Genomic DNA, 56,423 nt, shown 5'->3' on the forward strand with positions numbered 1-56,423 from the left:
TAGCCGCTTCGGGGACGAGGTGGTCGACCGGCTGGTCGACCCGATGCTCGGCGGCGTGTACGCGGGCCGCGCCGACGACCTGTCCCTGGTGACCACGATGCCGGCGCTGGCCCGCGCGGCGCGGGTGGAGCACACCCTGGTCGGCGCGGTCCGGGCCGCGCAGGCCGCAGCCCCGCGCGCGCCCGGTGCGCCGGTCTTCGGCACCCTGGCCGGCGGCCTGGGCACCCTCGTCGAGGCGGCGGTGACGGCCAGCGGGGCGACGATCCGGCGGGACGCCGCCGTGCGCGAGGTGACCCGGACCGGGAGCGGCTGGCGGCTCACCGTCGGCCCGACCCGGGATCCGCAGAGCGTCGACGTGGACGCGGTGGTGCTGGCGGTGCCCGCCCGGCCGGCGGCCCGGCTGCTCGCCGGCCCGGCCCCGGAGGCCGCCGCGGCCGTCGGCGAGCTGGACTACGCGAGCGTCGCGCTCGTCACCCTGGCGCTGCCGCAGCCGCCGCTGCCCGAGCTGTCCGGCTTCCTGGTGCCGAGCACCGAAGGGCTGCTGATCAAGGCGGCGACCTTCTTCACCACGAAGTGGGGGCACCTGCGGCGGCCGGACGGGTTGGCGCTGGTGCGCGCCTCGGTGGGCCGGTACGGCGAGGAGGCGCAACTCCAGCGCCCGGACGCCGACCTGGCCGCGACCGTGCACCGGGAACTCTCGGCGGTGCTCGGGGTCACCCTGCCCGCACCGGTGGAGGGGCACGTGCAGCGGTGGGGCGGCGCGCTGCCGCAGTACACCCCGGGGCACGCCGACCGGGTCGCCACCGCGCGGACTGCGCTGCGGGCCGCGCACCCCACCCTGGTCCTGGCCGGCGCCGGCTACGACGGTGTCGGCATACCGGTCTGCGTCCGCTCCGGCGAGACGGCGGCCGACGAGATCATCACAGCACTGGGAGGATCGGCGAGATGACCGAGCAGACCAACGCGGCCCGGCTGCGAGAGTTGAACGACAGCATCCGCTACACCATGTGGTCGGTGTTCCGGGCCAGCGGTCCGCTGCCGTCGCTGCGGGACAACGTCACCGGCGAGGTCGAGTCCCTCTTCGAGGAACTGGCCGGCAAGGACGTGGTGATCCGGGGCGTGTACGACGTGGCCGGCCTGCGCGCCGACGCGGACGTGATGATCTGGTGGCACTCGGCGTCGAGCGACGCGCTCCAGGACGCCTACCTGCGCTTCCGCCGTACGACGTTGGGCCGGGCGTTGACCCCGGTGTGGTCGCAGATGGCGCTGCACCGGCCGGCGGAGTTCAACAAGAGCCACATCCCGGCGTTCCTGGCCGGCGAGGAAGCCCGCCCCTACCTGTGCGTCTACCCGTTCGTGCGCTCGTACGAGTGGTACCTGCTGCCCGACGCCGAGCGCCGTGAGCTGCTGGCCGAGCACGGGAAGATGGCGCGCGGCTACCCGGACGTACGCGCCAACACGGTCGCCTCGTTCGCCCTGGGCGACTACGAGTGGATGCTCGCGTTCGAGGCCGACGAGCTGCACCGGATCGTCGACCTGATGCGGGACCTGCGCGCCTCCGGGGCCCGCCGCCACGTCCGCGAGGAAATCCCGTTCTACACAGGCCGCCGCCGCTCAATAGCCGAGATCGTCAACTGCCTGGTCTGACCCGCCCGCGCCCCTGCCCGCGCCCCCGCCCCTTTGTCCCCGCGATCTTGCACTTTCTGTCGCGACGAACGGGGACATAAGCCGCGATTTGGCAACCGAAAGTGCAAGATCGCGGCACGGGGCTGCCCGACCCCGTCGATCATGGAGTTGTGGTGCCTGGTTTGCCCGCCCGTGGGTGCTTTGTCGACCACCACAACTCCTTGATCGACGAGGCGGTGCAGGGGCGACGGCGCGGCACGGGGGCGACGGCGCGGCACGGGGGTGACGACGCGACGAGGGCGGCGGGGGGGCTTTTCGCTCAGTGCGACGGGGTGACGGGGAAGGGGCGGAGCATGATTTGTTCTCGGCGTACGCCGTCGGGCATCAGGTCACCCGGCTCGTCGGTCAAGCGGAAGCCGGTGCGGTGGTAGAGGGACTTGGCGCGCGCATTGTCCACCCTGACGGAGAGCCGTAACCGCTCGGCGCCGCGCTGCTGAGCCCAGTGCGCCACCTCGTTCACCAGGCGGTCGCCGACACCGCTGCCGCGAGCGTCGGGGTGCACCCACATCGAGATCAGCTCCCGCGTCAGCGGGTCCGACGTGGGTACGCCGCTCGACATCCCGACCGCACGCCCGGCCAGGACGGCCACCAGGTTGAGGGAGTCGGGGATGCTCAACCGGTCGCGCCAGCGCTGCTCGCGATCGCCGTCGCCCTGCCAGTCGGCGAGCCGTGAGCCGAACGCTTCCGGTGCCTCGGCGAGGGCGGCCAGCCGCAGCTCCCGCCAGATGGGCCAGTCGTCGGGGGTGAGCACCAAGATGTCGATCATGCGGAGATGGTGCCCGGACGGATCGCCCGGGCACCACCGCATTCCTGCCGGCCGGTGCCGCGCCCCCGCCCGGGTGCGGCACCGGCCGGAGGTCAACTGGTCGCCGTGCAGGAGACCAGCGGAACCTGGCCGCTGGCGTTCCCCGAGCCGAGCAGACCGAATGTCGTGCTCTGCCCGGCGGCAAGCGTGCCGTTGTAGTTGACGTTGCGCGCGGTGACCAGGGTGCCGTTGGTGGTGACGGTGGCGCTCCACACCGAGGCGACCTGCTGGCCGTTGGTGTAGTTCCAGCTCACCGACCAGCCCTTGGTGGGTGAACCACCGGCGGTGACCTTCACCTCGGCCTGGAAGCCTCCGGTCCACTGGCCCGTGACCTGGTACGTCGCCGTGCAGGCGCCGGCCGGCGGCGGGGTGCTCGGCGGGGGAGTCGTCGGCGGCGGGGTGGTGGGCGGCGGGGTCGTGGGCGGGGGAGTGGTGGGCGGCGGCGTCGTCGGCGGCGGGGTGGTGGGCGGCGGCGGGGTCGAGCCGCCACCGAAGTCCACGTCACTGCACAGGTAGTACGACTGGTCCAGGTGGCTTGCCTGCCAGATGGTGTAGACGATGTGCCGGCCGGTCCGTCCCGTCGCGCTGACCGGGATCTGGATGGAGACGCCATCGGCCTCCCTGGTCCACTGCGACGCCGGGGTGTTGCCGATCTGGCCGGCCAACTCGAGGTCGTTCCAGCCCAGCGGCTGGGTGGTCGAGTTGAAGCCCTGCTTCGTCACGTACACCCGGATGTAGTCGGCGCCGTGGCTGGCCTGGTCGAAGAAGCGCAGCCGGAAGTTGTTCGCCACCGAGGTGGTCTTCCAGGCGCCGACCGTGTCCATGGCGTTGTAGCGGCCGTTCTGGGTCCGTCCGCCGCTGCACAGTTGACCGTTGGGGATGGCGCCCTGGTGGTTGCCGGCCACGCCTTCCCGGAACAGGCCGTTCCAGTTCCACATGGCCTGCGGGTCGGCCTGCCAGGCCTGCCAGCACATCGGGTCCTCGGTGGCCATGCGCGGGTTCTGGAAGTCACCGCCCCAGCGCTGCCAGCAGCTGTAGCTACGCGAGGGTGGGTCGACGACCGAGCCGTGCGCGGAGGCGGATGGGACCAGCGAGACGCTCAGCGCCGTGGTCAACAGGAGCGTGGCGGCTGCCGCGACGGCGAGCGGCCGGAGCACGCGTGGTGTTCGGGCGATTGTGGACATGGAGCCCCCGGGGGGATGAGGTCGGACGACGACACCCGGACTGCCGGGAGTTGCCCGCTCCCGTGCCTACTCGCTGGCTCCCGCGATAGCTCTATCCGGCACGATGCCAGGTTGATCGTCAGACGTCAATGGCCGCCGGTCGCGCGTCGCGGCGCATCGGGGTGTGCGGGATGCCGTCCTCGACGTACTCCGGGCCGCTGACCGTGAAGCCGTGTCGGGCGTAGAACGCGACCAGGTGCGACTGGGCCTCCAGCACGCTGGGCCGGTCGCCGACGAGGTCGAGCGCCGCCGCCATCAGCCGGCCGGCGTGCCCGCCACCCCGGGCCGCCGGGGCCACCACCACGCGGCCGATCCGGGCGACGCCGTCGGGGTCGGCGAGGATCCGCAGGTACGCCAGCGGCGCGTCGCCGTCGGTCAGCCAGACGTGTCGGGTGCCCGGCTCGACGTCCCGCCCGTCGAGTTCCGGGTACGGGCAGTTCTGCTCCACCACGAACACGTCGATGCGCAGCTTGAGCAGGTCGTGGAGGGTGCGGGCGTCCAGGTCGGCGAAGAGGGCGGTCCGGATCTCGGTGGTCTGCTGGGGCACCCACCGATCCTAGGTCGGGCTGGTTCATCAGGTGTGCGCCCGCTCGGGTGCGAGGTAGGTGGCGGCCACGGCGCTGAGCAGCAGGACTCCGCCGACGAGCACCGGCACAGGGAGCGGTTCGTGCAGCAGCGCCACGGCCAGCGCCGCCGCCGTCAGCGGTTCGAGCAGGGTCAGCACGGCCGCGACGCTGCCCGGGGTGGTGCGCAGCCCGGCGTAGAACAACGCGTACGCCACGGCGGTGGTGATCACGCCGAGGTGCAGCAGCAGCGCCACGGTGTCGAGGCGTACCGGCACGCCGACCCCGGCGACCAGGGCCATCGGCGCCAGGGTCAGCGCACCGACCACGGTGGAGATGGTGGTGAGTGTCATCGGCGCGGTGTGCTGCGACACCTGGCGGCTGATCAGGGTGGTCACCGCGTACCCGAGGCCGGAGCCGGCCGCCGCGAGCAGGCCGAGCAGCGGGGCGGGGGCCGCCGCGCCGGGCTGCTCGGTGGCGGCGGTGATCAGGACGAGGCCGGCCACCGCCGCGGCGAGCGTGCCGAGTCGCAGCGGGCCGGGGAGCCGACGGGCGTGCACCGATTCCCAGGCCGCGGCGAGCACCGGGGCCAGGCCCAGGCTGACGATGGTGGCCACGCTGACCCCGGCCCAGGCCACGGCGGCGAAGTAGAGCGCCTGGTAGAGGCCGAGGCCGACGCCGGTGAGCAGCAGCGGTACGGGTGCGGCGCGCAGGGTGGCCGCGATCGCGCGGAGCCGGCCGGCGGCGCACGCCAGCAGCACGAGCGCGGCGATGGCGAGGCGGTGGAAGCCGATGCTCACCGGGCTGAGCCCGGTGTCCTCGCGCAGTAGTTGCACCGCCACGCCGGTGGTGCCCCACAGCACTCCGGTGACGGTGATCTGGATCAGGCCGCGGCGGGTGCCGCTGCGCGCGGACGAGGCGCCCGCCGCGGTACGGGTGGTGGACACGGAAGCGCTCCGAAGGGTGAGCCGTTGACGGGGACGACGTCGACGGAGCGCGTACAACACAGTGGCCGAGCAGGGTCAGGTCACCCGGTCGGCGAGAGGCGCGCTCCGCTCAGGAGCGCGGCGGGGGCAGGACGCCCAGGAATGGCCGCATGGCGACGACCGTACCGCAGCGTGGCGGTCCGGTTGGCCCACAGCCGGGCCGACGCGGTCAGGCCGGGCGTGCGCCGACGGCGTCGCGGATCTCGGCGCCCTCGGCGCCCTCGACCGCGCGGGCGCAGTGCCCACAGCAGAAGAATCGGCCGTTGACCTCGACGCCGTGCCCGACGATCTTGATCTGGCAGTGTTCGCAGATGGGTGCCATGCGGTGGATCGCGCACTCGAAGGAGTCGAAGGTGTGCACGTCGCCGCTGACCGTGTGGACCTCGAACGCCATCCAGTAGTCGTTGCCGCAGACCTCGCAGGTTGCCACAGGAACCCCCCGTATCAGGACATGTGCCCCCAGAGTGCCCCAGGGTTGGGCGGCGGCGGGCGAATTATCGCCAGTTGGCCGGGCTGTGCGGCGCGTCGGCGTGTCGGGCGTTAGGCCAGGTGAACCGCCGTGACCCCCGGAGGATCGCCATGATCAAACGTAACAAGCTCTTCGGCAGCCAGACCCGGGTGACCTTCTGCCTTCCGCCGGACGCGCCGCCCGGTCCGGTGAGCGTCGTGGGTTCGTTCAACGACTGGGAGCCCGGCCGGCACGAGTTGGTGGCCCGCCGCGACGGCACCCGGACGGTGACCGTGCGGCTCGGCCCGGGGGAGTACCACTTCCGCTACCTCGCCACCGGTGGCGTCTGGCTCGACGACGAGACGGCGGACGAGGTCGACGGCAGCGGCAGCCTGCTGCGACTCTGAGAGGTCAACTCGTCACCATCGATGCATTTATCGACGGCGCTCTTTACTGTTAATAAAGTTTAAATTACCTTGGGGGCACCTCACCGCACCTGCAGAAGGAGCTGCCCCCATGCGTCGAAGAATCACCGTCCCGCTGGTGGCGGCGGGCGCTGTCGCCGCCACCCTCACCGTCGCCGCGCCCGCCCAGGCGCACGGCTACGTCTCCGCCCCGCCCAGCCGGCAGGCGCTCTGCGCGCAGAACAAGGTCCCCGACTGCGGGCAGATCAAGTACGAGCCGCAGAGCGTGGAAGGTCCCAAGGGCCTCAAGAGCTGCAACGCCGGCATCACCCAGTTCGCCGTCCTCAACGACGACAGCCGGGGCTGGCCGGCCACGTCGGTCGGCAGCTCGCTGACCTTCACCTGGGTGAACACCGCCCGGCACGCCACCAGCAACTGGGAGTACTGGATCGGCAACACCCGCGTCGGCGTGGTCAACGGCAACGGGCAGCAGCCCGGCGCGACGGTCTCGCACACCGTCAACCTGGGTGGCTTCTCCGGACGGCAGAAGATCCTCGCCGTCTGGAACATCTCCGACACCGCCAATGCCTTCTACTCCTGCATCGACGTGCAGATCGGTGGCGGCGGGTCGACGCCCACCCCCACGCCGACCACCTCACCCACGCCCCGACCGACCACCAGCCCGACCGCCGCGCCGACGACCCCGCCCCCGACGGGTGGCAGCTGGACGGCCGGCCGCGCGTACCAGGTCGGTGACCAGGTCACCTACGGCGGGGCGACGTACCGCTGCCGGCAGGCCCACACGGCGATCGCCGGCTGGGAGCCGCCGAACGTACCGGCGCTCTGGCAGCAGGTCTGACCGCACGGGTGCGGCCCCGGCCGCACCCGTGTCGCCGCCCCCACCCGATCGGAGCCCGGCATGCCCCGCGCAACCTACCTGGCGTGGTTGGTCGCCGCGTCGCTGCTCGCCGGCGGCTGCGCCGGGCCGTCCCCGCGCCCACCGACCCCCGCGTCCCCGGTGGTCGCCGACTCCGCGCCGGCAGCCGCCGACCTCAGCGGCATCGACGTGGTGTTCCTGAGCACGATGGTCGGGCACAGCGAACGCACCCTGCAGATCGTCCGGCTCGCCCGGGATCGGCTGCGCGACGACGCGCTGCGCACCCTGGCCGCCGCCATCGAGGTGACCGAGGCGGACGAGTTGTCGGCCATGCGCGGCTGGCTGCCGACGAGCGGGCCGGGCGCCAGCGCCGCCGCGGGTCACGACCACGCCGGGCACGGCGACGACGCCGCGCTCGACCGGCTGCGGGCCGCGTCGGACGCCGACGTCGACCGGGTGCTGCGCGAGGTCCTCGCCGACCACCAGCGGGCCGCCGCCGACCTGGCCCGGGCCCAGGTCGGCGTCGGCCGCGACGAGCGGGTCCGCGACCTGGCCCGGCGGATCGACAAGTCCCGGTCCGCCGAGGTCCAGCTACTCAGCGGGTACGACGATCAGGTCAGCGGGGTTCCAGGCGCACCGAGATCGAGTTGACGCAGTGCCGAGTGTCCTTCGGCGTGAAACCCTCGCCGTGGAACACGTGCCCGAGGTGGCTGTCGCAGCGGGCACAGCGGATCTCGGTACGGGCCATGCCAAGGCTGCGGTCCTCGATCTCCTTGACCCGACCCGGGATGGCGTCGTCGAAGCTCGGCCACCCGCAGTGCGAGTCGAACTTCGTGTCGCTGGAGAAGAGTTCCAGGCCGCAGGCCCGGCAGTGGTAGACGCCCGGCGTCTTGGTGTCCACGTACTCGCCGGTCCACGGGCGCTCGGTGCCGTGCTCCCGCAGGACGTGGAACTCCTCCGGGGTCAGGCGGACGCGCCATTCGTCCTCGGTGGTGGGCAGGTTGTTGTCGTCAAGACTCACCCGTCAACGGTACGTCGAACGTCGGGGGCGTGGCATAAGGTCGCGGGATGGGTGGCACCAAGGCAGTCGCCGAGGTCGAGGTGGCCGGGCACACCGTACGACTCAGCAGCCCGGACCGGGTGATCTTCCCGGAGCGGGGCTTCACCAAGGCCGACGTCTTCCACTACTACCTGGCCGTCGGTGACGGGATCATGCGCGCCCTGCGGGACCGGCCCACCACGCTGCAACGCTTCCCCGAGGGCGTCGAGGGTGAGGCGTTCTTCCAGAAGCGGGTGCCCACCCGGGGCGTGCCGCCCTGGATCACCACCGCCGACATCACCTTCCCGAGCGGTCGCGGCGCGGCCGAGTTGTGCCCGACCGACCTGGCGCACGTCGCCTGGGCGGCCCAGATGGGCACGATCGTGTTCCACCCGTGGCCGGTACGCGCCGCCGACACCGACCGCCCCGACGAGCTGCGCATCGACCTCGACCCGCAGCCCGGCACCGACTTCGCCGACGCGGCCCGGGCCGCCGCCGAGGTGCGCGTCGTCCTCGACGAGCTGGGCGCGACCGGCTGGCCGAAGACCTCCGGGGGTCGCGGCGTGCACGTCTACCTGCGCATCCAACCCCGCTGGACGTTCACCGAGGTGCGCCGCGCCACCATCGCCCTGGCCCGGGAGGTCGAGCGTCGCAACCCGGACCTGGTGACCACCGCCTGGTGGAAGGAGGAACGCGGCAGCCGGGTCTTCGTCGACTACAACCAGATGGCCCGCGACCGGACGATCGCCTGCGCGTACTCGCTGCGCGCCAACGCCCGGGCCACCGTCTCCACGCCGGTCACCTGGGACGAACTGCCCGACGTCGACCCGGACGACTTCGACCTGCGGACCGTGCCGGCCCGGCTCGCCGAGAGCGGTGACCCGCACGCCGGCATCGACGACACCCCGTGGGACATCACGCCCCTGCTGGAATGGGCCGACCGCGACGCCGCCGCCGGCCAGGGCGACCTGCCGTACCCGCCGGACCACCCGAAGATGCCCGGCGAGCCCAAGCGCGTGCAGCCCAGCCGCGCCAAGCGCACCCCCTAGCTCCCTTCTTCCGAGGGCGGCCGGGCCGTCCACGCCACGAACCTGTCGAACAGCTCCCGAGGGTCCGGTACCGCGTCCGGGTTCAGCTTCAGCATGTCTGCCGTCGCCTCGAACAACTGGCTCGCCAGGTAGACCGACAACCCCACCCGATCCCGCCGGTACTGCACGGTCAGCAGCAACCGGGCCGGCGGGCACGGCCAGGCCGCCGCACAGACGCGACACAGCCACCGCGGACGCATCGGAGTGTGCGGGCGGATCCCCATCCGCTGGTGGTGATGGGCCGGCGAACCGTTCGACGTAGACATGCCCCTTACGGTGACCGGTAAGTTGACCCGGGTCAAGGAGTCGGGTCAACTGTTTACCGTCCGCCATATGGATCTGGTGGGCGCTGCGGAGATTCGCGCGATGCTTGGTGGCATCAGCAAGCAGCGCGTCTACGTGATCACCAGCCACCGAAACTTCCCCGAGCCGGTGGCTGATCTGGTGCAGGGCAAGGTCTGGCGCAAGTCGGATGTGGTGGCCTGGATTCGGGAGCATCGCCCGGAGTTGGCCGAGGGCTGAGTGCTCCGGTCCAGCGCTTCGACGCGGCCGATTCTTGTCGTACACCTGTTCTAGAATTTGCTGGTGATCGATGAGTTGGCGCGGGCGGACCGGGCGGTGGCGGCGTGCGCCGATACCGCCGTCTGGGCCCTCGCCGACCACGACCTGATCGCGGCGCTCGATGCCAGCCACCGGCTGGCGCAGCGCCTGGCGGCCGCGCAGTTGGCGCTGGTGCGCGAGTTGGACGGGCGCGGCGTCGCGGTGGCGCAGGGCGCGTCCTCGACGGCGGTGTGGTTGCGCGAGCGGCTGCGACTCGACGTCTCGGCCGCGCGCCGGCTGGTCGCCCTCGCGGCCTCGGTCGACGTCGCGCCACCAGGTGTGCGCGAGGCGTTGGCGGGCGGCACGGTCAGCGTGGAGCAGGCCCGGGTCATCGCCGACACGGTTGCCACGGTGTCGGCCGTGGCGGGTACGGAGGTGGCCGACAAGGCGGTCGGCGTGCTCGTCGAGTGGGCGGGGCGGTTCGACCCGACGCTGCTGCGGCGATTGGGCACCCGGATTCTCGACCACGTCGCCCCCGACCTTGCCGACGCCGCCGACGCGGCAGCCCTGGAAGCCGAGGCCGCCCGGGCGGCCCGCGACCGGCACGTCACCGTCTCCGCGCAGACCGACGGGCGGCTCCGGCTCAGCGGCATCCTCGACGCCGAGGCCGCCGCGCTGCTGCGCGCCGCCATCGACCCGCTGAGCGCGCCCTTCGGCCCCGACGACACCCGCTGCGCCGGCCAGCGCCGCCACGATGCCCTCGCGGACGTGTGTCGGCTCGCGCTGCGCACCGGCGAGCTACCCGAGACCGGCGGCGATCCGGCCCAACTCGTCGTGACCACCAGCTACGACGGGCTGACCCGGCAGGTGGGCGCGGGCACGCTCGACGTCGGCCTGCAACTGACCCCCGAAGCGGTGCGTCGGGTCGCCTGCGACGCCGCCGTCCTGCCGGCTGTGCTCGGTGGTGCCGGGCAGGTCCTCGATGTCGGCCGGCAACGCCGGCTCGTCACCGGGCCGCTGCGGCGGGCACTGGTGCTGCGAGACCGCGGTTGCGCCTTCCCGGGCTGCGATCGGCCGCCGCGCTGGTGCGCCGCTCACCACATCCGGCACTGGGCCGACGGCGGCGCGACCAGCCTCGACAACGCCGTCCTGCTCTGCGGCCACCATCATCGGCACGTCCATCAGAGCGACTGGCTCGTGCGACTGGGCGACGACGGCCACCCCGAGTTCGTGCCGCCGGCCTGGCTCGACCCCGACCAACTCCCGCGCCGTAACCAGTTCCACCGGCGGACGTAGGGGCAGTTGACATTGTCGATACCCTGCAAGGCGCTGGTCGGGGGAGAGGTGGCTGATGCTCGAGGACGTCACGTCGGTACGGGTGCTCGCCTACTTCCCGTGTCAGCTCTCCGCGTCGGCCGGGGCCGAGGGTGCCGTGCCTGCGGGGTGGCGCGTCACCGACGGCCTCGACGACCTGGCGTTGCAGCCCTACGGTCAACGGCTCCTCGACGAGCTGCTCGGCAGCATGCCCCGGCCGATCCAGGAGATCAGCGGTGGCGCGGAGGTCCTGCGGACGGCCGGGGAGGAGATCGACCCCGCGCTGGTGCCCAGCACCGAATCCGGGGCGTGGCAGGTGGTCTCGGCCCGGATCAGCCTCTGGAACGTCGACTGTGGTCTGCTGTGCGTCACGTACCAACTGCCGGACGGCATCGTCGGCGGCACCGGCGACGTGGTGGCCGAGGTCGCCCCGCCGGTGCAGCGGATGGTGCCCGCGGCGACGCGGCTCCTGCGTGCTGTCCTGCCGGCGCCGGACGGCGCGGACGAGGTCTTCGTCCTCTGGGCCAACACCACCTTCGCCGTCCGGGTGGACCCGGACTGCGATCCGGCGCGCCGACGTGCCATCGCCGAGCGGTTCACCCCGGACGGTGTGGACTGCACGCCCGACGGCATCCCCGATGGCGTGTTGCGGGTCGGCTCGCACACCACGGCCGTGGTCGGTGATTTCGGGTCGCGCCCGGCCCTGCTGTTGGCGCGGCTGACCGGGGTGCACCACGTCTGCTGGGCTGCGGCCCTACGCTACGACGCGGTGCTCTCGGCGGAGCTGTCCCAGATCGACCCCGGGCGTGGCGGCGTGTCGATGACTGCTCTCGAAGACCAGGCCAAGCGCATTCTCGGTGGCTACCACCGCATCCGTCTGTTCCGGCTCGGCTACTCGTCCGTGGAAGCGCACCTCGACGCGGCCGGCGGCACCGTCTGGAACGCGTTGGAACAGCAGTGGAAGTTCCGACTCGTGCTCAGCACGCTGGACGAGCGGCTCGACTTCGTCCGGACGCTGCACCAGCAACTGGTCGGTCGCCTCCAGGACCGGCGGTCCCGCCTGCTCAACGAGCTGGTGCTCGCCTTCACCTTCCTCAACATCTTCGCCATCGTGCTCGCCGCACTGACCTTCGTGGCGCTGCCGAGCCTCGACGTGGGGCTGCTGGCCTCGGCGATCGGGATCGTGATGCTGCTGGCGAACCTGACCGCGTACCTCGCGTTCCGTCGCCAGATGAACAACCCGGGTCGGGCCGGTGCGTGATCCGGCGGTCGTCCACGGGGGACGGTGACCGGGCGGCATCGCTGGCACACTGACGCCCATGGTCGACTGGTTTACGCAGGTCGAGATGGGCCCGGACGTCATCCGGGTCGCGGAGCCACACGTCAACGAACTCCTGTCGGCGAACCTCTGGTGGTTGTGCGGCGCCGACCGCGACATCGTCATCGACGCGGGGCTCGGCGTCGTCGCCCTGCGACAGGCGATCCCGGGCATGTTCGCGCGCGACCCGCTGGTTCTGCTCACCCACGCGCACCTCGACCACGTCGGCGGGGCGTCCGAGTTCACCGACCGGGCGGCCCACCGTGCCGAGGCGGAGGTGCTGGCGACGGGGGTGCCGGCGAGCCTGTACGGCGCGGAACTCTACGACAAACTCGGCATCGACGCGGCGGGGGAGCCGGTCCCGGACCTCCTGATCGATGTCCTGCCGGACCCGGGCTACGACCCGACGTCCTACCGCATCGAGCCCATGGCTGTGAGCCGTGTGCTCGACGACGGTGACCGGGTCGACCTGGGCGGGCGGGAGCTGACCGTGCTGCACCTCCCCGGTCACACGCCGGGCAGCATCGCCCTGTTCGAGGAGCGCACCGGCATCCTCTACTCCGGCGACGTCGTCTACGAGGGCTGGCTGATCGACACCCTGCCGAACTCCGACGTGGCGGCCTACCGGCGCAGCATGGAGTTCCTGGCCGACCTCGACGTGGCCGTCGTCCACCCCGGTCACGGGGACAGCTTCGACCGGACGCGCCTGCGCCAGTTGGCGCGGGCCTACCTCAAACGGACGGCGTAGCGCGCGGCAAGATCGGTAGCATCGCCGCCATGGCGACGAGGCTGGTGCAGATCAACATGAAGGCTCGGGACGAGGCGGCGCTCGGTGCCTTCTGGGCCGAGGTGCTCGACTGGGAGATGTCCCGGGAGGGGCCCGGCGTGGTCAACCTCGAACCGAAGGGCTTCAGCTATCCCGATCCGGTCGCCGTCTGCATCGACATCGTCGTGACCGACGAGCCCAAGACGGGCAAGAACCGCGTGCACCTCGACCTGGCCACCACCTCGGCGGCCCATAAGGCCGAGGTCGTCGCGCGTCTGCGGGACCTCGGCGCGACGCCCGTCGACGTGGGCCAGGGGGACGTGTCGTGGACCGTCCTGGCCGACCCGGACGGCAACGAGTTCTGCGTGCTGGACTGGCATGACCCGGACCAGGACACCGGCCCGATCGCCTCGGTGGTGGTGGACTGCGCGGACCCGAGGGCCATGGTTCGTTTCTGGGGCGAGGCGATGGACTGGACCGTGCACCGGGTGACCGACGACAGCGCGGTCCTGCGGTCGTCCCGGGGCGTGGGTCCGTACCTGCAGTTCCTGCGCACGCCCGACGTGAAGACCGGGTGGAACCGCGTCCACCTCGACCTGCGCCCGTACCCGGGTGACGACCTCGAGATCGAGGCGGCGCGATTGCGCGCTCTCGGCGCCACCGACATCGACCTCGGCGACAGCAGCATCCCGTGGAAGGTCTTCGCCGACCCGGAGGGCAACGAGTTCTGTCTCCTGACGCCGAGGTGATCCGCACGGCAGCACCGCGCGCCGATCGCCGTACCGATTGACTTTCGATAGGTAACGAGCGAAACTCGATGCATGTTTGTTGAACGTCGAGCGGTGTCCGCTCTCCGAGTGTTCCTCGTGGTGCTGTTCGGGGTCCTGGTCCTCTTCCAGACCCTCTCGCTGCCGGGGCAGTTCGCGCACATGGCGCAGGAGTCGCCGGAGGACGCGTACCTCCGGTGGCCGGCGACGATCGTGACGGTCTTCTGGGTGCTCTGCGTCCAGGTGGTGATCGTCGCGACGTGGCAGCTGCTCAGCCTGGTCAAGAACGACCGCATCTTCACCGAAGCGTCGCTGAAGTGGGTGGACGCCATCGTCTGGGCCATCGCCGCCGCGTGGGTGGTGCTGGTGGGCGTCTTCCTCTACGTGGGGTTCAACGCGAACGACCCCGGGCTGCCGCTCCTGCTGTTCCTGCTGACGGTGGGCGTCACCGTGCTGGGGCTGCTCATGGTGGTCATGCGCGCCCTGCTGCGGCAGGCCACCACGCTGCGGACCGACATGGAAGCGGTGATCTGATGCCCATCGTCGTCCGGATCGACGTCGAGCTGGCCAAGCGCAAGATGAGCGTCGGCGAGTTCGCCGAGCGCGTCGGGCTCACCCCGGCGAACGTGGCGGTGCTCAAGAACGGCCGGGCCAAGGCCGTCCGCTTCAGCACCCTCGAAGCGATGTGCCGGGTGCTCGAATGCCAGCCCGGCGACCTGCTCGAATGGATCGAGGAGGAGACCCCATGAGGTACGTCGTCGCCATCGCGGCCGTCGCCCTCGGCGTCGCCGCCGTCGTGTACGGAGGGGCCGACGACTCGCCGGGCCTCCAGCTCATCGGCGCACTGCTCGTCGTGGGCGCGATCGCCTTCGCCGTACGGACCGCCCGACGCGGCAGGTGACCGGCTTCCGACCGTCCTGGTAATAACGATCATGTAACGGGCGCGAACCTTTCCCCGTAGGTGACCTGTCTTGAAGGTCGTCGGCCCGCCAGGGCCAGGGGAGGCGTCGGATGAAGCTGGTGTGGAGGCGGGCCCGCGAGGCGCGGGGACTGCTGGTTGCCGCGGTGCTCGCCGCCTTGGTCGCCGTGGCGTTGGTCACCGGCCTGTCGGACTACAACCGACGCGCGGTGGACGCCGGACAGCGCGCGTTGGTCGCCGCGTCACCGGTCGAGGAACGCGGCCTGTTGATCACCGGCTCCGGTGGCCGCGACGCCGCCGAGTTCGCCAAGCGCGACGGGGCGGCGCGGGCGCAGTTCGCCGACGGGCTCGCCGGGGTTCCGGTCGCCGTCTCCGCCGCGCGGTACGGCACCGGCCGGGAACTGACCGGCGATCTCGGCTCGGTGCCGCGCAGCGGCGACGATCCGATCTTCGCCAACCTGGCCAGCCTCGACGGCCTGACCGCGCACGCCGAGCTGACGAACGGAGCGTGGCCCCGCCCCGGCGCGACGCCGCCCCAGGTGAGCCTGCCGGAGCGGGTCGCCACGACACTCGGCCTGACCGTCGGCGAACGGATCCCGCTGCGGGACCGCGCCACCGAGAAGGCCAGCACCCTCGTGCTCGCCGGCACCTGGCGTCCCCGTGACCCGGGCGAGGCGTACTGGCTGCTGGCACCCGGTGTGGGTACGGGCAGCGTCGGCTCGGCAACCTCGTACGGACCGTTCGCGCTGGACCCGGCCGACTTCACGACCCTCTTTCCGGGCTCGGTGACGGCGTCCTGGCTGGCCGAACCGGACCTCGGCGGCGTCGACACCGCCGACCTGCCCGCCGTTCGGGCCGCCGCGAGCGCGGCCGCGGACGCGGTGCCCGAAGCCGCCGAACTGGGCAGCTCGGCGCAGGTCGCGACGAAGATCGACCGGCTGCTGGACCGGATCGCCCGGGCCGACCTGGTGGGTCGCTCCGCGCTGGCCACCCCGCTGCTGCTCATCCTGGTGCTCGGCGGGTACACGCTGGTGCTGGTCGCCGCGCTGCTGCACGAGGACCGTCGTCCGCAGACCGCGCTGCTGCGCGCCCGGGGCGCCGCCCGCGGCCAACTCGCCGGCCTGGCCGCCCGGGAGGCGACCCTGGTGGTGGCGCCGGCCGCCCTGCTCGGGCCGGTGATCGCCGCCGAGGCGCTGCGGTTCGTCCGGCCCGGCGGCGCGGCCGAACTCTCCACCGCCGGCGGTAGCACCACCCTGATCTGGGCCGCGGCCGCCGCGACGGCGGCCGGCTGCCTGGTCGCCATGGTCGCCCCGACACTGCGGGGCGCCGGCACGTACGTCGCCGACATGGCCGCCCGGTCCCGGCCGAACCGGTCGGCGAGCATCCAGCGCGCGAGCGTCGACCTGGTGCTCGTCGCGCTCGCCGTGCTCGCCTGGGTGCAGCTCCGCCGGTACGCCTCACCGCTCGCCGGCTCGAACGGCCGCCTCGGCCTGGACCCGCTCCTGGTCGCCGCCCCGACCCTCGGCGTGCTGGCCGGCGCCGTGCTGGCACTGCGGGTGCTCCCGCCGCTCACCCGGTTCGCCGAACGGTTCGTGGACCGGCGGCCGTGGACCGCCACCATGCTCGGCATGTGGCAGGCCGGCCGGCGTCCCCACGCCGGGCCGGTGCTGCTGCTCGCCCTCGCCGTCGGCGGCAGCACGCTCGCCTGGTCCCTGGTCAGCACCGGCGAACGCTCCCAGGTCGAGCAGGCCGGCCACACGGTCGGCGCGGACCTGCGGGTGACCGAGCGCGGCGGCGCCGCCCCGATGACCCGGGCCGGCGAGCTCGCCGCGCTGCCGGGCGTACGCCAGGCGCTGCCGGTCTGGCGCGACGAGGTGCGGGTCGGCCGCGGTGACCTGCCCGTCACCGTGATCGGCTTCGACACGGCCGGCGCGCCGGGCGTCGTCCGGCTCGCCGACCGGCTCAGCGACGAGCCGGTGTCGACGCAGTACCAGCGGATGACCGCCGCCCGGGGCGCACCCGCCGGCCTCGACCTGCCCGCCGGCACCCGCGCGATCACCGGTACGGCCCGCACCCCCGTGAACCAGGCCGTCCGGCCGCTGAAGATCGCCGTGTCGCTGCTGGTCACCAGCAGCGACGGGTCGGCCTTCCGGCTGCCGGCCGTCAACGGCACCAGCGACGGAGCGGCCGCCCCGTTCACCGTGCGGCTACCGGACGTGGGTGGCGCGCGACTGCGGCTGGCCGGCTTCGAGGCCGACGGCGGAAGGGACGCCGGGAACTCGTACCGGCTCCAGGTGGACGGACTGACCGTGGTGGGCGCGGACGGTGCCAGGAAGCCGGCCGAGCTGACCGGGGCCTGGAACGCCATCGCCGGCGGTAACCCGCCCGGCCCGGCGCGGTCCAGCGCGCGGGGCGTCGTCGCCGACTATCCGGTGGACTCGGTCTCCGGCGCACAGTACGGCTTCTACCCGCCCACCCGGTTCGCCATCGTGCCCGCCGGGCAGATCGCGCCCGTACCGGTCCTCATGACGCCCGGGGTACGCGACGCGATGAGCCTGCACACCGGCGACACCTTCGACCTGCCCCTCGCCGGCGCGTCCGTGCCGGCCCGGCTGATCGGTGAGCTGGAGTCGGTACCGACCACCTCGGGCGAGGGCGTACTGCTCGACCTGCCCGCGGCGGTCGAGGCGCTGGTCCGCGGTGGAAACGTCCGCAGCACACCCGAGTGGTGGATCGGCGCCGACGACCCGGCGGCCGCCACCCGCGCCGCCGGTGAACTGACCGGCGTCACCGTCCTCGACCGGCGGGCCGAGATCGAGGCCGCCGCCGACGACCCGTACTGGCGGGGTTCCCGCACCGGGATGCTCGCCGCCGCGCTCGGCACGGTGCTGCTCGCCCTGGTCGGCCTCATGGTCGACGTGTGGGCCACCGCCCGGCGTCGGCTGAGCGAGTTCGCCGTGCTGAACACCCTCGGCGCGACGCCCCGGCTGCTGGCCCGGGCGCTGCTGGCCGAACAGACCTTCCTGGCCGGTATCGGCGTCGGCGTCGGACTGCTGCTCGGCGCCGCGGTCGGGGCCACCATGGCCCCGCTGGTCATCCTCACCCCGGCCGCCGGCCGACCGGTGCCCCCGGCGGCGTTCGCGCTGCCCTGGGTGCCCATCGGCCTGACCGCGGTCGGCCTGCTGCTGGCGGCGCTCGCCTTCAGCGCGTTCATCGCCACCGGCATCCGTCAGCGGGTGGCGGCGGTGCAGCTGCGAATCGGGGGAGAACGATGAGCGTCGGTGCGGCCGCCCGCCGGGTCCGGGCGTACGGCGGGCAGTTCCTGCTTCTGGCGGTGCTGACCCTGGTGGTCACGCTGCTGGTCAGCGGGGTGCCCCGACTGGTCAACCGGACCGCCGAAGAGGGTCTACGGGCGCAGCTCAACAGCGAGTCGGCTGACCGTCGGGATCTCAACTACGCCACGGGGGAGGTCGACACCGCCGCCGCGCCGGTCATGCCCGGAGCCCGCAAGCAGTTCGACACCCTGGTCGATCAGATGCCACCGCAGGTGCGCTCCGCCATCACCGACCGCTGGTTCAGCGTGGACACCGTCCCCAACCGGGTGGTCGGCCCCGATCTCAAGGCCCGCAACCTGCTGGTGAACCTCGGTCTGCGCGCCATGCCCGGCATCCAGGAGGAGAGCACCCTCGTCGAGGGCGCCTGGCCGAACGAAACCTTCGTCACCGGCCGCCCCATCGAGGTGGCCCTCGACGCGGACGTGGCGCGCAAGCTGAACCTGCGCGTCGGTAGCCGGCTGAGCCTCGGTCGGCCCGACGACGCCACCGTCAAGCCGGCACCCATGCTGGTGGTCGGGCTGTTCCGACCCGTCGACCGCGCGGACGGTGCCTGGGGCGGGCTGCCGCAGGTGCTCCAGGTCGTCGAACCGGAGGGCGACGGCGAACCCCTCATCGCCGTCGGCGTGGTCGCTCCGGTGGTCCTCGACAAGGGGGCAGCGAGTGGCTGGCTGGTCCGGACACAGTGGCGTTACCGGCTCGGCGTGGACCGGCTCGACGCGCGCCAGCTCGACCAGACGATCGAGGGCCTGCAACAGGTGCAGCGCACCGTGCCGCCCGGTCTCACGTTGACGCAGGCGGTCGACATCCCGCTGCGCGCGTTCGCCGCCCAGGTGAACTCCGCCCGGACCCTGCTAGCTGTGGTCGGCGCGGGACTCCTGGCCACCCTCGCCGGGCTCATCCTGCTCGCGGCGGCCCTGTCCATCCGTCGACGCCGCTCGGAGTTCGCGCTGATCCGCGCCCGTGGTGGCGCGGCCACCGCCGGCGCGCGCCGCAGCCTCGCCGAGTCACTGCTGGTGGTGCCGGTTGCGGCGGCGCTGGGCTGGTGGCTGGGCACCCTGTTCCCCGGTACGCCCGATGCGACCGCGCCCTACGCGGCCGTGGCGACCCTGCTGGTGACCCTGGCCCTGCCACTGGCCACGTTGACGGTGCGGGGCGTCGGCGCGGCCCGGCGGGACCTGGTCCGGATGCGTCCGTCGACCCGCCGGCTGACCGTCGAGGTCTTCCTGCTGCTGCTGGCCGGGCTGGCCGCCGTGCTGCTGCGCCGGCGCGGGCTCACCCTCGGCGAGGTCGACCCGCTGCTCGTGTCGGTGCCGGTGCTGCTCGCGGTCGCCGCGGCGGTGCTCGCGCTGCGCGCGTACCCCTGGCCCTTGTTGCTGGTCAGTCGGTTCGCCGCGCGGACCCGCGGCAGCGTGGCCTTCCTCGGCACCGCGCGGGCCGGTCGTTCGACGGTCGCCGCGCCGCTGGTCGTCGTGGTGCTGGCGATCGGCACGGCGGCCTTCTGCGCGGTCGTCGCCGCCGGCGTCGACGCGAGCCGGGGCCGGGCCGCCGAGCGGGTCGTCCCCGCCGACGCGCTGATCCGGGGCGAACGCTTCGCCCCGGACACGGTCGACGCGCTGAACGGTCTGCCCGGCGTCCGGGCCACCACGCCGGTGCTGATCGAACGGGACCAGCGGCTGGCGACCGACGAGGTCGGCACCGATGCGCGGATCGGCCAGACCATGGTGCTGCTGGTCGACGGTCCCGGTCTGGCCCGGGTGACGAACGAGTCCGGGGTGGACGTGACGGTGCCGGACGCGCTGCGCACGGCCCAGGCCGTACCGGGGGCGCTGCCCGCGATCGTGTCGCCGGCCGTCGCCGCCGACCTGGCACGGGCGGACCTGCGGGATTCGGCCTTCGTCTCGGTGCAGGGCCAGCGGTACGAGTTCCGGGTGGCCGGCACGCAGGACAGCTTCCCCGTGCTGCCGGCGGACACCGACCGGTTCGTCATCCTGCCCTGGCAGGCGCTGCCGCCACGGGCCACCACACCGGCGCCGACCAGCCTGCTCGTCGCCGGCGACCAGCTCGACGCGGAGGCGCTGCGGCAGGCCGGTGACCAGGGTCAACTGCGCTTCCAGCAGCAGGGGGCGGTCACCGGCCGGGAACGGCCGCTGGGGGTCACCGTCGACACCCGAGCGGGCGTACGGCACCAGCTCGGCGACGGCGGCGCGAACGGTGTGCTGGCCTTCGGGTTCGTGGGCGGTGCCGTCGGCGGCACCGTGCTCGGCCTGCTGGCCATCGCGTTCACCGTGCTGGCGGGCGCGCGGGCCCGGGGGCAGGTGCTGTCCCGGCTCCGCACCCTCGGCCTGTCCCGCCGGCAGTGGCGTGGACTGCTGCTGGTCGAGCTGACCCCGCTGGTGGGGATGTCGGTGCTGACCGGGGCGCTGGTCGGCGCGGTGCTCCCGCTGGTGCTCAACCCGGTGCTCGGCCTGACGGCGTTCACCGGCGGCGTGCCGGTCCGGGTGGCGTTCGAACGCGGGCTGGTCGTCGCGGTGGTCGCGCTCGGCGCGGTCGCCCTCGGCTTCGCGGTCGTCGTCGAGGCCTTGAACAACCGCCGGCTGCGCCTCGGTGAGGTGCTCCGGCTCGGAGAGGAGAGCTGAGATGACCGCTACCGCCCAGAGTGCCCCCGGGCCCGACCTGGCGTCCCTGCAACAGCGGGCCGCGCAACGCGCCGCCGAGCGGGCCGGCGGGCAGGACCGCCTGCGGGGACACATCGTCTGTGACGGCCTGGTGCGCATCTTCAAGACCGAGGGGGTGGAGGTGGTCGCCCTCCAGGGGCTCGACCTGGTGATCGACCGGGGTGAGCTGGTGGCGATCGTCGGTGCGTCCGGCTCGGGCAAGTCGACCCTGCTCAACATCCTCTCCGGCCTGGACACGCCGACCGCCGGCATCGCCCGGGTGGCCGACTACGACCTGCTCTCGCTCTCGGCGAAGCGCCGGCTGAGCTACCGGCGGCAGCTGGTCGGGTTCGTCTGGCAGCAGACCGGCCGTAACCTGCTGCCGTACCTCAGCGCGGTGGAGAACGTCGAACTGCCGATGCAGTTGGCCGGCAAGCGTTCCGGGCGGGCCCGCCGGGAACGGGCGCGGGAACTGCTCGACCTGGTCGGCGTCGGCTACGGCGCGGACCGGCGGCCGGGTCAGCTCAGCGGCGGCGAGCAGCAGCGGGTCGCGGTGGCGGTGGCGGTGGCCAACGATCCGGAGGTGCTCTTCGCCGACGAGCCGACCGGTGAGCTGGACGAGGCCACCGGCGCCGAGGTCTTCGAGGCACTGCGCACCATCAACGCCGAGCTGGGCGTGACCATCGTGGTCGTCACCCACGACCACGCCGTTGCCACGCAGGTCCGCCGGACCGTCGCGATCCGCGACGGTCGAACCGCTTCCGAGGTACGGCGGACCGCGCGGGTCGGTGCCGACGGCAACACCGAACTGGTCAGCGAGGAGTACGCGGTGCTGGACCGCAACGGCCGGATGCAACTGCCGGCCGCGTTCGTCGACGCGCTGTCGCTGAAGGAGCGGGTCCGGCTCGATCTGGAGCCCGACCATGTGCAGGTACGGCCCGGTGACCGGGTCTCGGAGGAGCGGGAGGCACGGGCGTGAACCAGCAGGACATGGCGGTCGCGGGAGCGGCATCGACGGTTGGTGGGCCGGGTGCGCCGCCCGTCGAGGTGGTCCGGGTCAGCGGGGTGAGCCGTACCTTCGGCCGTGGTGAGCACGCCGTGCAGGCGGTGCGGGACGTCTCGTTCACCGCCGACCGCGGTGAGCTGGTCGCCATCCGGGGTCGCTCCGGGGCCGGCAAGACCACGCTGCTGAACCTGGTCGGCGGGCTGGACCGGCCGGACAGCGGCCAGGTCGTGGTGGCCGGGCACGACGTCAGCTCGGCCGGGGAGGCCGAGCTGCTGCGGCTGCGCCGCGGCACGGTGGGGTTCGTTTTCCAGACCTTCGGGCTGGTGCCGATCCTCTCCGCCGCCGAGAACGTGGGTGTGCCGTTGCGGTTGGCGCAGGTCCCGGCAGCCGAGCGCGAGGAGCGCGTCGCGGTGCTGCTGGAGCTGGTCGGTCTGGGCGGGCACGCGGCCCAGCGTCCGTACGAGCTCTCCGGAGGCCAGCAGCAGCGGGTCGCCGTGGCCCGCGCGCTCGCCAACGAACCCGACCTGCTCATCGCCGACGAACCCACCGGTCAGCTCGACTCGGAGACGGGCCGCTCCATCATGGACCTGCTTCGCGCGGTGGTGCACGCCCGGGGCATGACGGCCCTGGTCGCCACGCACGACCCGGCTCTGATCGACCTCGCCGACCGGGTCCTCGTCCTGCGCGACGGGCGCCTGGTCGACGGCTGACCAGCGCCCGCCGCCTGCGCTGGCCCGTGGCCTGTGCGGGCGGCGGCTGGTGGGCGGCGGCTGGTGGGTGGGCGGCGGCTGGTGGGCGGCGGCCTGTGGTTGGTGGGCAGCGGAGGGCCGGTGGCTCGCGGACGGCCGCCTGTGGGCGGGGCCGTCAACCCGGTCACGGAGGACTACCAGGTCTGTTCGCTTCCTGTCGAGCTGCCCCAGATGCGGGGCGCCCTCGGTGGCGGCCGGTGCCGTCCCGGGGGTTGGGTCAGCGGGTGCTGTGCCAGTGGGTGCTGTGCCAGTGGGTGCCGTTGTGAGCGGTTGGCGTGGGCGGGCCTCGCGCCCGGCCGATGGCGTGGTTCGCCGTGCCCCAGATCTGGGGCAGCTCGACAGGGCGTCGACGATGCGGTCGGTGGCCCGGCGGGCCGCGCCGGGCGTGCAGTGGCAACCTGGGACCCGAGCCGCCGGTCACTCGTCAGGGGCCGCCGCCCTGCCGGCGCTACCGACGGGCCGGCAGGGCGGCGGGCGGCCTGGCGTCTCGGGCAGGTAAGAGCGGAAGCCCGGTCAGAGCGGGAGCTTCATGCCCTCGTGGCTGGCCTTGAAGCCGAGGCTCAGGTAGAAGCGGTGCGCGTCGGCGCGGGACTTGTCGGTGGTGAGCTGGACCAGGGCGCAGCCCCGCTGCCGGGCCTGGTCGATCGCCCAGACCATCAGCTCCCGGCCGAGGCCCTGGCCGCGCCGGTCGGAGCGTACCCGGACCGACTCGATCAGCGAGCGCTCGGCGCCGTGCCGACCCAGCCCCGGGATGTAGGTGATCTGGAGGCAGCCGACCAGCTCGCCGTCCTGCTCGGCGACGATCAGGAAGTTCCGCGAATCGGCGCTGATGTCGGCGAACGCCCGCTCGTAGGCCTCGTCGACCTGGGTGAAGTCACGGGCCTTGCCCAGGACGTCGTCGGCGAGCAGGGCGATGACGGCGGGCAGGTCCGCCCGGACCGCCTCCCGGAAGATCATGTCACTCATGCCGGTCAGCCTGGCACAACGTCACTTGGCCGGGCAGCGTAGCCCCTGCGCGGGCACGGTGAGGTCAAGCAGGTACGCGTCGACGGCCCGCGTGATGCAGGAGGTCTGCGGGTACGCGGTGTGCCCCTCGCCCTCCCAGGTGAGCACCCGGCCCACGCCCAGCATCGAGGCGAGACGGCCGGTCTGCTCGTACGGAGTTGCCGGGTCGCCGGTCGTGCCGACCACCACGATGGGCGGCGCGCCGTTGGCCCGACCGGTCGGGTACGGGTCCCGGTCGCCCGGCCACTCGACGCAGCTGAGCATGCCGACGGCGAGCGCCGGGCCGAACAGCGGGTACTTCGTGCGCCACTGCGACTGCAACTGGCGGATCTGCTCGCGGCTCGGCTTCTCGGTCTCGTCGGCGCAGTTGATGGCGAGGTTGGCGTCGAAGAGGTTCGAGTAGTGCCCGTCGCTCTCCCGTCCGGCGTACGAGTCGGCGAGCCGGAACACGTCCTTCGGGTCGCCCTCGGCCAGCCGGTCGATGGCGCGCGCCAACTCCTGCCAGCCCGACTCGGTGTAGAGAGACGAGATCACCGCGTAGAAGACCCAGCCCGCGGTGGCCTCCCGGCCGTCGTCGCCCCGCACCGGGGAGACGTTCGCCTTGTCGATGGCCGAGGTCACGGCGGCGCGGGCGTCCGGAGCGATCGGGCAGCGCGCGGCGTTGGCGGCACACCAGCGGGTGAAGTTGTCGAACGCGCGCTCGAAGCCGCGGGCCTGGCTCTCCGAGCCGGCGATCAACCGCTGCTGCGGGTCGACCGCGCCGTCGAGCACCAGCGCGCGTACCCGCTGCGGGTAGAGCTGGGCGTAGATGGCGCCGAGCAGCGTGCCGTAGGAGTAACCCAGGTAGGTCAGCTTGTCGTCGCCGACGGCGGCGCGGACCGCGTCCATGTCCCGGGCGGCCTGCTCGCTGCCGTACAGCGGCAACTGGTCTCCGTAACGGTCCCCGCAACCCCGCCCGATCCGCTGGCTCAGCCCGGCGAACCCGTCGAACGACGCCTGGCTCTGCGGATCCGGGTCGTAGCCGAAGCTCGCGTCCAGGTCGGCGTCGGAGATGCACTTGACCGGACTGGACCGGGAGACACCGCGCGGGTCGAAGCCGACGATGTCGAAGCGCTCGGTGACCGAGGTGGGCAGTCCGCCGAACTGGGTGCCGAACGAGAGGTAGACGGCGGTGTCCACACCGGAGCCGCCCGGACCGCCGGGGTTGACCACCAGCGAGCCGATGCGATCGTGTTGCCGGGTGGACCGGGCCCGCAGCAGCGCGATCTCGAAGGTCTGGCCGACGCCCGGCCCGGTGGTCGCCCCGCTGCCGGTGCCCCAGTCGCGGGGCACGGCGATCCGCGCGCACTCGTAGCGCATGTCCGGCGCGCCCCGCCCCACCAGATCCTCGGCCACCTCGGGACAGGGCCGCCAGGTGGCCGACGAGCCGGCCGGGGCAGCCTCCCCCTGCACCTCGGTGCGCGGCGCGAACGCCGGCAGCGTGCAGCCGGCGGTGAGCAGGGCGGCCACGGCGAACGCGACGAGGCGGTGACGGACCCGGCGACCGGGTGCCATCCGAGGGTGGTCGGCGGTGCGGCTCACGTGATCCTCCGGTCTCGGGTCGACGGTCAGGCTACGCCGGACCGCTGGCGGCCCGATCCAGGGTGACCGTCGGGTCGCCGCGCAGCACCTGGTCCACGTCGAAACGGATCGGACGGTCGAGCTGGTCGTAGCGGCAGGAGCGGGGATCGCGGTCGGGTCGCCACCGGACGAACTGGGCGGTGTGCCGGAAGCGGTCACCCTCCATCGCGTCGTAGCCCACCTCGACGACCAGCTCCGGGCGCAGCGGCTCCCACTCCAGGTTCTTCGTGCCGGTCCACCGGCTCACCCCGCCCGGGATGCGCTGGCCGCGTTCGTGGTCGCCGTGCACCCACGGGTGCTCGCCGCCGGTGTCCCGGTAGGGAGCCAACTCCTCCAGCAGCTCGGCGCGGCGGGCCATGCTGAACGACGCGCTCACCCCGACGTGGTGCAGGACGCCCGCGTCGTCGTACAGGCCGAGCAGCAGCGAGCCCACCACCGGACCGGACTTGTGCCAGCGGAAGCCGGCCACCACCGCGTCCGCGGTGCGGGCGTGCTTGACCTTGAACATCAGCCGCTTGCCCGGCTCGTACGGCAGGTCGGCCGGCTTGACGATCAGCCCGTCCAGCCCCGCGCCCTCGAAGACGTCGAACCACCGGCGTGCGGTCTCCGGGTCGGTGGTGACCTGGGTGACGTGCACCGGCGGACGCACGTCGGCCAGCGCCTCGACCAGGCGTTCCCGGCGGCGCGGGTACGGCTGGTCGAGCAGCGCCTCGTCACCGAGGGCCAGCAGGTCGAAGGCGACGAAATCGGCGGGCGTGGTCTCGGCCAGCAGCTTCACCCGCGACGCCGCCGGGTGGATGCGCTGGGCCAGCAGCTCGAAGTCCAGCCGTGGCTGGCCGGACGGCCCGTCCCGCCGGATCACGATCAGCTCGCCGTCGACCGCGCACCGCTCGGGCAGCTGCCGGAGGGCCTGCTCCACCACCTCGGGGAAGTAGCGGGTCATCGACTTGCCGCCCCGGCTGGCCAGCTCGACCTCGTCGCCGTCCCGGAACACGATGCACCGGAACCCGTCCCACTTGGGCTCGTACGTCACACCGGGCGTGGTGGGCAGCTTGGCGACGCTCTTGGCCAGCATCGGCTCGACCGGAGGGTTGATCGGCAGGTCCACGGCGACCAGTCAATCAGACCGCACCGACAGTCGTGAGGCAGATCACCGCCGGTGCGGTGGCGGCGTGTCCGCCCGTGCGCCCCTCGTCCCGCCCGGGCGAATCAAATAACCGCAGGTCAGAGCTAGTTTCGCGGGATGGCCGAGTGGGTCTGTGACTGCTGCGGACGGTGGCGGGTGAGCGTCGAGCTGATCCGGGGTCGCTACCGCTACCGGCTGACCCGTCGATATCCGCAACGGTTCGGTGGCGGCCGGGACGTGCTCGGCGAGGTCGCCACGGTGCCCGAGCTGGAAGAGCTGCTGCGTCGGCGTACCCCGTTGAGCCTGGCCGACCTGCGCGAAGCCGCCTGATACGACGCGGCCGGCGGACCCACGGCCCGATCGATGATCGGACCGGCCGGTGGATGCCGCAGTCACCCTCCGCAGGGCAGCGTCGTCGGCAGCAGGTGGCGGCGCCGGACGGCGCCGCCGGGGAAGGGGACGCGATGCGGTTCGAAGCGGACACGGAGATCGACGCGGACGCCGAGCGGGTCTGGGCGGTGCTTGTCGACGTTCAGCGGTGGCCGGAGTGGACGGCCTCGGTGACCCGGGCCGAGCGGGGTGAGCCGGGGCCCCTGGCGGTCGGCGCGACCGCCCGCCTGACCCAGCCGAAGCTGCGCCCGGCGGTGTGGCGGGTCGTCGAGCTGACCGAGGGGCGGGAATTCACCTGGGTCTCCGACGTCCCGGGCGTGCGCACCCGCGGCGAGCACCGGGTGCTGCCGTCGCCCGACGGACGTACCCGGGTCGAGGTGGCCGTCGACCAGTCCGGACCGCTCGCCGGGCTGATCGGCCGGCTGTACGGCGGCCTGCTGCGCCGCTACGTCAGGCTGGAGGCCGACGGGCTCAGGCGTCGCTGCGAGCCGTGACGGCCGGTTTCTCCAGCACCGCCAACGGCGTGCCGTTCGGATCCGGGCGGTGTGCCACGATCCGGTAGCCGTGCCGTTGGTACAGCGTGAGGTTGCGGGCGCTGTCCGCCCCGGTGAAGAGGGTGAAGCGGGCGGCGCGGCCGGCGCAGGCCTCCTCGATCGCGGCGAGCAACCGTGCCCCGACACCGTGGCCCTGCCGGTCGGGAGCGACCGACAGGCGGCCGACGTGCGCGGTGTCGCCGACCAGGTGGGCACGCACCGAGCCGATCAGCCGGTGCCCCGCCCGGGCGACGAGCACGATGGTCGGGCCGGCCAGCACGGCCGCGACCTCGTCCAGGGTCTCGGTCAGCGGCGGCAGGAACGGTTCGCCGTAGTGCTGCGCCTCGCTCAGGTACGCCGCACGCTGCACGGTGAGGATCTCGCCGGCGTCCGCGACGCCGGCGGGGACGATTGTCGCCTCGACGCTCATCGGGGCAGCACACCACAGCCGCCGCCGACACCGACCGGCGGCCCGGCCGCTGCCCGGCGGCCGGGAAGCTGTTTCAGAACCGGGCGAACGAGCGGATCGGGGCGCGCGGCCCGTACTTCGGCGCCTGGATGCCGGCGGCCTCCAGCAGCAGACACACCCGACCCCGGTGCCCCCGGAACGGCTCCAGCAGGGCCAGCATCCGCGCGTCGTCACCCCGGGGCTCACCGGCCAGCGCCCAGGCCACCGTGTTCGGGATGTGGAAGTCGCCGACGCTCACCGCGTCCGGGTCGCCGTAGGCGATCCGGACCACCTCGGCGGCGGTCCACGGGCCGATGCCCGCGATGGCGGTCAGCCGGCGGGTCGCCTCGGTCGCGTCGACGCACCGCTCCAGCCGGTCGGCGAGCGCGGCGGCCCGGCGCAGCGTGTCGGCCCGGCGCTGCTCCACGCCGAACGGGTGGAACACCCAGTACGGGGTGGCGGCCACCGCGGCGGCCTCGGGCGGCAGCAGCAGCGGCTGTAGCGGGCCGGGCGCCGGCTCGCGGAAGTGCCGCACGGTGGCCGCGTACGCCCGGTACGCCTCCTTGCCGGTGACCTTCTGCTCGAAGACCGCCCGCAGCAGCCGGGGGAAGACCTGCCCGGTGGTGGGCATGCGCAGTCCCCGGTGCTCCCGGGCCAGCCGGGCGACGAGCGGGTGCGCCGCCGCCAGCTCGGCGAAGCCGGTCAGGTCGTCGTGCAGCCCGGCGATCCGGTCGGCGCGCTCCACGACGTGCTCGGCGCCCGGGCCGTACCCCTCGGCGAGCAGATCGCCGCCCGCCGGCCGCAGCGCGAGGGTTGCCGGACCGTGCGGGGTGCGGGTCGCCCACCAGAAGGTGCCGGCGGCGATGCGCGCGCACGGGTCGTACGGGCTGAAGGTCAGCGCGCGGACCGACGCGGCCAGCCGGTAGCCGACCGGCGGGTGCAGCACCCGGGTCGCGGCGGGTTCGGTCTCGGTCACCCTGCCACTCTGCCAGGTGACGCGGCGGTGCCGGTCGTCGCCGTCGGCCGGAATGCTCCGGGTACGGCGGTGGCCGGTCGCGCCCTCTGCGGCTGCGACCGGCCACCGTGCCGTGGCGGTGTCGGGATCAGTAGGAGTAGCCCGAGCCGCCCGCGTCGCTGGACCCGCTGTCGGCCGGCGGCGCGACGGCCTTCGGCGTCGAGGTGGGCAGGCAGGTCAGGTTCTTCTTGCCGTTCTGGTCGACCACGAACCAGGTGCCGCCGACGGCCTGACCCTTCCACTGGCCGGGCTTCTTGTCGCCGATGTACCGGTAGACCGGCCAGCCGCCGATGGTGAGCTGACGGGTGCCGTCCTGGCGGGTGACGCTGCCGACCTTGTCGTCGGAGAGGCCGGTGAGCTGGGGGTTCCCGTCGGTCAGCGCGGGCGGCCAGACCTGCGCGCACTTGTCGACGCAGTTCGACGCGGGCGGGTCGGCGGTGTCCTTGTCGAAGCGGTACAGGACCCAACCGTCCTGGTCCGTCACGACGTTGCCCATCCGGGCGATCTTCTTGCCGATCAACTGCTCGGTCAGGTCGACGTCCGCGGGCGGCGGCGCGTCGGCGACCGGCGCCTCCGCGGATGCCGACGCCTCGGGCTCCGCCGACGCGGTGGGCTCGGCCGCGGCGACGGCGACCGGCTCGGCCGCGCTCGAGTTCGCCCCGTCGTAACCCGCGGGAGCGCAGGCCGTTAGTGCGACCATCGCGCTCGCGACGATGACGGTCCGCTTCATCTGTGCCACGTGCCCTCCTCATTCTTGGCAGTTCACCCATAGGTACGGCGGGCGGGCTGTCAAGGTTGAAGAAGTAACAGTGGTCAATTTCACGAGTTTTGATTGAACCGAACCCGGCGATCATCCGTATCGCCCGACACGGGCGCTCGGGCAGAAAAACGAATCGACGCCGGCCATTTGGCAATGACCGGCGTCGACGATGGTACGCGACCCTACATGGGCACCGTGACCAGCGGACTCGCCACCCCGTTACGGTCGACCGACTGCACCTGGAGCTGCTTGATGTCACTCGTCAACGCGGACGTCGACGCGCTCAGCTCAAGACCCTGCGGGCGACTGTTCGTCCCGTAGCCACCGTCCGGCACCGACCAGGTCGAAATCACCTCCGTGGTGGAGTTCTTGCGTACCACCACCAGTCGGCAGGTACGCGGGCCGGGCAGTTTCCGCAGACTGAAGTTGATGCGGGTGCCGTACTCCCGCTCGATGAGGAACATGGTCGTCTGGACGCCGGTCGTCGGATCGGTGGCGTCGACCTGGTCGCCCTCCTCCTCGGTGCCGCCGACACCCGGACCGCTCGGCGGCGCGGTCGGCGCGCTCGTCGGCGGGTCGTTGACGCCGGCGGTCGCCGTCGGCTCGGCGAGCGTCCCCGGCGCCTCGTTGCCGGCCACGCTCACAAAGCCGTAACCCGTCAACCCGCCGAAGACCACCACCGCCGCGGCGGTCGCGAGCATCTGACGAAACCTGGTCCGTCGCCGGTCGGCCCGGACCGCGACCAATGTCCGGTCCAGCAGCGCCGGATCGGTGGCGGTCTGCTCCAGGGCCATCATCGTCTCGCCGTCGATGCCGGAGAGCAGGCCCACCACCGGCACCATCGTCTCCAACTCGGCCGCGCACGCCCAGCACGCGGCGAGATGCTCCTCGAACCGCTCGGTGTCCTGCTCGTCGAGCACGCCGAGCGCGTACGCGGCGACGTCCATATGGTCTGGCCGGCTCATTCTGTCACCCCCCGCTCCTGCAGAGCCGTGCGCAACGCGCGCAGCGCGTAGTAGACCCGCGACTTGGCGGTGCCCAACGGAAGCCCCAACTCCTCGGCCGCCTCCGGCACCGTCCGCCCCCGGAAGTACGTCGAGATCAGGATCTCCCGGTGCGACTGACTCAGCGTACGCAGCGCGTCCGCCACCGTCATCGTGCGCAGCACCCGGTCGGTGCTGTCCGCCTCGGCGAACGCGGTCAGGTCCCGGTCGTACGTCTCCGGCGGCCGGGCTTCCTGGCTGCGGTGCTCGTCGATGGCGATCCGACGCGCCACCGTGACCAGCCACGGCCGCAGCGAACCCTGCCCCTGCGCACCGAGGCGGTGCGCGTTGCGCCAGGCCCGCAGCAGCGTCTCCTGGACGATGTCCTCCGCGCGCTGCCGGTCCCCCCCGGTGAGCCGCATGACGAACATCAGCAACGGGCCGGCGTGCTCGGCGTAGAGCAGCCGGATCAACTGGTCGGAGTGGCTGGCCTCGGTTGTCGTCGCCTGGTGGCGCCCGGGCGCCGGTCGGGGCGTCACCGGACCATTTTGGCGAGACGTGGCGCGGGCGTCGACCCCCCGGGCAGACGAGGTCGACCTCGACGACGAGCGCGCGGACAACCAGTCCGCGCGAACCGCGTCGCCATGCCAACCGGCCGCCACCGCATGCATGCAGACCTCCGGGATGTCCGTGACCAACGCCGCCCCCACAAGGCGGGCCGCCCGGTGGTACGCAGCGACGCGCCGAGCGGATCAACGAACCCCGAAAAAATTTGCGGCGACCCGCGCGCGGTCCCCTGTGGCGGTCAGCGGCGGACGGAGAACAGCCCCGGCGGTGGCGGATCCGAGCCGGTGGCATCCGCGTCGCGCACCACCGCCGCCCCGCCGGCGAAGCGGTCCAACTCGTCACCGGCCACCACCCGGCCGGGAAACCAGTCGCCGGCCGCCCGCCGGGTCAGCGCGGGCACCGGGGGCACGGTCCGCCCGGCGACCAGCACCAGATTGCCGTACCGGCGACCGCGCAGCACCCCCGCGTCGCCGACCAGGCAGGCCTGGGGCAGCACCGAACGCACCGTGGCGACCTGGCTGCGCGCGTACCGCAGCGGCGGGCCGTCGGCCAGGTTCGCCAACATCCAGCCGGCCGGCCGGAGCACCCGGGCCACCTCGGCGGCGTACTCCACCGACGTCAGGTGCGCCGGGGTGCGGGCGCCGGCGAAGACATCGGCGACCACCACGTCGTAGCTGGCGTCCCGCGTCGAGGCCAGCACGGCCCGGGCGTCCTGCACGCGGACCCGCAGCCGGGCGTCCGCCGGCCAGGGCAGCACCCGACGCACCAGCTCCACCAGGGCGCCGTCCACCTCGGACACCCGTTGGGTCGAGCCGGGCCGGGTCGCCGACACGTACCGGGGCAGGGTCAGCGCACCGCCGCCCAGGTGCAGCACCCGCAGCGGCTCGCCCGGGGGCGCGACCAGGTCCAGCGCCGCGGCCAGCCGTCGGACGTACTCGAACTCCAGGTGCGTGGGGTCGCCCAGGTCGACGTGCGACTGCGGAGCGCCGTCCAGCAGCAACGTCCACGAGCCGGGCCGGTCCGGGGACGGCACCAGCTCGGCCAGACCGGTGTCCACCTGCTCGACCACCCGGTCACCCGCTCGTTTGCGCCCCACTGCGACCCGCCCGCTCAGCGACCGACGCGCGCCGCGGCGGTCAACGCGCGGTGCAGCAGCCGGGAGTCGCCGAGCAGCGCGCGCAGGCGGCGCTCCAGACCGGCGATCGGGATGAGGTTCTGTGGCGCCCGTGGGTCCTTGTACGGCGTCGAGGCGAACCGGGGCAACGTGACCAGCGACAGGTCGGCCAGATCGATCGCCGCCTCCACGGGCAGTTCGGTGGAGCACTCCACCCGGACGATGCCGGCCCACGGCGCGCCCACGGCCACCGGCAGCCGCAGATACCACGACCAGCCACCCCAGGGCGTGCCCAACCGGAACACCGGTGACCGCTCGCCCGGCGCCAGGCCGGTCACCACCGCCGTCAGCCGGGCGTCCAGGTACTGGCTGTGCTGGGTCTTGATGTAGCCGAGCGTGCGCGGCAGATGGTGGCGACTGCGCAGCGGACCGTCCACCACCAACAGGTCACCGTCGACCCGGGCGGCGTCGGACACCGCCACCTCCAACGCGGTCAACGGGCCCTGCACCGCGGCCGGCAGCTTCGCCAACTCGCCGGTGCCACCCACCCGGTGCACCGGATACCGGATCGCGCCGGCCACCACGTCCCGCGCCGACGGGCTCGCCGTGAACAGACCCCGGCCCACCTGCGTGCCGGCCAACTGTGCCGCGCCCCGACCCAGGTCGCAGCGGACCACCCCGGCCGCGTACGACGCCGCCAGCCCCGGGAACGACCCGCCGTCCTCCTCCGCCGTCCAGATGCTCGCGTCGACCCGGCGGACCCCGTCGACCAGGAGCACCACATCCGGTGCCCGCACGTCGGCGCGTACGCCGATCGCCCGCCAGTCGACGGCCGGCAACTCCACGTCGACCTCGACCTGGGTGCTGCTCGGCGTGGCCGGGCCGGTGGCGGACGCCTCGAAGGACGCCCCGTACGACGGGTCCCACGCGTCGACGTAGAACGCCGCGTCACTCACCGGCCGGACCTCTCGTTCGCGACTGCGCTCACCGGCCCGTCCGTTCGACGCGCGCCGAGCGGGCGTCCTTGCGTACCTCGAAGCGGACCGGGATCCGCTCGGCCAGCGCCGCGACGTGGGTGACCACGCCGACCATCCGGTCACCCCGGGCGGCCAGGTTCTCCAGGGTGGCGGCCACGGTGTCCAGGGTGGCCGCGTCCAGCGTGCCGAAACCCTCGTCCAGGACGATCGACTCCAGGCTCGCCGCGGTCGTCGACATGCCGGCCAACTGCTCGGAGAGCGCCAACGCCAACGCCAGCGACGCCTGGAACGTCTCCCCACCGGAGAGGGTCCGTACGCCCCGGCGCAGCCCCGCGTCGTGGTGGTCGACGACGAAGAACTCGCCCTTGTCGTGCACCAGCTCGTACTGACCCGAGGACAGCTCCCGCAGGATCCCGGACGCCCCGTCGACCAACAGGTCCAACGCCTCCGCCAGCAGCCACCGCTCGAAGTTGTTGGCCCGCAGGTGCCCCGCGAGCGCCCGCGCCACCTGCGCCTCGCGCTCGTGCCCGGCCCGCTGTTCGCGCAACGCGCCGGCCTGCTCGCGGCGCTCGGCCAGCCGCCGTCGGTCGGCCTCGGCCCGCTCGACGGCGACGGTCGCGGCGTGCACCGGATCGTCGCCGACCGGCACGTCGGCCGCCGCGAAGATGTCCGCGATCCGCCGCTGCACCGCGTCGGCCGCCGCCTCGGCCTCGGCGACCAGCGCCGCGCGGCCGGCCCGGTCGGCCCGACGGCGCTCCGCCTCGGCCGTCGCCCAGTCGGTCAGCGCCGCCCACGAGGCCGCCACGTCGTCCCGGTCGGCGGCCGGCGGTCCGAACCGGGCCAGTGCGTCGCGGGCGGTGTCGAAGCCCTGCCAGGTCGTCCGCAGCCGCTCCTGCGCGGCGTCCACACCCGCACGGGCCTGACGGGCGCTGTCCCGGCCCGCCCGCACGGCGGCTGCCGCCTCGTCCAGGGCGTGTCGCAGCCGGGCGTGCTCGGCCACCTCACGGCGCAGCACCGCCGGCTCGGCCGCGCCCGCGAGCTGACCGGCCACCTCGGCCAGCCGGGCGTCCACCTGCTCCTGGCGGGCCCGGGCCTGCACCAGCAGCCGTTCCAGCTCGCGTGCCGCGGCGTCGCGCTGCTGCACCACCGCCTGGGCCGCCTTCGTGGCGGCCCGCGCCGCCTTGCCGGCCGCCGTCGCGGCGGCCACCGCCGAATCCGCCGGGACCGCCGGCACCCGGGCCACCGGCTGCTCGCAGACCGGGCAGGGCCCGCCCGGATGCAGGTGCGCCCGCAGACCGACCGCCAGGTCGGTGGCCTTCGCCTCCTCGTGCGCCCGGAAGGCCGCCTCCAACTCGGCGTCCGCCCGTTCGGCGTCCGCGCGGGCGGCGGTCAGCGCCGCCACCGCCACCGCGTGCTCCTCGTCCGCCGCGCGCACCGCCGCGCGGACCGTCTCGGCCTCGCCGGTCAGCCGGTCCCGCTCGTCGTACGCCCGCAGTTGCAGCCGCAGCACGCTCTCGTCGCCAGCACCGGCCAGCTCACCGCGCAGCTTCTCCTCACGCTCCTCGGCCAGCGACACCGCCGAGGCGGCCGCGTCGGCCTCGGCCCGCGCCGCGGCCACCGCGCGCGCCACCTCGGCCACCCCGCGCGGGGCGCGAACCCCGGACAGCACGCCCAGCTCGTCGTCGAGCGCGGTCAGGGCGGCCGCCGCCTCCAATGCGCGCTCCCGGGCCGCCGCCAGCTCGGGCATGGCACCGGTCACCGCGCCGGCCAACTCGACCATCCGGTCCACCAGGGCGTCGGCCTCGGCCAGCGCCTCGTCGTCCACCCCGGTCAGACCGGCGAGCACCTGGTCGACCGCGTCCAGCTTGGCTTCCGCCTGCGCCGCCCGGGCCGTGGCCCTCTTCTGGACGTCCTCGTAGACACCGAGACCCAGCAGGTTGACCAGGATCTGCTGCCGGGTGGCCGGCTTGGCGTGCAGGAAATCGGCGAACTGCCCCTGCGGCAGCACCACACAGCTGGTGAACTGCTCGTACGGCAGCCCGACCGCCTCCAGCACCGCCTGCTCCATCTCGGCGGGCGTGCCGGCGATCACCTCGCCCAGGTCGTCCGGGCTCAGCCCGGTGTCGAGCTTGGTCACGTCGAAGCCGGCCGGCATCACCTGCAACCCGGCGTTCGCGGTCTTGACGTTGCCCCGGCCGTCCCGGCGCACCACCCGGGTCGCCACGTAGCGGGCGCCCGCGGACTCGAAGACCAGCCGGACCCGGGCCTCGGTCGCCGACGGCGCGAGGGCGTTGGCCAACCCCCGCGCGCCACCCCAGCGGGGCACCGTGCCGTAGAGGGCGAAACAGATGGCGTCCAGCACGGTGGACTTGCCCGAGCCGGTGGGCCCGATCAGCGCGAAGAAGTCGGCGTCGGTGAAGTCGACGGTCGTCTCGTCCCGAAAGACCGTGAACCCGGCCATGTCCAGCCGCATCGGTCGCATCAGGAATCGACCTCCTCGAAGAGCTCGTCGAAGAGCTCCCGCACGCCCTCGTCGTCGTGGCCCCGGCTGTCCAGGTAGTCACCGAACAACTCCCGGGGAGAACGCCCGGACCGCTGCGCGATCCGCGTGCCGCTGCCCGGCGCCGCCAGCAGCTCCGGGTCGATCCGGATCTCCAACGCCCGGGGCAGCAGCTCCTGGACCTCCTCGCGCAGGCCCGCGCGGGGCTGCTCCCGGACGAACACCCGCAGCCAGGCGTCCGGCGTCTCGATCTCGGCGAGCTGCGCGAGGGTGCCGCGGACCGTCCGCAGCGCGCTCGCCGCGGTCACCGGCACCTCCCGCACCCGCGCGGCCGTGCTGGCGGTCACCTCGACGATCGTCACCGAGGGCACGTTCTCCTGCTCGCCGAAGTCCACGGCGAGCGGACTGCCGCTGTACCGCACCGGGCAGGGGCCCTCGACGCGCTGCGCCCGGTGCAGGTGGCCCAGCGCCACGTAGTGCGCCGTCGCCGGGAAAACGGTGGCCGGCACCGCGTAGCCGAGCACCGTGTGCGCGTCCCGCTCGCCGCCGCCCGCCGCCGCGCCGGTCACCGTCAGGTGGGCGGTGACCAGATGCACCCGGTCCGGCTCGGTGAAGCCCTCGGTGAGTCGGCCCAGCACCCGACCCAGGTGGTCGGCGTACGTCTGGTTGGCCTCGGCGGCGGTCAGCTCGTACATCTCCAGCGCGCGGATGGCGTACCGCTGGGACAGGAACGGCAGCGCGGCGAGCTGCCACCGCTCCCCACCGGCCGTGGTGCCGTCGATGACGTGCTCGGCCGGATTCTCGCGTACCCCGCCGCGCAGCGTGATGCCCGCGGCCTCGGCCCACGGGCGCAGCGCGTCCAGCGCGGGCCCGTTGTCGTGGTTGCCGCCGATCGCGACCACGTCCGCGCCGGTACGACGCAGCGCGGTCAGCGCCCGGGTGACCAGCCGGGTCGCCTCCGAGGTCGGCGCGGCCGTGTCGTAGAGGTCACCGGCGACGATCACCAGATCCGGCTGTTCGGCGCGGGCGATGTCGATCACCCCGGCCAGTACGGCCTTGTGCTCCTCGGCCCGGGACTGCCCCTTGAGCACCTTGCCGACGTGCCAGTCCGAGGTGTGCAGGATCTTCACAGTTGCACCGGCCCCTGCCTAGAACGGGATGTCGTCGTCGCTGCCGCCGCCGGAGCCCACCACGGCGAACGGATCGGCGGACTGGGTGATCGAGCGCAGCGTCTCCGAGGGGGCGCGGCCCGCCTCGGAGACCCGGGTGGCCCACGCCGGGAACGGGAACTCCAGGCAGAGCGGCACCGGGATGTCCGGCTGGTTGACGAACATGGTGCCCGGCTTGGCGAGCAGCGCCCGCTGACGCTGGGCCGGTGGCAGGAAGCCGTACTCCGGGCGGGACGCCTCGGCCGGGTCGAGCCGACCGACCACCCGGATCGCCGAGTTGGTGACGATGCGGCGCTCCACCTCGCTCGCGGTCTGCTGGGCGCCGATCAGGATGACCCCGAGCGAGCGACCGCGCTCGGCGATGTCGAGCAGCACCTCCTTGATGGGCGAGGAGCCCTCCCGGGGCGCGTACTTGTTGAGCTCGTCGAGGACGACGAAGAGCAACGGCTTGGCGGTGCCGGCCTTCTCCTTGCGCTCGAACTCGCTCTTGAGCGTCACACCCACCACGAACCGCTGTGCCCGGTCGGGGAGGTTGTGCAGGTCGACGACGGTCACCTGGGCCGACTCGCTGGTGTTGATCGAGTGCGGACGGCGGACCGCCAGGTCGCCCCGGATCAGCCGGGCCAGGTCCTTCTTGCTGCCGATCAGCCGGCGGGCGAACGCGTTGACGGTGCCCAGGCCGACCGCGCTGCCCGCCCAGTCGGAGCGGGTCTCGTCGTCGTTGAGCGCATCGACGATGTGGTCGACCAGGTCGCCGTAGGAGCCGAGCCGGACCCCGTCGATGCTCACCCCACCGTCGGCGGGCTGGGCGTACCGGGCCAGGTGCGCCGCGACCGAGTGCACCACCATCGTGTACTGCTGGCGCTCGTCGTCCGCGTCGGCGAAGACGTACGGCAGCAGGCGGTCGGAACAGAACTCGCTCAGCGTCCAGTAGAAGGCGTCCACGCCGGTCAACCGGCTGCTCACGTCCGGCGTGCCGGCGGCGTCGCCGACCCGGGGTGGGGCGTACACCCGCACATCGGGGAACGCGCCGGCGCTGAGGCCCAGCCTGGCGTACGCCGCCCGGGTCGCATCGTCGAGGCGGGTGTTGGGGTGGTCGAGGAAGAGCAGGTCCTCGCCCTTGACGTTGAAGATGAGCGCCTTGCCGTTGACCGCGTCGCCGCCCAGGACGCCGGAGCGGAACACCGAGTAGAGCAGGAAGGTGGCGAAGCTCGTCTTGGTGGCCACCCCGGAGATGCCGGAGATGGAGACGTGCGCGCCCCGGCTGCCGTCGAGGAAGTCGGCGTTCAGGTAGACCGGCACACCGTCGCGGCCCATCCCCATCGGGATGCGCCGCTCCATCCGGTCGAAGTGCAGCGCGCGGGCCCGCGCGTCACCCTCGGCCCGGTGCACCACGGCCCCCGGGGTCGGCGGCACGTACAGCTCCGGGTCGACCCGGGTGGTGGTGACCTCGGCCGCCTCCTGCACCTGGGCGGGCAGCGTGCCGTCGGCGATGGCGAAGACGTCCGAGTCGAACTGGGCGCCCTCGTGCCGGGCCCGGACCTGGGTGACCACCCCGGCGATCGTGACCGGCTCGCGGTCGGGCAGCTCACGACGGGTGACCACCACGTCGTCGAGCTGGAGGTAGCTGCCGGGGGCCACGGCCGTCCAGAACTGCAACGGCGTGGCGTCGGCGGTGCCCAGCACCCGGCCGACCAACTCGCCCGGGCCGTCGAGGTCGGCGTCGGTCATCGGGCGACTCCGGTCGGTCGGGCAGCACGGTCGGGAAGCATGCGTGCATCCTGCCCGAGGAGTACGACAGGTCGCCACGCGACGCGGCGGACGACACCCTGCCCGCTCGCGCTCACGACGCTGGGTGTGGGGCCGGACGACGGTCGGTCACGCGCGAGGGTGGCGGGACCGCGGGCGCGGGTCAGAGCCGCCGGATCGGAATTCCGACCGTCATTCGCCGGGCGGACCGGTGACCGGAGGGGTCGGTTCGGCGGTACGGTGCTGGCAGTCGCACCAGTTCCGGCCCGGGCAGTCGTCGTGCCGCCGGGCCCGGCACGCTCGGCAGATCATGCTCGCAGCCTAAGCCGCTCAAGGACAGGACAGCATGCCGCGTCAGATCTTCCAGCTGAAGATGTCCCTCGCCGGCGTCCGTCCGCCCATCTGGCGTCGGGTGCTCGTCCCGGCCGGCTACACGCTGGACCGGCTGCACCGGGTCGCGCAGCACGCGATGGGCTGGCGGGACTGCCACCTGCACTCGTTCGAGATCGACGCGGTGGCGTACGGCGAACCCGACCCGGACGGCGCGCTGGCGGTGCACGACGAGCTGGACGTCCGGCTGGACGCGCTGCTCGGCAAGGGCACTCGGTTCTCCTACACGTACGACTTCGGTGACTGGTGGGAGCACGACCTGGTCGTCGAGGACGCGCTCGCCGCCGACCAGGACGAGCGGTACCCGCTCTGCCTGGACGGTGCGGGGGCCTGCCCGCCGGAGGGTATCGGCGGTCCGCTGGGCTACCAGGCGCTGCTGGCGGCCCTGGCCGATCCGAGTCATCCGGAGCGGGCGCTGTTGAGCGGCTGGGTCACCGACGGCTTCGACCCGGCGTTCTTCGATCCCGCCGTCGCCACCACGCTGCTGCGTCGCTTCTGCTGACCTGGCCGGTCAGGCTGGCGAAAGTCCCCGGTGCGCCGCTTCGAAACAGGGCGGTAACGATCTGGGAACGCTCCCAATGGTCTATTGACACCCTGGTAGCGCCCCGGCAATCTCATGGGAGCGCTCCCGGGGGAGTGGCGGAAGTCTCCTTCACCGCACACCCCAGACGCCCTCGGCCACCGGTCGAGCGGCGCGGGGCGCTACAGCACCCCCCACCACGCACGACACACCAAGCCTCACCACTTGAGAGGGGTCAGGATGAGCGTCACCTCACGTCGCCGTTTCGCGGCGATCGCGCTCGCGTCAGTCGCCGTGCTCGCCGCGGCGACCGCCTGCGGCGACGGCGACTCGTCGTCCGATTCGGACGGCGGCAAGGTCACCCTGGTCGTCGACGTCTTCGGCGACCAGGGCTTCGGCTACGAGGACCTGTACAAGCAGTACCAGACGGAGCACCCGAACGTCACGATCCAGGAGCGCGGCAAGGGCCTCGGCCTGGGTGACTACAACACCCGCCTGACGCAGCAGATCACCGCCGGTGCCGGCGCCGGCGACGTCGTCGCCCTCGAAGAGGGCACGATCGTGCAGTTCTTCGCGCAGGCCGACAAGTTCGTGAACCTGGCCGACCACGGCGCCAACGACCTCAAGGGCAACTTCCTGCCGTGGAAGTGGGAGGGTGGCCTCACGCCGGACGGCAAGGTGCTCGGCCTCGGCACCGACGTCGGTGGCATGGCCGTCTGCTACCGCAGCGACCTCTTCAAGGCCGCCGGCCTGCCGACCGACCGCGAGCAGGTCGGCGCCCTCTGGCCGACGTGGGACGACTTCATCGCGCAGGGCCAGAAGTTCGCCGCCGCCGACAAGAAGCACAAGTTCGTCGACTCGGCGACCAACTTCTACAACATCGTGCTGATGCAGACGGCGGGCGCGGGCAACGGCTACACCTACTTCGACAAGAGCAACAAGCTCGTCGTCGGCGAGAACCCGGACGTGCAGTCCGCGTTCCAGCAGACCACCAAGATGATCAGCGCGGGTCTGTCGAACAACCTGCGGAGCTTCTCGAACGAGTGGAACGCCGGCTTCAAGAACGGCAGCTTCGCCACCATCGGCTGCCCGGCGTGGATGACGGGTGTCATCAAGGGTCAGGCCGGTGACGCGGCGGCCGGCAAGTGGGACGTCGCCAAGGCGCCGGGCAACGGCGGCAACTGGGGCGGTTCCTGGCTGGCCGTGCCGAAGTCCAGCAAGCACCAGAAGGAAGCCGCTGAGCTGGCCAAGTTCCTGACCAGCGCCAAGAGCCAGACCGAGGCGTTCAAGAAGGTCGGCAACCTGCCCTCGTCGCCGCAGGCCCTCGAGGACCCGGCCGTGCTCGCCGCCACCAACGAGTACTTCAGCGGCGCGCCGATCGGCAAGATCTTCGCCGCTGGCGCGAAGGAGCTGAAGCCGGTCTACCTCGGCCCGAAGAACCAGGCGGTCCGGGACGCGGTCGAGAACGCGCTTCGCAGCATCGAGCAGGGTAAGGCCGCCGACGCCGCTTGGCAGGACGCGGTGAAGAACGGCCAGGCAGCAGGCAAGTAACGGCTGCGACGCGCTCACGGGTGGTGCCGCTCCGGCACCACCCGTGAACCCGCGTTGAACGCCCTGCCGCGGCGCCCCACGACGGCGCCGCCGAGTGTGAAGGACCGCTCATGAGCTCCCTGAAGACCCCCGCGCCGCCGGGCGCCTCGGCCCGCGGGCCGCGACCGGCACCGCGGCACTCAACGGCGCGCCGCCGGCAGCTGAACCGGCTGGATCTGCGCTTCACCCCGTACGTCTTCGTGCTGCCGTTCTTCGTGCTGTTCGCGATCTTCGGCGTCTACCCGATCGTCTACACGTTCTGGATCGCGATGACCGACCGGTCACCGATGAACGCGACGATCAGCTTCGTCGGTCTGGACAACTTCGTCGAGCTGTTCACGAACGACCCGCAGTTCTGGAACGCGGTGGTGAACACCTTCGGGATGTTCGCGCTCTCCACCATTCCGCAGCTGCTCATCGCGCTGATGCTGGCCAACGCGCTGAACCGGCGCATCCGCGGCCAGATGTTCTTCCGGCTGGCCATCGCGATGCCGATCATCACCTCGACCGCCGTGGTGGCGCTCATCTTCTCGATGATCTACGCCCGCGACTTCGGCCTGATGAACTGGCTGCTCGACCTGGTCGGTCTCGGCCCCATCGACTGGCGGGCCAACCGCTTCGCCTCCTGGGTCGCCATCGCCACGATGGTCGACTGGCGGTGGGTGGGCTACAACGCCCTCATCTACCTCGCCGCGATGCAGTCGATCAGTAAGGACGTGTACGAGGCGGCCGCCCTCGACGGCGCCTCGCAACGCCGCCAGTTCTGGTCGATCACCATCCCGCAGCTGCGCCCCACCATCATCTTCACGCTGATCATCTCGACCATCGGCGGTCTGCAGCTCTTCACCGAGCCGCTGATGTTCACCAGCGGCTCGGGCGCGCTCTCCGGCGGCACGGAGGGGCAGTTCCAGACGATCACGATGTACCTGCTGGACGTCATGAACCAGCGGTTCCGGTGGGGGTACGCGGGCGCCGTCGCCCTGGTGCTGTTCCTGCTGATCGCGTCCGTCTCGTTCATCAACTACCTGCTGGCCCGCCGCATCAGCTCCGACAAGTGAGGGTGGCCCACCCATGACCAGTACCACTCTGCGACCGCCGTCGGTCCGGCCACCGGCCGAGCGCAACGGCATCCGCCACAGTGCGGAGAAGCTCTGGACGGCCAGCCCGCTGACCTGGTTCGGGCTCGTCCTCGGCGTCATCCTGTCGCTCTTCCCGTTCTACTGGATGATCGTCATCGCCTCGCGGACCAGCGACGCCGCGAACTCCTGGCCGCCGCCGTTCCTGCCCGGCGGCAAGCTGGGCGAGAACATCCAGCGGGTCCTCGACAACGGCGACGCGAACATCGTCAAGGGCCTGATGAACTCGTTCCTGGTGTCGGGCACGATCACGGTGGCGACCGTGTTCTTCGGCTCGCTCGCCGGGTTCGCGTTCGCGAAGCTGCGCTTCCGGGGCAAGAACGCGTTGCTGCTCATCATCCTGGCCTCGATGATGATTCCCATCCAGCTCGGTGTGCTTCCGCTGTACATCCTCATGGCGAAGCTGGAATGGCTGAACACGATGCCGTCGGTGACGGTGCCGTTCCTGATCGGCGGATTCGGCATCTTCATGATGCGCCAGTACGCCGAGCAGGCGGTGCCCAACGAGTTGATCGAGGCGGCGCGCGTCGACGGCTGCTCCACCTGGCGTGTCTACTGGCACGTCGTGGTGCCGGCGCTGCGGCCCGCGGCGGCCGTGCTCGGACTGCTCACCTTCATGGAGCAGTGGAACCAGTTCTTCTGGCCCTTCGTGGTGCTCGCCGACCCGGCGAACCCGACCGTGCAGATCTCGCTGCGCAGTCTGAACACCGCGTACTTCGCGGACAATTCTCAGATTTTCGCGGGTACGCTCATCGCGACCCTTCCGCTGTTCATCGTTTTCGTTCTGTTCGGCCGCCAGATCATTGGCGGGATCATGGAAGGTGCCGTCAAGTCGTGAGCAACCCCGCCAGCCCATCCGCCGTCGACCTCCTCGACGAGCGTTCCGGGCTGACCTTTCCACCCGGCTTCCTCTGGGGAGCCGCGACCGCGGCCTACCAGATCGAGGGGGCGGCGGCCGAGGACGGCCGCACCCCGTCGATCTGGGACACCTTCAGTCACACCGAGGAGAAGGTGCTCAACGGGCACACCGGCGACGTGGCCTGCGACCACTACCACCGGCTCGGTGACGACGTCGCGCTGATGGCCGAGCTGGGCCTGAAGTCGTACCGTTTCTCGGTCTCCTGGCCCCGGGTGCAGCCCGGCGGCACGGGCGCGGCCAACCCGAAGGGCCTGGACTTCTACCGGCGACTCGTGGACGAGCTGTTGGCCCACGACATCGAGCCGTGGCTCACCCTCTACCACTGGGACCTGCCCCAGGAGTTGGAGGACGCCGGCGGCTGGCCGGCGCGGGACACCGCCGCCCGCTTCGCCGACTACACGACGCTCGTCGCCGACGCGCTCGGCGACCGGGTGCGCTACTGGACGACGCTGAACGAGCCGTGGTGCTCGGCGTTCCTCGGGTACGGCTCCGGCGTGCACGCCCCGGGTCGGTCCAACGGCGCGGACGCGGTGCGCGCCGGCCACCACCTGATGCTCGGGCACGGCCTGGCCGTGCAGGCGCTGCGGGCCGCCCGGCCCACCGCCGAGGTGGGCGTGACGGTCAACCTGTACCCGGTCGACCCGGCCACCGACGCCCCCGCCGACGTCGACGCGGCGCGGCGGATCGACGGTCTGGCCAACCGCTTCTTCCTCGATCCGCTGCTGCGCGGGTCGTACCCGGAGGATCTGGTGGCCGACCTGCGTGAGGTCACCGACTTCGACCACGTCCAGGACGGTGACCTGGCGACCATCTCCACGCCGCTGGACCTGGTCGGGATCAACTACTACAGCCGGCACGTGGTCGCCGCGCCGATCGAGGGCGCCGAGCCCGAGCCGTACTGGCGGGCGCCCTCCTGCTGGCCGGGCAGCGAGGACGTCCGGTTCGTGACGCGGGGCATTCCGGTCACCGACATGGACTGGGAGATCGACGCCCCGGGCCTGGTGGAGACGCTGCGGCGGGTCCACGAGCAGTACACCGACCTGCCTCTGTACGTCACCGAGAACGGCTCCGCGTTCGTCGACACCGTCGTCGACGGGCAGGTCGACGACGTCGACCGGCTGGCCTACTTCGACGCGCACCTGCGGGCCTGCCACGAGGCGATCGACGCCGGCGTGCCCCTGCGGGGCTACTTCGCCTGGTCATTGATGGATAATTTCGAGTGGGCCTGGGGTTACACCAAGCGCTTCGGCATGATCCACGTCGACTACGACAGCCAGCTTCGCATCCCCAAGTCCAGCGCCAGGTGGTACGCCTCGGTGATCCGACGCAACGGTCTGGCCGCACAATAGGCTCGGGCCAGCCATCAGGGCGGTCCCGGCATCCACTCTCGGGTGGCGCCGGGTCCGCCCGCCGTCGGAGGAGCAGACGATGACAACGCAGCGCACCCGCTCGCTCGGGCGCCCGACCCTCGACGCGGTCGCGGCGCGCGCCGGCGTGGGTCGGGGCACGGTCTCGCGCGTGGTCAACGGCTCGCCCCAGGTCAGCCCGGAGGCCCGGGCCGCGGTCCAACAGGCGATCGCCGAGCTGGGGTACGTCCCGAACCGGGCTGCCCGGGCACTGGTCACCCAGCGGACCGACTCCGTGGCCCTGGTGGTCTCCGAGTCCGGGGAGCGGGTCTTCACCGAGCCGTTCTTCGCGGCGATCGTGCGGGGGATCAGCTCCGGCCTGCTGGAGACCCCCATGCAGCTCTGGCTGGCGATGGCCCAGTCACCGGTCGAGCGGGAACGCGTCGAGCACCACCTCACCAACCAGCACGTCGACGGCGTACTCCTGCTGTCGTTGCACGACTCCGATCCGCTGCCCACCCTGCTGGAGGAGCGCGGCCTGCCCGCGGTGCTCGGTGGCCGGCCGGCCCGGATGCTGCAACCCGGCGCCCAGCCGGCGTGGTTCGTCGACGTGGACAACGTTGGCGGCGCACGGCAGGCGGTCGAGTACCTGACCAGCCAGGGGCGGCGGCGTATCGCCACCATCGCCGGCCCGCAGGACATGGGCGCCGGCCTGGCCCGACTGGCCGGCTACACCGAGGCCGTCAAGGCCACCGGGGTCGGTGTCAACCCCGACCTGATCGCGTACGGCGACTTCAGCGAGAGCAGCGGGGCGACCGCCATGCGCCGGCTGCTGGACGCCTGCCCGGACCTGGACGCCGTCTTCGTCGCGTCCGACCTGATGGCGTTCGGCGCGCTGCGCACCCTGCGCGACGCCGGCCGGCGTGTCCCGGAGGACGTCGCCGTGATCGGCTTCGACGACGCGCCGGTCGCCCGGCAGGCGGACCCACCGCTGACGAGCGTGTTCCAGCCGGTGGAGGAGATGGGCCGGCAGATGGCCCGACTGCTTGTCGCCCGCATCCGCGGCGACGACCTCCCCGCCCCGCACATCCTCCTGGACACCCAACTAGTCCACCGAGCCAGCGCCTAACCCCACCCCGCGCCCCGCGCCCCGCGCACGCCTCGCGCCCCGCGCACGCCTCGCGCCCCGCGCACGCCTCGCGCCCCGCGCACGCCTCGCGCGCCTCGCGCCCCGCGCGCGCCTCGCGCGCCTCGCGCCCCGCGCGCGCCTCGCGCCCGCGCGCCTCGCGCCCGCGCGCCTCGCGCCCGCGCGCCTCGCGCCCGCGCGCCTCGCGCTCCGCGCCGCGTGCCCGCGCCCCGCGCGCCGGCCCACCCCGCGCCTATCGCGCCGTGCCAACATCCGCGCAACATCGGGGATATTGCTGCCTGCGTCGCGGGGGAAGCAGCAACATCCCCGATGTTGCGCGGATCTCCGATGAGACCGTCGCCAGCTCAGAAAGCACCATGTCACCGCACCCTTCGGCCGCGTCGATCATGAAGTTATTGCCACGAAACGCCGACGGCGGTGGCAATAACTTCATGATCAACCGGGGCCGGGGCCGGGGCCGGGGCCGGGGCCGGGGCCGGGGGGCGGGGCGGGGTGGGTTAGGGGAGCCAGCGGCGGAGTTCGCGTTTGGCCAGGGAGTTGCGGTGGACCTCGTCGGGACCGTCGGCGAGGCGCAGGGTGCGGGTCTGCGCCCAGAGAGCGGCCAGCGGGGTGTCCTGGCTGACGCCCGCGCCGCCGTACCCCTGGATGGCCTTGTCGATCACCCACTCCGCCATCGCCGGCGTGGCGATCTTGATGGCCTGGATCTCGGTGTGCGCGCCCTTGTTGCCGACGGTGTCCATCAGCCAGGCCGTCTTGAGCACCAGGAGGCGTGCCTGTTCGATGCGGACCCGCGACTCGGCGATCCACTCCCGTACGACGCCCTGCTCGGCCAGGGGGCGGCCGAACGCGATCCGGTCGTTGGCCCGGCGACAGAGCAGCTCCAAGGCCCGCTCAGCCATTCCGATCAACCGCATGCAGTGGTGGATGCGACCCGGACCGAGCCGCGCCTGGGCGATGGCGAAGCCGGTGCCCTCCGCGCCGATCAGGTTGGCGGCCGGCACCCGTACGTCGGTGAAGTCGATCTCGGCGTGCCCGCCGTGCGTGCCGTCGGTGTAGCCGAAGACGTGCATGCCCCGGCGGACGGTCACGCCCGGGGTGTCCCGGGGGACGAGCACCATGCTCTGCTGGCGGTGCCGGTCGGCGTCCGGGTCGGTCTTGCCCATCACGATGAAGATCTCGCAGCGCGGGTCCATCGCGCCGGACGACCACCACTTGCGGCCGTTGATGACGTACTCGTCGCCGTCGCGGGTGATCCGGGTGGCGATGTTCGTCGCGTCGGAGGAGGCGACCTCCGGCTCGGTCATGCAGAACGCCGAGCGGATCTCGCCCTCCAGCAGTGGCATGAGCCAGCGCTCGCGCTGGGCGTCCGAGCCGAACTCGGCCAGCAACTCCATGTTGCCGGTGTCCGGAGCCGCGCAGTTGACCGCCTCGGGCGCCAGGTGCGGGCTGCGCCCGGTCAGCTCGGCGAGCGGCGCGTACTGGAGGTTGGTCAGGCCGGCGCCGTAGCGCGGGTCGGGCAGGAACAGGTTCCACAGGCCACGCTTGCGGGCCTCCGCCTTCAGCTCGGCCAGCACCGGGGTACGCGACCAGGGGTCGCCGGTGGCCGCCTGCTCGGCGTGCACCGGCTCGGCCGGGTAGACGTGCTCGGTCAGGAACCGGGTCAGCTCGCCGCGCAGTTCCTCGGTCCGGGCGTCGTACGCGAAGTCCATCACCGCTCCCTGGCGGCGGTCAGCCCGTGTGCGACCAGCGGTGCCACCATCTCGCCGATCCGGTCGAAGCCCTCGCCGAGCGTCTGCCCGAGCGTGTGGCGGTAGTGGATGCCCTCGCAGATGACCGCGAGCTTGAAGCAGCCCAGCGCCACGTGCCAGTGCAGCGGCCCGACGTCGACGTCGCTGCGCCCGGCGTACCGCTCGATCAGTTCGGTGCCGGTGGGGAAGCCGGCGCGCGGACCGAGGCCGTCGGCGACCGGGTTGCCGGCGGCCGTGTCGCTGTCGCCCAGCACGTCCCAGTACGTCAGCAGCAGCCCGAGGTCGGCGAGGGGATCGCCGAGGGTGGCCATCTCCCAGTCCAGGACGGCGTGTACGGCCACCGGGTCGGCCGAGGCGAGGAGGTTGTCCAGCCGGTAGTCGCCGTGCACGATGCGGTCGGCGTTCGCGCCCTCGGGTGCGGTCGCGGCGAGCCGGTCGCGCAGCTCGTCGATGCCGGGCAGGTCGCGGCTGCGCGAACGGTCGAGCTGCCCGGCCCAGCGGCGGACCTGCCGGGCCAGGTAGCCCTCGGGGCGGCCGAAGTCGGCGAGCCCGACGGCGGCCGGCTCGACGGTGTGCAGCGCGGCGAGGGTGTCCATCATCGCCATGGCGAGGGCCCGGCGGCGCTCGTCACCCAGCGGGTCGGTCTGGGCGCGGGTGCGGAACACCTCGCCGGGCATGCGTTCCATCAGGTAGAACGGTGCGCCGAGAACGTCGGTGTCGGCGCAGAGCAGCAGCGCGCCGGGCACCGGCACCTCGGTGGGCGCCAGCGCGGAGATGACCCGGAACTCGCGGGCCATGTCGTGGGCGGTGGCCAGCACGTGCCCCAGCGGCGGGCGACGTAGCACGACCTCGCGGTCGCCGAGACGCAGCAGGTAGGTGAGGTTGGACTTGCCGCCCGCGATCAACTGGGCGCGCATCGGCCCCACGGCCAGCTCGGGTCGGTGTGTCGCCAGGTGGTCGGCGAGCCGATCGAGGTCGACGCCGGCGGGGGTGGCGGGGACGGCACCCGGCCGGAGCGCGCTGGCGGCCGGATCGGTCATCCGACTAGTTGATGGCAGCCCGCTCACGTTGTCAAGGTCAGATTTTCCCCTCGGGACATGCCTCTGCAACAGGGACGAAATGGTCAACGCCCAGGCTGTTGTCAGCCTGCCGGCCGTCGCCGGCCCGCCGAGCGGAGGGACAGACATGTTGCTGCGAGTTCGGGTCACCCTGCCGGATCGTCCGGGCACCCTCGGCCAGGTCGCCCGCACCCTGGGTGTCTCCGGCGCGGACATCGTGCAGGTCGTGGTCCTAGAGCGTCTCGGCGGGCGCGCGGTGGACGACTTCACGGTGGTGTGGCCCGGCGCGGCCCGGGTCGAACGGCTGCTGGCCGGTCTCGCGGCGATCCCCGGCGTACGGGTGGACGGGGTGTGGCGGGCGATCGGCGCGCCCACCACCACCGGCCAGGACGCGGAGCTGCTGGCCCAGGTCGCGGCCAACCCGGCCGACGGGCTGGCGACCCTGGTGGACGCCGTGCCGGGGCTGCTGGCGGCCGACTGGGCGGTGGCGGCCGTGGTCCCGGCGGACTGGGCGTCGCGTACCGGGGGCGGCGGGGCCACCGTCGGCCACGCGAGCTGGCGCGCGCCCGTACCGCCGCGGTTGCCGGAGGTGACCCCGCTGCGCGGTCGGTCGATGACCGTGCCCGACGGCACCCACTACGCGATCGCGCCGTTCGGGCGGGCCGGTCTGGTGCTGGTGGTGGCCCGCGAGCACAACGAGACCCTCTGCGCCGCGGGTTTTCACAGCACGGAGGTCGACCGGCTCACTCAGCTCGTCCGGGCCAGCGCGGTCATCCTGGGGGACCGACTGGACCTGGTCGGCGTGCCTCCGGTGATCGCCGGCCCCTGACCGGCGCGAGGAGTTCCCGGGTCGACACCGGCGGGCAACCGGGCGGCAACAGCCGCGGGCAAGGCTCTGGGTGGGGAAGGGAGCCAACCATGACGTTGTGGCGGATCCGAGCGACGGTGGACGACCGGCCCGGCTATCTGTCGGTCCTCACGGCGAGCCTGGCGCTGCGCGGGGTCAACATCCTCACCGTGCAGGTGCAGCCCACCGAACAGGGCGCGGTGGACGACTTCCTGGTCGACGCGCCGGACACGCTCGACGAGGCCGGGCTGATCGCCGCCGTCGAGCGGGGGCGCGGGCGGGACTGCTGGGTGGCGCGCAGCGAGGCGCGCGGCCTGGCCGACCAGCCGACCCGGGTGCTCGGGCTGGCCAACCGGCTGGTGCGCGACCCGGACGCCACGGGTGAGGCGCTGCGGACCCTGCTCGGCGCCGACTCGGTGAGCTGGCGTCCGGCGGCGACCGGTGCGGACCGGGGCAGTACCGACACGAGCATGGTGCTGGCCGATCCGACGGGCGGCGCGTTCGCGCTGCACCGGGCCGCGCCCGCCTTCACCCCGGCGGAGTACGCCCGGGCGCAGGCTCTGGTCGAGCTGGCCGCCACCCTCACCCGTCGAGCTGCCGAGCACGTCACCCTGGTGCTGCCGGACGGTGTCGAGGTGGCCGTACGACCCTCGTGCGCGGACGACCTGTCGGGCGTGGTGGAGCTGCACGAGACGTGCTCGCCGCGCAGCCGGGAGCGGCGCTACCTGAGCGGGGCGGCGCTGCCGTCGCCGGCCCGGCTGCGTCGACTGCTGGAGCCGAGTCGCGGGGTCACCCTGGTCGCCACGACCACCGACTCCGACGGCGCGGTGGTCGCCATGGCGAACCTGCTCGGCGAGGGCGACGAGGCCGAGGTGGCGCTACTGGTACGCGACGACTGGCAGCGCCGTGGCCTGGGCTCGGCTCTGCTGCGCCGGCTGGTGTCGCACGCCGACCGGGCCGGGTTCGCGGCGCTGCTGCTGCACGTACGGGCGGACAACGCGCCCATGCTGCGGACGCTGCGGCGGCTGGACCGGCCCAGCTCGGTGCAGCGGGACGGCGGTCTGCTCACGCTGACCGTGCCGCTCGGGGTTCCGGTGCGGGCTGCGGGGCGGAGCGCTGTGGCGTCGGGTGGTCAGCAGCGGGTCTGACGGCGAGCGGCGTGGGCTTCCCAATCGGCGTGGTGCACATTACATTGTCGAATATCCATGGGAGCGCTTCCACAGCCCGTGGTCACACCGCCACCCCGCTGTCGCCGGTGGCCGTGCCGCCCCCACGCCGTCCCGCGTCGGTGCGACCACCGGCGGCGCCTGGCTAACAGGAGCCCTTCATGCGCCACCTGACCCGGCCGTCCACCGGCCACCCCGGGCGGTCGCCCGTCGCCGACCAACCGTGGCCCCGGCGGCTGCTGGCCGCCGGCGTCGCCCTGCTCACCGGCGCGGCCCTCGCGGTCGCCGCGCCGACTCCCGGGCCCGCGTCCGCCGCGCCCTCCTTCAACTACGCCGAGGCGTTGCAGAAGTCGCTGCTGTTCTACGAGGCGCAGCAGTCCGGCCAGCTGCCCGACTGGAACCGCGTCTCCTGGCGCGGCGACAGCGCCCTCACCGACGGCGCCGGGACCGGAGTCGACCTCACCGGCGGCTGGTACGACGCCGGCGACCACGTCAAGTTCGGCTTCCCGATGGCGTTCAGCGCCACCATGCTCGCCTGGGGCGCGGTGGAGTACCGCAGCGGCTACGCCTCCTCCGGGCAACTGCCGCACCTGTTGAACAACCTGCGCTTCGTCAACGACTACTTCATCAAGGCGCACCCGTCGGCGAACGTCCTCTACGGACAGGTCGGCAAGGGCGACGACGACCACAAGTGGTGGGGTCCGGCCGAGGTGCTGCCGATGGCGCGGCCCGCGTACAAGATCGATGCGAGCTGTGGCGGCGCGGACCTGGCGGGGGAGACGGCCGCCGCGATGGCCGCCTCGTCGATGGTGTTCCGGCCCACCGACGCGACCTACGCGGACAAGCTGCTCACCCACGCCCGGCAGCTTTACACGTTCGCCGACACCGTGCGGAAGGCGTACAGCGAGTGCATCACGGACGCGGCCTCGTTCTACAAGTCGTGGAGCGGCTACCAGGACGAGCTGGTGTGGGCCGCGATCTGGCTCTACCGGGCCACCGGCGACGCCAGCTACCTGACCAAGGCCGAGAGTGAGTACGACAAGCTCGGCACCGAGCCGCAGTCCACGACCCGCTCCTACAAGTGGACGATCGCCTGGGACAACAAGCAGTTCGGGGCGTACGTGCTGCTGGCGAACCTGACCGGTAAGCAGAAGTACGTCGACGACGCCAACCGCTGGCTGGACTACTGGACGGTCGGGGTGAACGGGCAGCGGGTGCCGTACTCGCCCGGCGGGATGGCGGTGCTCGACTCCTGGGGCGCACTGCGCTACGCGGCCAACACCTCCTTCGCCGCGCTGGTCTACAGCGACAAGACCACCGACACCACCCGCAAGGCGCGGTACCACGACTTCGCCGTGCGGCAGATCAACTACGCGCTCGGTGACAACCCGCGCAACTCCAGCTACGTCATCGGGTTCGGCGCCAACTCGCCGAAGAACCCGCACCACCGCACCGCGCACGGCTCCTGGTGGGACAGTCAGACCGTGCCCGTCGAGACCCGGCACACCCTCTACGGCGCGCTGGTCGGCGGCCCGTCCTCGGCCAACGACGCGTACAGTGACAGCCGGTCGGACTACGTGATGAACGAGGTGGCCACCGACTACAACGCCGGCTTCACGTCCGCGCTGGTCCGGCTTACCTCCGAGTACGGCGGGACGCCGCTGGCGAACTTCCCGGTCGCCGAGACGCCGGACATGGACGAGTTGACCGTGGAGACGACGGTCATGCAGGCCGAGCCCCGGGCCACCGGGCTCAAGGCGATCGTCTACAACAAGTCGGCGTTCCCGGCCCGCGCGCTCACCAACGGCAAGTTCCGGTACTACTTCCGGCCCGACGGCACCGGTCCGGTGCAGGTCACCTCCGGCTACACCCAGGGCTGCCCGTCGCCGAGCAGCGCCAAGCAGTTCAGCGGCGACATCTGGTACGTCGAGGTGGACTGCACCGGCTACACCATCGCTCCGGCCGGTCAGTCGCAGCACCGGATGGAGGTCCAGTTCAAGATCGGTGTGCCGGAGGGCGGCACCTGGGACCCGACCAACGATCCGTCGTACCAGGCGACCGCCGGCCCGAACCGCAAGGTTCCGCTCTACGCCGGCAGCACCCGCGTCTGGGGTGAGGAGCCGGGGCCGGTCGTGCCGGACACCACCGCGCCGAGCGTCCCGGGCAAGCCGGTGGCGTCCAACCTCGCGTCCCGCTCGGTCACCCTGACCTGGGCGGCGTCCACCGACACCGGCGGTAGCGGGCTGGCCGGCTACGAGGTCCGCGAGGTGCAGGTCGGCAGCGACACGGTGGTGAACCGGCCGGTCACCGGCACCACGCTGACCATCTCGACGCTGCTGCCGGCGACGTCGTACGAGTTCGCCGTGGTGGCGCGGGACGGCGCGGGCAACACCTCGGCGGCGTCACCGGTGCTCACCGTGACCACGCCACCGACCGGCTCCACCGACACAACCGTGCCGAGCACGCCCGGCACACCGGTCGCCTCGGCGGTCACCGCCACCGGCCTCACCCTGGCCTGGACGCCGTCCACCGACAACGTGGGCGTCACCGGTTACCGGGTCTACCGCGAGGCCGGCGCGACCGACGTGCTCATCGGCTCACCGACCGGCAGCACCCTCGCCGTGACCGGGCTGACCGCCTCCACGGCGTACCAGTTCTACGTGGTGGCCGTCGACGCGGCCGGCAACACCTCCGCGGCGTCCGCGCCGGTCTCGGTCACCACGGCGGCGCCGCCGGTCGGCGGCACCTGCTCGGTGGGGTACGCCACGACGGACTGGAACACCGGCTTCACCGCGACGGTGACCATCACCAACACCGGCACCACCGCGCTCAACGGCTGGACGCTGCGGTTCAGCTTCCCGGGCGGGCAGACCGTCAGCCAGGGCTGGTCGGCGACCGTCAGCCAGTCCGGCGCGGCGGTCACCGCGACGAACCTGTCCTACAACGGCACGATCGCGCCGGGAGCGTCGGTGAGCTTCGGCTTCAACGGCACGCACAACGGCAGCAACCCGAAGCCGACGGCCTTCACCGTCAACAACACCGCCTGCGCCATCGCCTGAGGTCGGGCCACGTCGTTCCGGCCGGTCACCGTCTCGACGGTGACCGCCGGTCGACGTGACCGGTGGCGTCGTGCCGGCCGAACACATTTCCGAAACTTTTCCGAAACCTTCATTGCCCGGGCCGGCGCGTGGTATGACATCGACTGGAATAAATCCCCAACTAAAACGTCTGGTCGTCCCCGCCTCGGCGGCCCGGGTGCAGGCCAGTAAGGAGGCAGAGATGGCAATAAACCCATCCGTCCCGCGCGGCGGGGTTCGGCGACGGCGATCGCCCGTCGTCCGAGCGCTGCTCGCCGGCACGTTCAGCGTCGTCACCGTGGCTGCCGTCGCGGTGATGATGCCCTCGGCGAACGCCGCCGCGAGCACGCTCGGCGCGGCCGCCGCGCAGTCGGGCCGGTACTTCGGCACCGCCATCGCGGCGGGCCGGCTCAGCAACTCGCAGTACAGCACGATCGCGGCCCAAGAGTTCAACATGATCACGGCCGAGAACGAGATGAAGCCGGAGTCGACGCAGCCCCAGCGGGGTCAGTTCAACTTCAACTCCGGTGACCAGATCTACAACTGGGCGACCCAGCGCGGCCTCAAGGTGCGGGGGCACACCCTGGCCTGGCACGCGCAACAGCCGGGGTGGATGCAGAGCCTGAGCGGCAGCAACCTGCGCCAGGCGATGATCGACCACATCAACGGCGTGATGGGCCACTACCGGGGCAAGCTCGCCGCGTGGGACGTGGTCAACGAGGCGTTCAACGAGGACGGCAGCCGCCGCAACTCCAACCTGCAGGGCACCGGCAACGACTGGATCGAGGTGGCGTTCCGCACCGCGCGGGCGGCCGACCCGTCGGTCAAGCTCTGCTACAACGACTACAACATCGAGAACTGGTCGTACGGCAAGACGCAGGGCGTCTACCGCATGATCCAGGACTTCAAGTCCCGGGGCGTGCCGATCGACTGCGTCGGGTTGCAGACCCACTTCACCGGCGGCAGCTCGCTGCCGAGCAACTTCCAGACCACGCTGTCCAGCTTCGCCGCCCTCGGTGTGGACGTGGCGCTGACCGAGGTCGACGTCACCAACTCCTCCACCACCCAGTACGCCGGGCTGACCCAGGCGTGCCTGAACGTGCCGCGCTGCATCGGCATCACCGTCTGGGGCGTACGCGACAGCGACTCCTGGCGCTCGAACGAGAGCCCGCTGCTCTTCGACGGCAACGGCAACAAGAAGGCCGCCTACAACTCCGTCCTCAACGCGCTCAACGCGGCCCCGCCGACCTCGGGGCCGACCGGGACCCCGACGGTGAGCCCGACCGTCAGCCCGACGGTGAGTCCCACCACGAGCCCGCCGCCGAGCGGTGGCTCGGGTCGGATCGTCGGGGTGCAGTCGGGCCGGTGCATCGACGTGCCCAACGCGACGCAGACCAACGGCACCCGGGTCCAGCTCTACGACTGCCACGGTCAGTCGAACCAGCAGTGGACGTACACCTCCACCAAGCAGTTGCGGGTCTACGGCAGCAAGTGCCTGGACGCGAACGGCGCGGCCACCGCCAACGGCACCGGAATCATCATCTGGGACTGCAACAGCGGGACGAACCAGCAGTGGAACATCAACTCCAACGGCACCATCAGCGGTGTGCAGTCCGGCCGGTGCCTGGACGTCTGGGGCACCGGTAACGGCCAGCAGGTCCAGTTGTACGACTGCCACGGCCAGACCAACCAGCAGTGGCGGACCGACTTCGGTGGCACCACGCCGACCTCAGCACCGCCGACGTCCGCCCCGCCGACCACCACGCCGCCGCCGACGGGTGGCTGCGCGCTCCCGTCGACCTACCGGTGGTCGTCGACCGGCGCGCTGACCAGCCCGAAGAACGGCTGGCTCTCGCTCAAGGACTTCACCAACGTGGTCTACAACGGCCAGCACCTGGTCTACGGGTCGTACGTGAACAGCAGCGGCCAGTACAGCTCGATGAACTTCGGCACGTTCACCAACTGGTCCGACATGGCCTCGGCCAGCCAGAACGGAATGAACCAGGGCACCGTGGCACCCACGCTGCTGTACTTCGCCCCGAAGAACATCTGGGTGCTGGCGTACCAGTGGGGACCGACCTCGTTCAGCTACAAGACGTCGAGCGACCCGACCAACGCCAACGGCTGGTCCTCGGCGCAGACGCTCTCCACCGCCACCCTCTCGGACGCCCCGTACGGGGTGATCGACCAGACCCTCATCGGCGACGACCAGAACATGTACCTCTTCTTCGCCGGGGACAACGGCAAGATCTACCGGTCGAGCATGCCGCTGGGGAACTTCCCGGGCAGCTTCGGCTCCAGCTACACGACGATCATGACCGACTCGACGAACAACCTGTTCGAGGGCGTCGAGGTCTACAAGGTGGCCGGCCAGAACCAGTACCTGATGATCGTCGAGGCGATCGGGAGCCAGGGACGCTACTTCCGGTCGTTCACGTCGAACAGCCTGAGCGGCTCGTGGACCCCGCAGGCCGCCAGCGAGAGCAACCCGTTCGCCGGCAAGGCCAACAGCGGCGCCTCGTGGACCAACGACATCAGCCACGGTGACCTGGTCCGTACCAACCCCGACCAGACCAAGACCGTGGACGCCTGCAACCTGCAGTTGCTGTACCAGGGCAAGGACCCCGGTGCGGGCGGCGACTACAACCGGCTGCCGTGGCGGCCGGGCGTACTGACCCTCCAGCGCTAGGCGTCACCGGGCGCACGGAGAGCACGGGCGTGTCCGGCACCGCGTGGTGTCGGGCACGCCCGTTCCGGTTCAGCCGGCCAGCTCCTCCGCGAGCAGGTCCATCAGCAGAGCATCGTGCCAACGGCCGTCCTCGCCGCGCTCGTAGCGGCGCATGATGCCCACCGGACGGAAACCCACCTTTGCGTACGCCCGGATGGCGGCGCTGTTCGCCGCCGCCGGGTCGATGGTGAACCGGTGGTGGCCGCACTCGTCGATCAGGTGCCGGACCAGGGTGCGGACGGCGTCTCCACCGTGGCCCGCGCCGCGTGACTCCGGATCGAGGAACACGTCCAGGCTGGCGTGCCGGT

The 56,423-nt window shown here is 72.4% G+C and carries 53 protein-coding genes (2 of these 53 running past the window's edge); 30 read left to right on the top strand and 23 right to left on the bottom strand.

Going from position 1 to position 56,423, the window contains the following annotated elements; translation table 11 throughout:
- Nucleotides 1-949, top strand: partial view of a protoporphyrinogen oxidase gene (gene hemG, locus ACN263_RS06870; RefSeq protein ID WP_422740617.1) — the 3' portion only. Its footprint begins 461 nt before the window's first position; the window shows 949 of its 1,410 coding nt (coding positions 462-1,410); its start codon lies off the left edge, out of view; it ends in the stop codon at nt 947-949.
- Nucleotides 946-1,647: a hydrogen peroxide-dependent heme synthase gene (hemQ, locus tag ACN263_RS06875; protein ID WP_422738976.1), complete on the top strand. Its 702-nt coding sequence runs from the start codon at nt 946-948 to the stop codon at nt 1,645-1,647. Before hemG ends, hemQ begins: the two co-directional genes overlap by 4 nt.
- 298 nt (nt 1,648-1,945) lie before the next feature.
- On the opposite strand, the gene ACN263_RS06880 is transcribed toward hemQ, so the two are convergent.
- The 5 genes from ACN263_RS06880 to ACN263_RS06900 form a co-directional block, all read right to left on the bottom strand.
- Nucleotides 1,946-2,452 carry a GNAT family N-acetyltransferase gene (locus ACN263_RS06880; protein ID WP_422738977.1) on the bottom strand — a complete coding sequence of 169 codons (507 nt, stop codon included), beginning with the start codon at nt 2,450-2,452 and terminating at the stop codon, nt 1,946-1,948.
- Nucleotides 2,453-2,544: 92 nt separating this feature from the next.
- On the bottom strand, nt 2,545-3,675 hold the full coding sequence (locus tag ACN263_RS06885) for a lytic polysaccharide monooxygenase auxiliary activity family 9 protein (RefSeq protein ID WP_422738978.1): 1,131 nt from the start codon (nt 3,673-3,675) through the stop codon (nt 2,545-2,547).
- A 118-nt stretch (nt 3,676-3,793) separates the two neighbouring features.
- Entirely contained in the window at nt 3,794-4,261 is a 468-nt protein-coding gene (locus ACN263_RS06890) for a GNAT family N-acetyltransferase (RefSeq protein WP_422738979.1), read from the bottom strand.
- Nucleotides 4,262-4,288: 27 nt separating this feature from the next.
- A complete protein-coding gene (locus ACN263_RS06895; RefSeq protein ID WP_422738980.1) occupies nt 4,289-5,224 on the bottom strand; it encodes a DMT family transporter in 936 nt (311 codons plus the stop codon).
- Between the two features lie 208 nt (nt 5,225-5,432).
- The gene (locus ACN263_RS06900) at nt 5,433-5,693 is read right to left on the bottom strand and encodes a hypothetical protein (RefSeq protein WP_007456992.1); all 261 of its coding nucleotides are present in this window, start codon (nt 5,691-5,693) and stop codon (nt 5,433-5,435) included.
- 149 nt (nt 5,694-5,842) lie between these two features.
- Here ACN263_RS06900 and ACN263_RS06905 point away from each other — a divergent pair, with 149 nt between their 5' ends.
- The 3 genes from ACN263_RS06905 (at nt 5,843) to ACN263_RS06915 (ending at nt 7,643) form a co-directional block, all read left to right on the top strand.
- Nucleotides 5,843-6,118 carry an isoamylase early set domain-containing protein gene (locus ACN263_RS06905; RefSeq protein ID WP_422738981.1) on the top strand — a complete coding sequence of 92 codons (276 nt, stop codon included), beginning with the start codon at nt 5,843-5,845 and terminating at the stop codon, nt 6,116-6,118.
- 109 nt (nt 6,119-6,227) lie between these two features.
- Nucleotides 6,228-6,974, top strand: coding sequence for a lytic polysaccharide monooxygenase (locus ACN263_RS06910; RefSeq protein WP_422738982.1), 747 nt, complete (start codon nt 6,228-6,230; stop codon nt 6,972-6,974).
- Between the two features lie 60 nt (nt 6,975-7,034).
- Entirely contained in the window at nt 7,035-7,643 is a 609-nt protein-coding gene (locus ACN263_RS06915) for a DUF305 domain-containing protein (protein ID WP_422738983.1), read from the top strand.
- On the opposite strand, the gene msrB is transcribed toward ACN263_RS06915, so the two are convergent.
- Entirely contained in the window at nt 7,609-8,013 is a 405-nt protein-coding gene (msrB, locus tag ACN263_RS06920) for a peptide-methionine (R)-S-oxide reductase MsrB (RefSeq protein ID WP_422738984.1), read from the bottom strand. The genes ACN263_RS06915 and msrB overlap by 35 nt on opposite strands.
- A gap of 47 nt (nt 8,014-8,060) precedes the next feature.
- On the opposite strand from msrB, the gene ligD reads away from it, so the two are divergent.
- A complete protein-coding gene (ligD, locus tag ACN263_RS06925; protein ID WP_422738985.1) occupies nt 8,061-9,080 on the top strand; it encodes a non-homologous end-joining DNA ligase in 1,020 nt (339 codons plus the stop codon).
- Here the strand turns inward: ligD and ACN263_RS06930 are convergent.
- A complete protein-coding gene (locus ACN263_RS06930) occupies nt 9,077-9,385 on the bottom strand; it encodes a hypothetical protein (RefSeq protein WP_422738986.1) in 309 nt (102 codons plus the stop codon). The two genes, ligD and ACN263_RS06930, sit on opposite strands and share 4 nt — an antisense overlap.
- A 10-nt stretch (nt 9,386-9,395) precedes the next feature.
- Between ACN263_RS06930 and ACN263_RS06935 the strand changes: the two genes are divergently transcribed.
- The 12 genes from ACN263_RS06935 to ACN263_RS06990 all read left to right on the top strand — a co-directional run bounded on the left by ACN263_RS06935 (nt 9,396) and on the right by ACN263_RS06990 (nt 22,448).
- Nucleotides 9,396-9,641: a hypothetical protein gene (locus ACN263_RS06935; protein WP_422738987.1), complete on the top strand. Its 246-nt coding sequence runs from the start codon at nt 9,396-9,398 to the stop codon at nt 9,639-9,641.
- A gap of 63 nt (nt 9,642-9,704) precedes the next feature.
- On the top strand, nt 9,705-10,955 hold the full coding sequence (locus tag ACN263_RS06940) for a DUF222 domain-containing protein (protein ID WP_422738988.1): 1,251 nt from the start codon (nt 9,705-9,707) through the stop codon (nt 10,953-10,955).
- Nucleotides 10,956-11,010: 55 nt separating this feature from the next.
- The gene (locus ACN263_RS06945) at nt 11,011-12,234 is read left to right on the top strand and encodes a hypothetical protein (protein ID WP_422738989.1); all 1,224 of its coding nucleotides are present in this window, start codon (nt 11,011-11,013) and stop codon (nt 12,232-12,234) included.
- 58 nt (nt 12,235-12,292) lie between these two features.
- A complete protein-coding gene (locus ACN263_RS06950; protein ID WP_422738990.1) occupies nt 12,293-13,039 on the top strand; it encodes an MBL fold metallo-hydrolase in 747 nt (248 codons plus the stop codon).
- Between the two features lie 29 nt (nt 13,040-13,068).
- The gene (locus ACN263_RS06955; RefSeq protein WP_422738991.1) at nt 13,069-13,806 is read left to right on the top strand and encodes a VOC family protein; all 738 of its coding nucleotides are present in this window, start codon (nt 13,069-13,071) and stop codon (nt 13,804-13,806) included.
- A gap of 93 nt (nt 13,807-13,899) precedes the next feature.
- On the top strand, nt 13,900-14,358 hold the full coding sequence (locus ACN263_RS06960) for a DUF2975 domain-containing protein (RefSeq protein WP_422738993.1): 459 nt from the start codon (nt 13,900-13,902) through the stop codon (nt 14,356-14,358).
- Nucleotides 14,358-14,573, top strand: coding sequence for a helix-turn-helix domain-containing protein (locus ACN263_RS06965; RefSeq protein ID WP_151490317.1), 216 nt, complete (start codon nt 14,358-14,360; stop codon nt 14,571-14,573). Before ACN263_RS06960 ends, ACN263_RS06965 begins: the two co-directional genes overlap by 1 nt.
- Nucleotides 14,570-14,725, top strand: coding sequence for a hypothetical protein (locus ACN263_RS06970; RefSeq protein ID WP_422738994.1), 156 nt, complete (start codon nt 14,570-14,572; stop codon nt 14,723-14,725). Before ACN263_RS06965 ends, ACN263_RS06970 begins: the two co-directional genes overlap by 4 nt.
- Nucleotides 14,726-14,835: 110 nt before the next feature.
- Nucleotides 14,836-18,018 carry an FtsX-like permease family protein gene (locus tag ACN263_RS06975; protein WP_422738995.1) on the top strand — a complete coding sequence of 1,061 codons (3,183 nt, stop codon included), beginning with the start codon at nt 14,836-14,838 and terminating at the stop codon, nt 18,016-18,018.
- Nucleotides 18,015-20,714, top strand: a complete 2,700-nt coding sequence (locus tag ACN263_RS06980) for a hypothetical protein (protein ID WP_422738996.1) — start codon at nt 18,015-18,017, stop codon at nt 20,712-20,714. The genes ACN263_RS06975 and ACN263_RS06980 overlap by 4 nt, the downstream gene beginning before the upstream one ends.
- A gap of 1 nt (nt 20,715) precedes the next feature.
- The gene (locus ACN263_RS06985) at nt 20,716-21,711 is read left to right on the top strand and encodes an ABC transporter ATP-binding protein (protein WP_422738997.1); all 996 of its coding nucleotides are present in this window, start codon (nt 20,716-20,718) and stop codon (nt 21,709-21,711) included.
- A gap of 11 nt (nt 21,712-21,722) precedes the next feature.
- Nucleotides 21,723-22,448, top strand: coding sequence for an ABC transporter ATP-binding protein (locus tag ACN263_RS06990; protein WP_422740618.1), 726 nt, complete (start codon nt 21,723-21,725; stop codon nt 22,446-22,448).
- Nucleotides 22,449-23,000: 552 nt separating this feature from the next.
- Here ACN263_RS06990 and ACN263_RS06995 read toward each other — a convergent pair.
- The 3 genes from ACN263_RS06995 to ACN263_RS07005 are packed head-to-tail and all read right to left on the bottom strand — an operon-like array spanning nt 23,001 to nt 26,220.
- Nucleotides 23,001-23,453: a GNAT family N-acetyltransferase gene (locus tag ACN263_RS06995; RefSeq protein ID WP_422738998.1), complete on the bottom strand. Its 453-nt coding sequence runs from the start codon at nt 23,451-23,453 to the stop codon at nt 23,001-23,003.
- A gap of 21 nt (nt 23,454-23,474) precedes the next feature.
- Nucleotides 23,475-25,046 (bottom strand): alpha/beta hydrolase, encoded by a 1,572-nt coding sequence (locus tag ACN263_RS07000; protein WP_422740619.1) that lies wholly within the window; start codon nt 25,044-25,046, stop codon nt 23,475-23,477.
- A gap of 58 nt (nt 25,047-25,104) precedes the next feature.
- Complete coding sequence (locus ACN263_RS07005) at nt 25,105-26,220, bottom strand: ATP-dependent DNA ligase (protein ID WP_422739000.1); 1,116 nt, start codon at nt 26,218-26,220, stop codon at nt 25,105-25,107.
- 135 nt (nt 26,221-26,355) lie between these two features.
- Here ACN263_RS07005 and ACN263_RS07010 point away from each other — a divergent pair, with 135 nt between their 5' ends.
- Nucleotides 26,356-26,568 (top strand): hypothetical protein, encoded by a 213-nt coding sequence (locus ACN263_RS07010; RefSeq protein ID WP_422739001.1) that lies wholly within the window; start codon nt 26,356-26,358, stop codon nt 26,566-26,568.
- A 134-nt stretch (nt 26,569-26,702) separates the two neighbouring features.
- The gene (locus ACN263_RS07015) at nt 26,703-27,122 is read left to right on the top strand and encodes an SRPBCC family protein (RefSeq protein ID WP_422739002.1); all 420 of its coding nucleotides are present in this window, start codon (nt 26,703-26,705) and stop codon (nt 27,120-27,122) included.
- Here ACN263_RS07015 and ACN263_RS07020 read toward each other — a convergent pair.
- From ACN263_RS07020 to ACN263_RS07065, 10 genes are all read right to left on the bottom strand, one after another.
- Nucleotides 27,100-27,591 carry a GNAT family N-acetyltransferase gene (locus tag ACN263_RS07020; protein ID WP_422739004.1) on the bottom strand — a complete coding sequence of 164 codons (492 nt, stop codon included), beginning with the start codon at nt 27,589-27,591 and terminating at the stop codon, nt 27,100-27,102. The genes ACN263_RS07015 and ACN263_RS07020 overlap by 23 nt on opposite strands.
- Before the next feature lie 73 nt (nt 27,592-27,664).
- Nucleotides 27,665-28,585 carry a DNA-3-methyladenine glycosylase family protein gene (locus tag ACN263_RS07025; RefSeq protein WP_422739005.1) on the bottom strand — a complete coding sequence of 307 codons (921 nt, stop codon included), beginning with the start codon at nt 28,583-28,585 and terminating at the stop codon, nt 27,665-27,667.
- A 127-nt stretch (nt 28,586-28,712) separates the two neighbouring features.
- Nucleotides 28,713-29,363 carry a hypothetical protein gene (locus ACN263_RS07030; protein WP_354863145.1) on the bottom strand — a complete coding sequence of 217 codons (651 nt, stop codon included), beginning with the start codon at nt 29,361-29,363 and terminating at the stop codon, nt 28,713-28,715.
- A 203-nt stretch (nt 29,364-29,566) separates the two neighbouring features.
- Entirely contained in the window at nt 29,567-30,349 is a 783-nt protein-coding gene (locus ACN263_RS07035) for an anti-sigma factor family protein (RefSeq protein ID WP_422739006.1), read from the bottom strand.
- A complete protein-coding gene (locus ACN263_RS07040) occupies nt 30,346-31,038 on the bottom strand; it encodes a sigma-70 family RNA polymerase sigma factor (RefSeq protein ID WP_422739007.1) in 693 nt (230 codons plus the stop codon). Before ACN263_RS07040 ends, ACN263_RS07035 begins: the two co-directional genes overlap by 4 nt.
- A gap of 134 nt (nt 31,039-31,172) precedes the next feature.
- Nucleotides 31,173-32,030 (bottom strand): spermidine synthase, encoded by an 858-nt coding sequence (locus ACN263_RS07045; RefSeq protein ID WP_422739008.1) that lies wholly within the window; start codon nt 32,028-32,030, stop codon nt 31,173-31,175.
- Between the two features lie 14 nt (nt 32,031-32,044).
- On the bottom strand, nt 32,045-33,004 hold the full coding sequence (locus ACN263_RS07050) for a hypothetical protein (RefSeq protein ID WP_422739009.1): 960 nt from the start codon (nt 33,002-33,004) through the stop codon (nt 32,045-32,047).
- Between the two features lie 28 nt (nt 33,005-33,032).
- Nucleotides 33,033-35,507, bottom strand: coding sequence for an AAA family ATPase (locus ACN263_RS07055; protein WP_422739010.1), 2,475 nt, complete (start codon nt 35,505-35,507; stop codon nt 33,033-33,035).
- Nucleotides 35,507-36,655, bottom strand: a complete 1,149-nt coding sequence (locus ACN263_RS07060; RefSeq protein ID WP_422739011.1) for an exonuclease SbcCD subunit D — start codon at nt 36,653-36,655, stop codon at nt 35,507-35,509. Before ACN263_RS07060 ends, ACN263_RS07055 begins: the two co-directional genes overlap by 1 nt.
- A gap of 18 nt (nt 36,656-36,673) precedes the next feature.
- Nucleotides 36,674-38,425: an ATP-binding protein gene (locus ACN263_RS07065; RefSeq protein WP_422739012.1), complete on the bottom strand. Its 1,752-nt coding sequence runs from the start codon at nt 38,423-38,425 to the stop codon at nt 36,674-36,676.
- A 364-nt stretch (nt 38,426-38,789) separates the two neighbouring features.
- Between ACN263_RS07065 and ACN263_RS07070 the strand changes: the two genes are divergently transcribed.
- From ACN263_RS07070 to ACN263_RS07095, 6 genes are all read left to right on the top strand, one after another.
- A complete protein-coding gene (locus ACN263_RS07070; RefSeq protein WP_422739013.1) occupies nt 38,790-39,335 on the top strand; it encodes a plasmid pRiA4b ORF-3 family protein in 546 nt (181 codons plus the stop codon).
- Between the two features lie 258 nt (nt 39,336-39,593).
- Nucleotides 39,594-40,904 carry an ABC transporter substrate-binding protein gene (locus ACN263_RS07075; protein WP_422739014.1) on the top strand — a complete coding sequence of 437 codons (1,311 nt, stop codon included), beginning with the start codon at nt 39,594-39,596 and terminating at the stop codon, nt 40,902-40,904.
- Nucleotides 40,905-41,014: 110 nt separating this feature from the next.
- Entirely contained in the window at nt 41,015-42,001 is a 987-nt protein-coding gene (locus ACN263_RS07080) for a carbohydrate ABC transporter permease (protein WP_355051753.1), read from the top strand.
- A gap of 70 nt (nt 42,002-42,071) precedes the next feature.
- Nucleotides 42,072-42,917, top strand: a complete 846-nt coding sequence (locus ACN263_RS07085; protein ID WP_355051884.1) for a carbohydrate ABC transporter permease — start codon at nt 42,072-42,074, stop codon at nt 42,915-42,917.
- Nucleotides 42,914-44,347, top strand: a complete 1,434-nt coding sequence (locus tag ACN263_RS07090; protein WP_422739015.1) for a GH1 family beta-glucosidase — start codon at nt 42,914-42,916, stop codon at nt 44,345-44,347. The genes ACN263_RS07085 and ACN263_RS07090 overlap by 4 nt, the downstream gene beginning before the upstream one ends.
- 79 nt (nt 44,348-44,426) lie before the next feature.
- The gene (locus ACN263_RS07095; protein ID WP_422739016.1) at nt 44,427-45,473 is read left to right on the top strand and encodes a LacI family DNA-binding transcriptional regulator; all 1,047 of its coding nucleotides are present in this window, start codon (nt 44,427-44,429) and stop codon (nt 45,471-45,473) included.
- Nucleotides 45,474-45,988: 515 nt separating this feature from the next.
- Here ACN263_RS07095 and ACN263_RS07100 read toward each other — a convergent pair.
- Both ACN263_RS07100 and ACN263_RS07105 read right to left on the bottom strand, forming a co-directional pair.
- The gene (locus ACN263_RS07100) at nt 45,989-47,200 is read right to left on the bottom strand and encodes an acyl-CoA dehydrogenase family protein (protein ID WP_422739017.1); all 1,212 of its coding nucleotides are present in this window, start codon (nt 47,198-47,200) and stop codon (nt 45,989-45,991) included.
- On the bottom strand, nt 47,200-48,279 hold the full coding sequence (locus ACN263_RS07105) for a phosphotransferase family protein (protein WP_422739018.1): 1,080 nt from the start codon (nt 48,277-48,279) through the stop codon (nt 47,200-47,202). Before ACN263_RS07105 ends, ACN263_RS07100 begins: the two co-directional genes overlap by 1 nt.
- A gap of 145 nt (nt 48,280-48,424) precedes the next feature.
- On the opposite strand from ACN263_RS07105, the gene ACN263_RS07110 reads away from it, so the two are divergent.
- The 4 genes from ACN263_RS07110 to ACN263_RS07125 all read left to right on the top strand — a co-directional run bounded on the left by ACN263_RS07110 (nt 48,425) and on the right by ACN263_RS07125 (nt 56,076).
- Nucleotides 48,425-49,126 carry an amino acid-binding protein gene (locus ACN263_RS07110; protein WP_422739019.1) on the top strand — a complete coding sequence of 234 codons (702 nt, stop codon included), beginning with the start codon at nt 48,425-48,427 and terminating at the stop codon, nt 49,124-49,126.
- A gap of 89 nt (nt 49,127-49,215) precedes the next feature.
- Nucleotides 49,216-50,292 carry a GNAT family N-acetyltransferase gene (locus tag ACN263_RS07115; protein WP_422739020.1) on the top strand — a complete coding sequence of 359 codons (1,077 nt, stop codon included), beginning with the start codon at nt 49,216-49,218 and terminating at the stop codon, nt 50,290-50,292.
- A 179-nt stretch (nt 50,293-50,471) separates the two neighbouring features.
- Nucleotides 50,472-53,369, top strand: a complete 2,898-nt coding sequence (locus ACN263_RS07120) for a glycoside hydrolase family 9 protein (RefSeq protein ID WP_422739021.1) — start codon at nt 50,472-50,474, stop codon at nt 53,367-53,369.
- A gap of 220 nt (nt 53,370-53,589) precedes the next feature.
- Nucleotides 53,590-56,076, top strand: coding sequence for a non-reducing end alpha-L-arabinofuranosidase family hydrolase (locus ACN263_RS07125; protein ID WP_422739022.1), 2,487 nt, complete (start codon nt 53,590-53,592; stop codon nt 56,074-56,076).
- A gap of 69 nt (nt 56,077-56,145) precedes the next feature.
- On the opposite strand, the gene ACN263_RS07130 is transcribed toward ACN263_RS07125, so the two are convergent.
- Nucleotides 56,146-56,423 carry the 3' portion of a GNAT family N-acetyltransferase gene (locus tag ACN263_RS07130; RefSeq protein WP_422739023.1) on the bottom strand. Its footprint extends 229 nt past the window's final position, so the window shows 278 of its 507 coding nt (coding positions 230-507); the start codon falls outside the window, past its right edge; its stop codon occupies nt 56,146-56,148.

The organism is Micromonospora sp. WMMD729, from assembly GCF_049315225.1.
Lineage (GTDB): Bacteria > Actinomycetota > Actinomycetes > Mycobacteriales > Micromonosporaceae > Micromonospora.

What these genes read in the sequence shown, in the direction of transcription:
- ACN263_RS06990 (WP_422740618.1), top strand. Translation starts at nt 21,723, where the DNA reads ATGGCGGTCGCGGGAGCGGCATCGACGGTTGGTGGGCCGGGTGCGCCG.
- ACN263_RS07065 (WP_422739012.1), bottom strand. Translation starts at nt 38,425, where the DNA reads ATGACCGACGCCGACCTCGACGGCCCGGGCGAGTTGGTCGGCCGGGTG.
- ACN263_RS06985 (WP_422738997.1), top strand. Translation starts at nt 20,716, where the DNA reads ATGACCGCTACCGCCCAGAGTGCCCCCGGGCCCGACCTGGCGTCCCTG.
- ACN263_RS06950 (WP_422738990.1), top strand. Translation starts at nt 12,293, where the DNA reads ATGGTCGACTGGTTTACGCAGGTCGAGATGGGCCCGGACGTCATCCGG.
- ACN263_RS06970 (WP_422738994.1), top strand. Translation starts at nt 14,570, where the DNA reads ATGAGGTACGTCGTCGCCATCGCGGCCGTCGCCCTCGGCGTCGCCGCC.
- ACN263_RS06885 (WP_422738978.1), bottom strand. Translation starts at nt 3,675, where the DNA reads ATGTCCACAATCGCCCGAACACCACGCGTGCTCCGGCCGCTCGCCGTC.
- ACN263_RS07100 (WP_422739017.1), bottom strand. Translation starts at nt 47,200, where the DNA reads ATGGACTTCGCGTACGACGCCCGGACCGAGGAACTGCGCGGCGAGCTG.
- ACN263_RS07125 (WP_422739022.1), top strand. Translation starts at nt 53,590, where the DNA reads ATGGCAATAAACCCATCCGTCCCGCGCGGCGGGGTTCGGCGACGGCGA.
- ACN263_RS06965 (WP_151490317.1), top strand. Translation starts at nt 14,358, where the DNA reads ATGCCCATCGTCGTCCGGATCGACGTCGAGCTGGCCAAGCGCAAGATG.
- ACN263_RS07110 (WP_422739019.1), top strand. Translation starts at nt 48,425, where the DNA reads ATGTTGCTGCGAGTTCGGGTCACCCTGCCGGATCGTCCGGGCACCCTC.
- ACN263_RS06905 (WP_422738981.1), top strand. Translation starts at nt 5,843, where the DNA reads ATGATCAAACGTAACAAGCTCTTCGGCAGCCAGACCCGGGTGACCTTC.
- ACN263_RS07040 (WP_422739007.1), bottom strand. Translation starts at nt 31,038, where the DNA reads ATGCATGCGGTGGCGGCCGGTTGGCATGGCGACGCGGTTCGCGCGGAC.
- ACN263_RS07070 (WP_422739013.1), top strand. Translation starts at nt 38,790, where the DNA reads ATGCCGCGTCAGATCTTCCAGCTGAAGATGTCCCTCGCCGGCGTCCGT.
- ACN263_RS07035 (WP_422739006.1), bottom strand. Translation starts at nt 30,349, where the DNA reads ATGAGCCGGCCAGACCATATGGACGTCGCCGCGTACGCGCTCGGCGTG.
- ACN263_RS06910 (WP_422738982.1), top strand. Translation starts at nt 6,228, where the DNA reads ATGCGTCGAAGAATCACCGTCCCGCTGGTGGCGGCGGGCGCTGTCGCC.
- ACN263_RS06995 (WP_422738998.1), bottom strand. Translation starts at nt 23,453, where the DNA reads ATGAGTGACATGATCTTCCGGGAGGCGGTCCGGGCGGACCTGCCCGCC.
- ACN263_RS06980 (WP_422738996.1), top strand. Translation starts at nt 18,015, where the DNA reads ATGAGCGTCGGTGCGGCCGCCCGCCGGGTCCGGGCGTACGGCGGGCAG.
- ACN263_RS07010 (WP_422739001.1), top strand. Translation starts at nt 26,356, where the DNA reads ATGGCCGAGTGGGTCTGTGACTGCTGCGGACGGTGGCGGGTGAGCGTC.
- ACN263_RS07000 (WP_422740619.1), bottom strand. Translation starts at nt 25,046, where the DNA reads ATGGCACCCGGTCGCCGGGTCCGTCACCGCCTCGTCGCGTTCGCCGTG.
- ligD (WP_422738985.1), top strand. Translation starts at nt 8,061, where the DNA reads ATGGGTGGCACCAAGGCAGTCGCCGAGGTCGAGGTGGCCGGGCACACC.
- ACN263_RS06945 (WP_422738989.1), top strand. Translation starts at nt 11,011, where the DNA reads ATGCTCGAGGACGTCACGTCGGTACGGGTGCTCGCCTACTTCCCGTGT.
- ACN263_RS07075 (WP_422739014.1), top strand. Translation starts at nt 39,594, where the DNA reads ATGAGCGTCACCTCACGTCGCCGTTTCGCGGCGATCGCGCTCGCGTCA.
- ACN263_RS07115 (WP_422739020.1), top strand. Translation starts at nt 49,216, where the DNA reads ATGACGTTGTGGCGGATCCGAGCGACGGTGGACGACCGGCCCGGCTAT.
- ACN263_RS07095 (WP_422739016.1), top strand. Translation starts at nt 44,427, where the DNA reads ATGACAACGCAGCGCACCCGCTCGCTCGGGCGCCCGACCCTCGACGCG.
- ACN263_RS06975 (WP_422738995.1), top strand. Translation starts at nt 14,836, where the DNA reads ATGAAGCTGGTGTGGAGGCGGGCCCGCGAGGCGCGGGGACTGCTGGTT.
- ACN263_RS07055 (WP_422739010.1), bottom strand. Translation starts at nt 35,507, where the DNA reads ATGCGACCGATGCGGCTGGACATGGCCGGGTTCACGGTCTTTCGGGAC.
- ACN263_RS07120 (WP_422739021.1), top strand. Translation starts at nt 50,472, where the DNA reads ATGCGCCACCTGACCCGGCCGTCCACCGGCCACCCCGGGCGGTCGCCC.
- ACN263_RS07020 (WP_422739004.1), bottom strand. Translation starts at nt 27,591, where the DNA reads ATGAGCGTCGAGGCGACAATCGTCCCCGCCGGCGTCGCGGACGCCGGC.
- ACN263_RS06930 (WP_422738986.1), bottom strand. Translation starts at nt 9,385, where the DNA reads ATGTCTACGTCGAACGGTTCGCCGGCCCATCACCACCAGCGGATGGGG.
- ACN263_RS07015 (WP_422739002.1), top strand. Translation starts at nt 26,703, where the DNA reads ATGCGGTTCGAAGCGGACACGGAGATCGACGCGGACGCCGAGCGGGTC.
- ACN263_RS06880 (WP_422738977.1), bottom strand. Translation starts at nt 2,452, where the DNA reads ATGATCGACATCTTGGTGCTCACCCCCGACGACTGGCCCATCTGGCGG.
- ACN263_RS06915 (WP_422738983.1), top strand. Translation starts at nt 7,035, where the DNA reads ATGCCCCGCGCAACCTACCTGGCGTGGTTGGTCGCCGCGTCGCTGCTC.
- hemQ (WP_422738976.1), top strand. Translation starts at nt 946, where the DNA reads ATGACCGAGCAGACCAACGCGGCCCGGCTGCGAGAGTTGAACGACAGC.
- ACN263_RS06955 (WP_422738991.1), top strand. Translation starts at nt 13,069, where the DNA reads ATGGCGACGAGGCTGGTGCAGATCAACATGAAGGCTCGGGACGAGGCG.
- ACN263_RS07105 (WP_422739018.1), bottom strand. Translation starts at nt 48,279, where the DNA reads ATGACCGATCCGGCCGCCAGCGCGCTCCGGCCGGGTGCCGTCCCCGCC.
- ACN263_RS07080 (WP_355051753.1), top strand. Translation starts at nt 41,015, where the DNA reads ATGAGCTCCCTGAAGACCCCCGCGCCGCCGGGCGCCTCGGCCCGCGGG.